Source organism: Pseudomonas sp. NBRC 111138 (assembly GCF_001320835.1).
GTDB classification, from domain to species: domain Bacteria; phylum Pseudomonadota; class Gammaproteobacteria; order Pseudomonadales; family Pseudomonadaceae; genus Aquipseudomonas; species Aquipseudomonas paracarnis.
The window spans coordinates 112,047-168,169 of record NZ_BCBO01000080.1; the positions used below are offsets into that span (position 1 = coordinate 112,047).

Consider the following 56,123-nt stretch of genomic DNA (forward strand, 5'->3'; position numbering starts at 1 on the left):
CCGCAGGTCTAACGGGTCAAGCTCGGTCAGCGGCTGGCCTTCGAGCAGGATGCGGCCTTGCTGGGGGTCGTAGAAGCGCAGCAGCAGATCGAAAATCGTCGACTTGCCCGCACCGGACGGCCCTACCAACGCCAGGGTTTCGCCCGGGTTGATGGTCAGGTTCAAGCCGTCGATGGCGTAGCTGTCCGGTCGCGAAGGATAGGAAAAGCGTAGGTCCTGCAGTTCCATGCGGCCACTGACGCGTTCCGGCAAACGTACGCCGCCTGTGGTCGGCGCCTGGATCTCGTTGCCTGACTGCAACAGCTCACCGATACGCTCGGCTGCACCAAAGGCACGCTGCAACTCGCCAAGCACTTCGCTCAGGGTGCCGACGGCGCTGCCGACAATCAGGCTGTAGAACACGAACGCCGCCAGCTCACCGCCGGAAATGCGTCCGCTGATCACGTCCATGCCGCCCACCCACAGCATCACGCCTACCGCGCCGAGCACCAGCATGATCACCAGGGTGATCAGCCAGGAACGCTGCAAGATGCGTTTACGTGCCGTGACAAAGGCGTCCTCGACGGTAACGGCGAAGCGCTGTTCGTCCTGCACCTGATGGTTATAGGCCTGCACGGTCTTGATCTGGCCCAGCGTTTCGGCGACATAGCTGCCGACGTCCGCGATACGGTCCTGGCTCAAACGCGACAGGCTGCGCACCCTGCGCCCGAAGATCAGAATCGGCGCCAGCACCAGCGGCAACGCCACCACCACGATGCTGGTGAGCTTGGGGTTAGTGATAAACAGCAACACGATGCCGCCGATCACCATCAGGGCGTTGCGCAAAAACAGCGACAGTGATGAGCCGATCACCGATTGCAGCAAGGTGGTGTCGGTGGTCAGCCGCGACTGGATTTCCGAGCTGCGGTTGTTCTCGTAGAAGCCTGGGTGCAGGTAGATCAGGTGATTGAACACCTGCCGGCGAATATCGGCCACCACCCGCTCGCCAATCCACGACACCAGGTAAAACCGCGTGAAGGTGCCCACGGCCAGGCCGAGCACCAGCAGCATGAACAGGCCTATAGACTGGTTGAGCAGATGCGGCGACTGGGTCATGAAGCCCTGGTCCACCAACAGGCGTATGCCCTGCCCCATGGACAAGGTGATGCCAGCGGTGACGATCAGCGCCAACAGTGCGCCAAGCGCCTGCCAGCGGTAGGGCGCGATAAAGCGGCTGGCCAGGCGAATCGCACGGCGTTGACGGATTGAGAACATGGAAGGATCACCAATGGAGAGTCTATACATCAACATTGGGGGAACTTGCACAAATAACAATGAGTCAGGTTAATTATGCCCACCGATGCAGGCCGCTAGAGGCTATCGGTCTAAGACTCATCTGGAAATATGTACCGGTTTCTGGTGGACTGGGTGTTCGAACCGACGAGCGTGTAAGGAGTTGTAACAGCGCGTTCATGTGGGGGAATTAAAGTAGGTACACAACCTGATGAGGAGACAGGCCATGACCTTGCAAAATAGCAGCGACGCCAAGATTGAAGTGATCCGCCAGCCGCAGCAGCTGCCTTGCTCGTATATCGATGCCAAGGGCCGGGAAGTGCAGATTACCGAAGAAATGATCCAGCAAGCCTGCAGCGAGCTGGAACAGCGACTGGTCAAGCCTGCCCAGCAAGGCTGAAGCGCCCACGCTCTTTCAAACCCGGCCCAAGTGGCCGGGTTTTTTGTGCCCCCTGTAGGAGCGAGCTTGCTCGCGAAAAACCTGAGGGCGCCGCGTTAAATCAGAAACGCTGCGCTATCGTTGACGTTTTTCGCGAGCAAGCTCGCTCCTACAGTTATAGGTGTTCGGCACCCAGAGCAGTCACGATCTGTGACAGCACCGCCGACTCCCCCTTGATGCGCACCTTCAAGCCATCGATCTCGCGACGCTCCGGATAGTGCTTGCGCAGCAGGTCGAAGGCTTGGCGCTGTTCCTGCACGGTGCCCACCAGGCTGCGGCGGAAATCCGCGTCGTCACGGCGTGGGTCGTACACACTGCGGCACAAGGTCGCCAGCGCCCAGGCCGGGTCAGTCTCAGGATGCAGGTGCATCTCGGCCAGCCAGGGGGCCGGTAGCAAATCACTTAAGTGAATACTCGGTTCCTGGCCCAGGTGCGCGCACAGCGCCTGGTAAATCTGCGCGGTGCCGCGCTGCTTGCCATCGAGGCTGTAGCCGGCAATATGCGGCGTGGCCAGCACGCACAGGTCAGCCAGGTCGACGTCCACCTCGGGCTCGCCTTCCCACACGTCCAGCACCGCTTGCAGGTCTTCGCGCGCCAGCAACACCTCGCGCAGCGCGGCGTTATCCACCACCGCACCCCGGCTGGCGTTGATCAGCCAGGTGCCCGGCTTGAGCTGTGCCAGGCGCTGGCGATCAAACAGGTGCCAGGTCGAACCGTTGCCGGACTTGATCAGCGGCGTATGCAAGCTGATCACGTCACATTGCTCGATGATCTGCTGCAGGCTGACGTAATCACTGCCCTCGGTAATCTGGCGCGGCGGATCGCACACCAACACATTCCAACCCAGGCCCTGGAGCACCTTGACCAAGCGCCCGCCGACTTCACCCGCGCCGACGATGCCGTAGGTACGCTGCTTGAGGTCAGCGCCTTCGATTTCAGCCAGGGTCTGCAAGCTGCCAAGCACGTAGTCCACCACCCCACGCGCATTGCAGCCGGGCGCGCTGGACCACTGGATACCCGCTTGCTTGAAGTAGTCGAGGTCCAGGTGGTCGGTGCCGATGGTGCAGGTGCCGACAAAGCGCACGTTACTGCCCTCAAGCAAGGCACGGTTGACGTTGGTCACCGAGCGCACCAGCAGTACATCGGCCTGCTCGACGGTGGCGCGGTCGATGGAACGGCCGGGCACGCGGCGAATCTCGCCAAACCCTTCGAAGAATGCATCGATCAGCGGGATATTTTCGTCGGCAACAATCAGCATGGCAGGCTCCTTTGGCGGATTGGCAGTGTACAGAAGATCCTGTGTGGGAGCTGGCTTGCCTGTGATTGCATCGACCCGGTTTGCCTGATGTACCGAGGTGCCTGCATCGCAGGCAAGCCAGCTCCCACAGGGATCAGCGCTGGCCCGGGCGCATCGCTTACAAATCCCTAACACAGGTTTTTTCCTGACCGCTGCGTCAACGCGTAGAATCCGCCGTCCTTGCGACTGCCTTTTTATTGGACACCTGTACGTGAACACTGCCACCGCTACCCTCTCCCGCCCCGCCCGCATCAGCCGGGAAGTGCGCGGCCTGCTGACGCTGGCCTTGCCGATCATGATCGGCCAACTGGCCACCACCGCGATGAGCTTCGTCGACGCGGTGATGGCCGGGCGCGTGAGCCCGCAGGACCTGGCGGCGGTGGGCCTGGGTAATTCGATCTGGATCCCGGTGTACCTGTTGATGACCGGCACTCTGCTTGCCACCACGCCGAAAGTCGCCCAGCGCTACGGTGCGGGCCAGTTCAGCGAGATCGGGCCCTTGGTGCGTCAGTCATTGTGGCTGGCCGTCGTGGTTGGCATCGCAGGGGCGCTGTTGTTGCTATGCGCCGAGCCGATCCTGCATGCGATGAAGGTCGAACCCGACTTGATCGAGCCGTCCATGGGCTACCTGCACGGCATCGCCGCCGGTATGCCGGCGGTGGCGTTGTACTACGTGTTTCGCTGTTTCAGTGACGGCCTGGGCCGCACACGGCCGAGCATGGTCATGGGCTTGTGCGGCTTGGCGCTGAATATTCCGCTGAACTACATCTTCATCTACGGCCACTTGGGCGTACCGGCCATGGGCGGCGTGGGTTGTGGCTGGGCTACCGCGATTGCGATGTGGGTGATGATGATCGGCCTGGCCATCTGGACGCGCTGGGGCGCGGCCTATCAAAGCAGTGAGTTGTTCAAGCGCTTCGACTGGCCGCAGTGGGCGGTGATCAAGCGCGTGTTGGGCATTGGCCTGCCGATAGGCGTGGCGATCTTTGCCGAATCGAGTATTTTTGCGGTGATCGCCTTGTTGATCGGCAGCCTGGGCGCCACGGTGGTCTCCGGTCACCAGATCGCGCTGAACGTCAGCTCCTTGGTGTTCATGATCCCTTACTCCCTGAGCATGGCCGTCACCGTGCGCGTCGGCCAGGCGCTGGGGCGCGGCGAACCTCGGGAAGCACGCTTCGCCGCCGGCGTCGGCATGGGCACCGCACTGGCGTATGCCTGCTTTTCCTGCAGCTTGATGCTGTTGTTTCGCGAGCAAATTGCAGCGATCTACACCCCCGACCCGGTGGTGATCCACCTGGCGTCGATGTTGATCGTGTTCTCGGCGCTGTTCCAGTTCTCTGACTCGATCCAGGTCACCGCCGCCGGCGCATTGCGCGGCTACCAGGACACCCGGGTGACCATGGTGCTGACCTTGTTCGCCTATTGGGGCGTGGGCCTGCCGGTAGGTTACGCCCTGGGCCTGACAAACTGGCTCGGCGAGCCCAGCGGCCCGAGCGGTTTATGGCAAGGGCTGATCGTGGGCTTGAGCTGTGCGGCGGGGATGTTGGTGGTGCGCCTGGCGCGCAGTGCACGCCGACGCATTCGGGCCGAAAAGGCGCAGGCTTAATCGGCTTTCTTGCGGATCCAGTACAGGTAGGTGCCAGCATCTTCCTGCTGACGCACCAGTTCGTGGTCGAGAAACACGCAGAACTTGGGGATATCGCGACGGGTCGACGGGTCGGTCGCGATGACCTTGAGCAGGCCGCCCGCCGGCAGGTCGCGGATGTGCTGGTGCAGCATCATCACGGGTTCCGGGCAGTTGAGGCCGGTGGCGTCGAGGGTGCCGTCAACCGGCTGTTCAAGACTCATACTTCACTCCTAAAACTGGCACCGCTCAACAATGTGGGAGCGGGCTTGCCCGCGATGACGGGGGCACATTCAACATAAACTTCGACTGTTATACCGCTTTCGCAGGCAAGCCAGCGCCCACATTTAATATCAGCGGCCTTTGGATTTCTTTACATCTACCAGGCGGCGCAGGTGACAGGTCACTTCTTCGCGATCATGGTAGAGCTGCTTGCAGCCGATCTCCACACGAATGCCACGCGCCTTGAAGCCCTCTTCGATGCGCTCCAGCAAACGCTTCACTTCGGCGTAACGCTGTTTCATCGGCAACTTCAGGTTCACCACCGCCTCGCGGCAATGCCCTTCGCCAATCCACGTTTCCAAGAGTGCCGCGTTGCGAGCGGGCTTCTCAACGATGTCGCAGACCATCCAGTCTACCGGCTGCTTGGGCACGAAGGTGAAGCCGTCGGCCATCAGATGCTGCACCAGGCCGGTGTCCATCAGGCTTTCGGCCATGGGGCCGTTGTCGATGGCAGTCACCAGCATGCCACGGTTGACCAGTTGCCAGGTCCAGCCGCCCGGTGCGGCGCCGAGGTCGACGCCGGTCATGTCGCCGTGCAGGCGCTCGTCCCACTGGTCACGGGGGATAAAGTGGTGCCAGGCTTCCTCCAGCTTGAGGGTCGAACGGCTGGGCGCGTCACGCGGGAACTTGAGGCGCGGGATGCCCATGGGCCACATCGCCGAGTTGTTCGACTCGGCCAGGCCCATGAACACTTCGCGGCCGCTCTTGAAGGTCAGCAGCAGGCGCGGCTTGCTCGGGTCGTCCACCAGCTTGCCGGCGTTAAGCAGGGCTTTGCGCAGGTGCACTTCGAATTTCTTGCAGAAGTTCGACAGTTCCTTGCCGTCATTGGTGTCGACCATCTCCAGCCACAAGCTGCCGCACAGCGGAAACTCGCGCAGGTGGGCGAGGATCACGCTGATGCGGTCGGTTTCCGGCAGGTCGATAAACACCCCGCGCGCCCACTGCCTGGGGAAGATCAGCTCGGCAAAGCGCTGGCCGTGCATCAGGCGCTGGGCGCCGTCTTCTTCGGTGCAGACAAATTCGGCGCAGGCGCTGCCGGTCTTGGCCTTGGCGTAGCCGGAAACGTTCAGGCGCGCAGCGTGCTCCGCGATCTCGGAACAGACTTCGCCTTCAAAACCCGGGCGGCAGTGCATAAAAAGGGTGTTCATTGAATCTCCTGGTGAATCAACCGGCGTTGCGCTATCGCAATACCTGTCATGAAAACGCGCGCATGATAGCCGAGTTCGGAACCTTGGACTCAGCGATAGAGTCCAGTTATTAGCCTGCTAATGAAAACAGCGCTAACGTGATAGCTCTGTTCGTCCCGTCAGGTCCGTAGCCGTGCGGACCATAAGGAGTCATGTAATGTCATCCCTTGATAGCCTGAGAACCCTTAAGACACTGCAAATAGACAGCAAAACCTACCACTACTTCAGCCTGCCCGAAGCCGCCAAGAGCCTGGGTGACCTGGACAAGCTGCCGATGTCCCTCAAGGTGCTGCTGGAAAACCTGCTGCGCTGGGAAGACGCCAAGACCGTCACCGGCACCGACCTCAAGGCCATCGCCGCCTGGCTCAAAGAACGCCAGTCCGACCGCGAGATCCAGTACCGCCCCGCTCGCGTGCTGATGCAAGACTTTACCGGGGTACCCGCCGTGGTCGACCTGGCCGCCATGCGCGCTGCCGTGGCCAAGGCCGGGGGTGACCCACAGCGCATCAACCCGCTGTCACCGGTGGATCTGGTGATTGACCACTCGGTGATGGTCGACAAGTTTGGCAGCACCAGCGCCTTCGAGCAGAACGTCGATATCGAGATGCAGCGCAACGGCGAACGCTACGCCTTCCTGCGCTGGGGCCAGAGCGCCTTCGACAACTTCAGCGTGGTACCACCGGGTACCGGCATTTGCCACCAGGTCAACCTCGAATACCTGGGCCGCACCGTATGGACCAAAGAGGAAGACGGCCGCACCTACGCCTTCCCCGACACCCTGGTAGGCACCGACTCCCACACCACCATGATCAACGGCCTCGGCGTATTGGGCTGGGGCGTGGGCGGGATCGAAGCCGAGGCGGCGATGCTTGGCCAGCCGGTGTCGATGCTGATCCCGGAAGTGATCGGCTTCAAGCTCACCGGCAAGCTCAAGGAAGGCATTACCGCCACCGACCTGGTGCTGACCGTCACGCAAATGCTGCGCAAGAAAGGCGTGGTGGGCAAGTTCGTGGAGTTCTACGGCGACGGGCTGGCCGATTTGCCCCTGGCCGACCGCGCGACCATCGCCAACATGGCACCGGAATATGGCGCGACCTGTGGCTTTTTCCCGGTGGATGAGGTGACCCTGGACTACCTGCGCCTGTCCGGCCGCCCGGCTGAGACGGTCAAGCTGGTGGAAGCCTATACCAAGGCCCAGGGCCTGTGGCGCAACGCCGGCCAGGAGCCGGTCTTCACCGATACCCTGGCCCTGGACATGGGCACTGTCGAGGCCAGCCTTGCCGGGCCCAAACGCCCCCAGGACCGCGTCGCCCTGCCGAATGTAGGCCAAGCGTTCAGCGATTTTCTCGACCTGCAATTCAAGCCCACCAGCAAAGAAGAAGGCCGCCTGGAAAGCGAAGGCGGAGGCGGCGTTGCCGTGGGCAATGCCGACCTGGTCGGCGAGGCGGATTATGAATACGAAGGTAACACCTATCGCCTGAAAAACGGCGCGGTGGTGATCGCCGCGATTACCTCCTGCACCAACACTTCCAACCCCAGCGTGATGATGGCGGCCGGGCTGGTGGCGAAAAAAGCCGTGGAAAAAGGCCTGACCCGCAAGCCCTGGGTGAAAAGCTCCCTGGCGCCGGGCTCCAAAGTGGTCACCGACTACTACAAGGCTGCGGGCCTCACCCAGTACCTGGACAAGCTTGGCTTCGACCTGGTGGGCTACGGCTGCACCACCTGTATCGGCAACTCCGGCCCCCTGCCCGAGCCGATCGAAAAAGCCATCCAGAAGGCCGACCTCACCGTGGCCTCGGTGCTGTCCGGCAACCGTAACTTCGAAGGCCGCGTGCACCCACTGGTGAAAACCAATTGGCTGGCCTCGCCACCCCTGGTCGTCGCCTACGCGCTGGCCGGCACCGTGCGCATCGACATCAGCAGCGAGCCGCTGGGCAATGACCAGCAGGGTAATCCGGTGTACCTCAAGGACATCTGGCCCAGCAGCCAGGAAATCGCCGAGGCGGTGGCCCAAGTCAGCACCAGCATGTTCCACAAGGAATATGCCGAAGTGTTTGCCGGCGACGAGCAATGGCGAGCCATTGAAGTACCGCAGGCAGCCACCTACGTATGGCAGCAGGATTCCACCTACATCCAGCACCCGCCGTTCTTCGACGACATTGCTGGCCCGCTGCCGGTGATCGAGGACGTCAAGGGCGCCAACGTGCTGGCCCTGCTGGGGGACTCGGTAACCACCGACCACATCTCCCCTGCCGGCAATATCAAGGCCGACAGCCCGGCCGGGCGCTACCTGCGCGAACAGGGCGTGGAGCCGCGTGACTTCAACTCCTACGGCTCACGCCGGGGCAACCATGAAGTGATGATGCGCGGCACCTTCGCCAATATCCGTATCCGCAATGAAATGCTCGGCGGCGAAGAAGGCGGTAACACGCTGTATATCCCTACGGGCGAGAAAATGGCGATCTACGATGCCGCCATGCAGTACCAGGCCTCGGGCACACCGCTGGTGGTGATCGCCGGCCAGGAATACGGCACCGGCTCCAGCCGCGACTGGGCAGCCAAGGGCACCAACCTGCTGGGCGTCAAGGCGGTGATCGCCGAGAGCTTCGAGCGTATCCACCGCTCCAACCTGGTAGGCATGGGCGTGTTGCCGTTGCAGTTCAAGCTGGATCAGAACCGCAAGACACTCAAGCTCACTGGCAAGGAGAAGATCGACATCCACGGGCTGACCGATGCCGAGATCGAGCCGCGGATGAACCTGACGCTGGTGATCACGCGGGAGGATGGCAGCAGCGAGAAGGTTGAGGTGCTGTGCCGGATTGATACCTTGAATGAAGTGGAGTACTTCAAGGCCGGTGGGATTCTGCACTACGTGCTGCGCCAGTTGATCGCCTCTTAAGAGCAACGCAGATCAAAGGTGGGAGCTGGCTTGCCTGCGAAAGCGGTGGGTCAGCCAACATTTTTATAGCTGATACTCCGCCATCGCAGGCAAGCCAGCTCCCACAGTCTTGATCACATTCCAGGCATGAAAAAGGCGCTGTATCTTTCGATACAGCGCCTTTTTATGGTGTGCGGTTTAGCCGAACAGCCACTTCCAGAGCAGCACCAGCACCACCACCGCCAGCACCGGCCGCGCAATGCGGTAGGCTTTGGGATGCTTGCGCTTCCACTGTTTGACCTGGCCGCTGAACTTGTCGCTGAAGGTCTTGCTCCAGGCGTACGCCTGGTTGATGCCGCCCACGCGCTCGTCATCGAGGTTCTGCGGTGCGGTTGCTCGGCCCAGTTGCTTGCTGACCCAGCGGTTGATGCGGGTCATCACGCGGTTGCTCAATGGCCGCTCGATGTCGCAGAACAGGATCACCCGCGTCTGTTCGGTTTCGTTTTTGACCCAGTGCACGTAGGTTTCATCGAACATCACGTCTTCACCGTCGCGCCAGGCGTAGACCTGGCCGTCGACGAAGATACGGCAGTCGTCGGAGTTCGGCGTGGACAGCCCCAGGTGATAACGCAGGGAACCGGCAAACGGATCGCGGTGCGGGTTGAGGTGACTGCCGCCCGGCAACAGCGCAAACATCGCGCCCTTGACGTTAGGGATGCTGCTCACCAACGCCACGGTCTTGGGGCACAGCGCCTCGGCCGATGGCAGCGGTTTGTCGTACCACTTGAGGTAAAAACGCTTCCAGCCCTTCTTGAAAAACGAACCGAAACCAGCGTCGTTGTTCTTTTCGGCGGCGCGGATGTAGCCCTCGTCGAACAGGTGCATGGCCTCTTCGCGGATAACTTCCCAGTTGTCCTTGAGCACATCCAGTTCCGGGAACTTGCTGCGGTCCAGGTAGGGCTTGGACGGCACCGCGGAAAACAGGTACATCAGGGCGTTATATGGGGCGAACAGCGCCGAATGGTTGACGAACTGACGCAACATCGGCAAACGGGCCTTGCCACGCAGGTGCACATACAGCGTGCTGCCGATGAACAGCAGCAACACCGACAGTTTGGCGGCCAAAGAAAAGGTCATGCAGCAACTCCTGGAAATAAGCGCCTGGCCAGCAAATTTCCGTCAATGGGAAACCAGACGTAACAGCCGGCCATGATAAACACTTGAGCCATTATGCAGAAGGCCCAGACCGACCGGGTGACATACATCAACCTTGTGGCGAGGGAGCTTGCTCCCGCTGGAGTGCGAAGCGCTCCCAGAATAATGGGGCCGCTGCGCAACCCAGCGGGAGCAAGCTCCCTCGCCACAGGGTTGCCCTTAAGATCAGGCCTGGTTTTCCTGCTCGGTAAACAAATCGCTGAACAACATGCTCGACAGGTAGCGCTCACCGGAGTCCGGCAAGATCACCACAATAGTCTTGCCCTGCATCTCCGGCTTCTCGGCCAGGCGCACGGCCGCGGCCATGGCGGCGCCACAGGAGATCCCGCACAAGATGCCTTCTTCCAGCATCAAGCGTCGGGCCATGGCTTTGGACTCCTCGTCGGTCGCCAGCTCCACGCGGTCGACCATCGACAGGTCGAGGTTTTTCGGCACGAATCCGGCGCCGATACCCTGGATCTTGTGGGGGCTGGGTTTGATCTCTTCACCCGCCAAGGCCTGGGTGATCACCGGGGAAACCATGGGTTCCACGGCCACCGACAGAATCGGCTTGCCCGCCGTGTTCTTGATATAGCGTGATACTCCGGTGATCGTGCCGCCGGTCCCCACGCCTGCCACCAGCACGTCCACGGCGCCATCGGTGTCGTTCCAGATTTCCGGGCCGGTGGTTTTCTCGTGGATCGCAGGGTTTGCCGGGTTATCGAACTGGGCCGGCATAAAGTAGGTGGCCGGGTCGCTGGCGACGATCTCGGCAGCCTTGTCGATGGCGCCCTTCATGCCCTTGGCCGGCTCGGTCAGCACCAGTTCGGCGCCCAGAGCCTTGAGCACTTTACGGCGCTCAAGGCTCATGGACGACGGCATGGTCAGCAGCAATTTGTAGCCACGGGCGGCGGCGACAAACGCCAGGCCGATACCGGTGTTGCCCGAAGTCGGCTCGACAATGGTCATGCCCGGCTTGAGCTTGCCGCTGCTTTCTGCATCCCAGACCATGCTGGCGCCAATGCGACACTTGACCGAATAACTCGGGTTGCGCCCTTCGATCTTGGCCAGGATCGTCACGCCACGCGGTGCGATGCGGTTGATCTGAACCAGAGGCGTATTACCGATGGAGTGCGCGTTGTCTGCGAAGATGCGGCTCATGACGATTCCTGTTGTCGAGACTTTGGGAAAGGCCCCAAGGGTATGCCTCGTGCTCCCAAGCGTCCAGAAGGAGGAACGTTGCGACGATCAGAACAGTCAATCCCCTACAAGCTAGGAGAACTGCCCAATGAAACGTCGCTACAGTTGGCCGTTAGGGACAATCGCCGCTCTGGTGCTAGTCCTGATTGCCGTGCACATCGCGCTGCCCTACCTGGTGCGCAACTACCTGAACGACAAACTCGCCAACATGGGCGATTACCGTGGCGAGATTGCCGATGTGGACCTTGCGCTATGGCGCGGCGCCTACCGGATCAACGGCCTGCAAATCGTCAAGGTGGACGGCAAGGTCCCGGTGCCGTTCGTCAAGGCGCCGCTGATCGAGTTCGCAGTGAGCTGGCATTCGCTGTGGTACGACCATGCCGTCGTGGCCGAGGGGCATTTTGTGCGCCCGCAGATCAACTTCGTCGATGGCGGGGCCAACAAACAGGCGTCGCAGACCGGTAAGGGCACCGACTGGCAGGAACAACTGCGCAAGCTGCTGCCGATTACCCTCAATGAAGTGCGCATCGAAGACGGCGAGATCGCCTTCCATAACTTCAGCTCCAAGCCCCAGGTGAACATCAACGCCACCGCGGTCAACGCCAGCTTCTATAACCTGACCAATGTGGTGGATGTCAAAGGCAAGCGCGATGCACGCTTTGAAGGCAAGGCACTGCTGCAAGGCCAGGCGCCTCTGGAAGCCAACGCCACCTTTGACCCGCTGAGCGATTTCGAAGAGTTCGAGTTCCGCTTCCGCGCCCGCGACCTGCAACTAAAACGCATGAATGACTTCGCCTCTGCCTATGGCAAGTTCGACTTCAAGGCTGGCACAGGCGATGTGGTGATTGAAGCCCAGGCTGAAAATGGCCGGCTCACCGGCTACATCAAGCCGCTGCTGCGCGATGTGGAGGTGTTCGACTGGCAACAAGACGTTGAAAACCAGGACAAGAATATCTTCCGTTCGATCTGGGAAGCCGTGGTGGGCGCCAGCGAAACCGTGCTGAAAAACCAGCGTAAAAACCAGTTCGCCACCCGTGTAGAGCTGAGCGGTAGCGTGCATCAGCAAAATGTCAGTGCGTTTTCTGCGGTGATCGCGATTCTGCGCAATGGGTTCATCCAGGCGTTCAATGCTCGTTACGAACAGCCCAAGCCCAGCGCTGATTAACCCTGTGGGAGCTGGCTTGCCTGCGATGGCGGTGGGTCAGCCAGCTCATCTGTCACTGATACACCGTCATCGCAGGCAAGCCAGCTCCCACACTTCCTGCATGGGCCAGGGCTGATGTGACCCGCCATTCAGAGACTGAATGCCCCGTCTGCGTTCACAGTCGCCGGGGCTGCGCGGTATAGTCAGGCCATTGATGAATTCGAGGAATGACCGATGAAGTTCGAAGGCACCCAGGCCTATGTGGCTACCGATGACCTGAAACTGGCCGTCAACGCCGCCATCACCCTGGAACGGCCATTGCTGGTCAAGGGCGAACCGGGCACCGGCAAGACCATGCTTGCCGAGCAACTGGCCGAATCCTTCGGCGCCAAGCTGATCACCTGGCACATCAAGTCCACCACCAAGGCGCATCAGGGCCTCTACGAGTACGACGCAGTGAGCCGCTTGCGTGACTCGCAACTGGGCGTGGACAAGGTCCACGATGTGCGCAACTACCTGAAGAAGGGCAAACTCTGGGAAGCCTTCGAGTCCGAAGAGCGGGTGATCCTGCTGATCGATGAAATCGACAAGGCCGACATCGAGTTCCCCAACGACCTGCTGCAAGAACTCGACAAGATGGAGTTCTACGTCTACGAAATCGACGAGACCATCAAAGCCAAGAAGCGCCCGATCATCATCATTACCTCCAACAACGAAAAAGAGCTGCCGGACGCGTTCCTGCGCCGCTGCTTCTTCCACTACATCGCCTTCCCCGACCGCACCACCCTGCAAAAGATCGTGGATGTGCACTACCCGGACATCAAGAAAGACCTGGTCAGCGAAGCGCTGGACGTGTTCTTCGATGTGCGCAAGGTGCCGGGCCTGAAGAAAAAACCGTCCACCTCCGAGCTGGTCGACTGGCTCAAGCTGCTGATGGCCGACAATATTGGCGAAGCAGTGCTGCGCGAGCGCGACCCGACCAAGGCCATCCCTCCCCTGGCTGGCGCCCTGGTGAAGAACGAGCAAGACGTGCAGTTGCTGGAGCGTCTGGCGTTCATGAGCCGTCGCGGTAATCGCTGATGCTGCTCAACCTGTTCAACGAAATGCGTGCCGCCAAGGTACCGGTGTCGGTGCGCGAGCTGCTCGACCTGATCAACGCGCTCAAACAGCGCGTGACCTTCGCCGACATGGACGAGTTCTACTACTTGGCCCGGGCGATCCTGGTCAAGGACGAGCGGCATTTCGACAAGTTCGACCGGGCCTTCGGCGCCTATTTCAACGGCCTGGAAAAGCTCGACGACCACCTGCAGGCGCTGATCCCCGAAGAATGGCTACGCAAGGAATTCGAACGTTCCTTGAGCGATGAGGAACGCGCGCAGATCCAGTCCCTGGGTGGCCTCGACAAGCTGATCGAGGAGTTCAAGAAACGCCTGGAAGAACAGAAAGAACGCCACGCCGGTGGCAACAAGTGGATCGGCACCGGCGGCACCAGCCCCTTTGGTTCTGGCGGCTACAACCCTGAAGGCATTCGCGTCGGTGACGCCGGCAAGCGTCAGGGCAAGGCGGTGAAAGTCTGGGACCAGCGCGAGTACAAGAACCTCGACGACCAGGTGGAACTGGGCACGCGCAACATCAAGATCGCCTTGCGCCGCCTGCGCAAGTTTGCGCGCCAGGGCGCGGCCGAAGAGCTGGATATCGACGGCACCATTGACCACACCGCCCGCGATGCCGGCTTGCTGAATATCCAGATGCGCCCCGAACGGCGTAACACTATCAAGCTGTTGCTGCTGTTCGACATCGGCGGCTCGATGGATGCCCACGTGAAGATCTGCGAAGAGCTGTTCTCCGCGTGCAAGACCGAGTTCAAGCACCTGGAGTATTTCTACTTCCACAACTTCGTGTACGAATCGGTGTGGAAGAACAACCAGCGCCGTACTTCCGAACGCACCTCCACCCAGGACCTGCTGCACAAATACGGCGCCGACTACAAAGTGATTTTTATCGGCGATGCGGCCATGGCGCCCTATGAAATCACCCAGGCCGGTGGCAGCGTCGAGCATTGGAACGAGGAGCCCGGGTATGTGTGGATGCAGCGTTTCATGGCCAAGTACAAGAAGCTGATCTGGATTAACCCCTACCCGAAAGATACCTGGGGCTATACGGCGTCGACGGGGATTGTGCGGGAGTTGGTGGAGGATCAAATGTATCCGCTGACGCTGCGCGGGCTTGAAGAGGGCATGCGTTTTCTATCCAAGTGAACCCTGGCCTGTAGCCGATGCTATCGGCTACAGGCACGGCACTCAGCAGTGCTCGTTGTCGATCCAGGAAAACCTGAGAAAGAGCGCAGCGAACTGTTTGATCAGTTCAGAATCCTGGCGGTCTACTTTCCCGTCGTTGTTCACATCCTGATTGATCGAAACACTGGCCCCTTGACCATTCCCGTCGCTGTATACCGCCGCCGAATAGACGATGGTTTCATCTCGAGGGTCTCCCTCGCCATGGTGGAAGTGCAGCCGTACCGTATCAGGAATCCCGTTGTCATCGAAGTCGCCGGCAAACACCTTCAGGTATTTGTCAAAGGGCTCATCGAGACTGAACCACTGGAAAGCCAGAAACAGCTGGGAAAACTCCAGTGCCATCTCCCGGTCAACCTTGTCGACAATGCCGTCTTGATTGAGATCATCCGCAATAATCCAGTCAAACTGGCCATCGTCAGTAATATCAAATGCCGTTGCCCGATGCACAAGCGCGGGGGTTTGGGCGGTGTCATAAAACTCCAGATAGACCACATCCGGAATATCGTTATCGAGTACATCCTGGGCATATATCTTCAAATAGCGCATAGCAAAGCCTGATAGTGAATAAGCCAATCAAGGCTTGCATGGCTGTGCGCTGGGGCAAAGACGACAAAATTCTGCAATGTCGTAGGACTCATCTTTAAAACCCACTTACGCTGAAAACCTGCGTAAATACTCTATGTGCTGCCGATGCGCAGCCTCCTGCACCACCGGTGCCAACCGCACCTTCTCCCCCGGCAAACACTGCGCCAGCCGCGCCAAGGATAAAGGCGTCAACGCGCCCAACCGCGGATAACCACCGATCGTCTGCCGGTCATTGAGCAACACAATCGGCTGCCCATCCGGGGGCACCTGGATCGCGCCCAACGGTATCCCTTCGGAAATCAACGACGGCCCCTGATACTGCAATGGCGTGCCGAGCAAACGCACGCCCATACGGTCGGCACGGCTGTCCAGAGACCATTCGGCGTTGAAGGCATCAAACAGGCTCTGCCCGCTGAACTGGCCTATCTGCGCGCCGATGATCACGTCCAGTGATGCAGCGGATTGCACATCCGGGTTGGCCAGCACCTTCATTGCACCGCCCGTACCGGAATAAGCCAACCGCCCGCCTTCGGCCAAGGCTTTGCCGAAACCGTCCACCCCGCCCAATGCCTCGCGCACGACCGTGGCACAACTGCCCAGTACAGTCTGCGCATCAAAGCCACCGGGCGCGGCCAGATAAGCGCGTGCCCCATTGCACGGCTGGGTGAAGCGCAGTCGCTGGCCCTTTTGCAGGATAAAACTGCGACCGGGGCTTATCGCCCGCTCATCGACATAGGCGCCCAGGTCCGCACCGGCCAAGGCCAGCAGGCAATAATCCTCAGCCTCTACGGTAAAGCCCCCAAGGGTGATCTCCACCACCGGCGCATCTAGGGCATTGCCCAAAAGCCAGTTGGCCCAGGACATCGACACCCAATCCAGCGCGCCGCCCTGGGTCACGCCCAGATGACGCACGCCGAATCGCCCGCCGTCTTGCAACAGGCACAGCGGCGTGCTGGCCTCGATGATCAAGCGGCTCATGCCTGCGCCTCCAGCGGCGTGTCGTCGCCACCCAAGTGGATGAATTGCGCGTGGCTGACCGCTTCGAAGCGCACCGTGTCGCCGGGCTGCATAAGGCTGTAGCCGTCGCGCTCACGGTCGAACAGTTTGGCCGGGGTGCGGCCGATCAGGTTCCAGCCGCCTGGGGATACAACCGGGTAAGCGGCGGTCTGCCGTTCGGCGATACCGACACTGCCAGCGGCCACGCGTTTGCGCGGCGTGTTCAGGCGCGGGGTGGCGAGCACTTCGTCCACCAGCCCCATAAAGGCAAACCCAGGGGCAAAGCCCAGGGCGAATACCTGGTACTCGTGGGCGCTGTGGCGGCGGATCACCTCCTCCACGGCCAGCCCGCTGCGCTGGGACAACAAGGTCAGTTCCGGGCCGACACTCAGGTCGTACCACACTGGCAACACATGGCACTGGCCGCTGCCCTGGGCCTGGGGTTGCAGATCGGCGAGGGCCTGGTCAATCAGCGCCCGGGCCTGGGCCGGGGTTAGCGCAGTGAGATCGTAATGCACCATCAAGGTGGTGTAGGACGGCACCAGGTCCACCAATGCCAAGCCAAAGCCATTGCGCAGGCGCTCGGTAGCCGCGAGCATCCACGGCATGTTGGCTTCGGCGATCACGTCAAACAGACGCACCATCAGGCAGTCGATCGCCACCACTTCGATGCGTGGGTTCATGCTGTTTTCAACGCTTCGCGGATCCGCTGCACGGCAGCCACCGAGCTGGCGTTGTCGCCATGCACACACAGGGTATTGGCCTGGAGTACCAATGGACTGCCGTCGCTGGCAATCAGCGATTCGCCACGGGAAAGGGTCAGGGCCTGCTGCACAATGGTTTCGCTGTCATGGTGCACCGCGCCGGGCAACTGGCGGGAAACCAGATGGCCCTTGCTGTCATAGGCACGGTCGGCAAAGGCTTCGAACCACAGCGTCACCCCGTATTCATCACCCAACGCTTGGGCCGCGCGGTTATCCCGGGTGGCCAGCAGCATCAGCGGCAGGTCGCCGTAGGCGGCCACGGCCTGGATCACCGCACGCAACTGCGCGGGGTTGGCCATCATGTCGTTGTACATCGCACCATGGGGTTTCACATAGCTGACGCGCCCGCCCTGAGCGCGGCAGATGCCGTCCAGCGCACCGATCTGGTAGTGCAACAGGTCCTGGATTTCCTGCGGCGTGTAGTTCATGGAGCGCCGGCCGAAGCCTTGCAGGTCCTGGTAGGCCGGGTGGGCGCCCACTTGTACGCCGTGCTTGAACGCCAGGCTGACGGTCTTGCGCATGATGCTCGGGTCGCCGGCATGGAAGCCGCAGGCCACGTTGGCGCAATCAATGAACGGCATGACTTCGGCATCCAGACCCATGGTCCAGTTACCAAAGCTTTCGCCGATGTCGCAGTTCAGTAGCAGGCGGCTCACGGTGGTCGCTCCTGTAGGCTTTGTTTTCTTGTAGTGTGGGATTTTTTACACAGAACTCGCAACTTGTCCTGACACCCCGACGACGCTTATCGTGGAATAGCTCGATTTTTGGCGCTTGCCCGCTGCGACGTCCAACTAATAAAAACCGATCCATGCATAAGAAAAAGTTGATCCCATGAATTTGAAGTTCCTCGAAACCTTCGTCTGGGTGGCCAGGCTCAAGAGCTTCCGGCTCACGGCCGAGAAGCTGTTCACCACCCAGGCCTCGATTTCCAGCCGCATTGCCGTGCTTGAAAGCGAGCTGGGCGTGAAGCTGTTCCTGCGTGACTCGCGAGGCGTGAGCCTGACCCCGGAAGGCTTGAAAGTGCTCGACTATGCCGAGCAAATGATGGTGACCATGCAGGGTTTGAAGCAGTCTCTGGAGACCACCAGCAGCAAGGTCGGGCGCATTCGGATCGGCGCGATGGACACGGTGATCCACACCTGGCTCAGCCCGCTGGTCGCTGAACTGATGAAACTGTTCCCGCTGGTGGAGATCGAGCTGATCGCCGATACCGCGCTGAACCTCAGCGATCAGCTACAAAAAGGCTTTCTTGACCTGATCCTGCAAACCGACCTGCTGCGCCTGGAAACCGTGCGCAGCCTGGAACTGGCCAGCCACCCCATGGCCTGGATCGTGGCCAGCCAGTCGATCTACAACCGCGACTACGCCTCCCTCGCCGAACTGGCCCAGGAGCGCATCATCACCTACTCGAAAAACTCTCACCCGCATCAGGACGTGTTGAGTTTGATGCAGGCCAATGGCGTGGCCGCACCGCGCATGAACTGCGTGAACTCGGTGTCAGCGATTACCCGGTTGCTGCGCGATGGCTTCGGTATCGGCGCACTGCCGCCGGTGCTGGTGAGCGAAGAGCTGGAGCGAGGGGAATTGGTGATGCTGCCAATGGCCCAGCGCCTGCCGAACTTGCAGGTGGTGGTGTCGTGGCGCGTAGGAGTGGAGTTGGTGGAGGAAATTGTGGGGTTGTGCCAGAAAGTCGTCGCCCGCTATGCCGAGCAAGTCGGTGCAGAACGCATGCAACTGCATAAACCCGATTAATCGTTCCCATGCTCTGCGTGGGAACGCAGCCTAGGGCGCTCTGCGCCTCCAAGCGCGACGCGGAACGTCAGAAAAAGCATTCCCACGCGGAGCGTGGGAACGATCAGTGGGTCGTTAGAGGCCCTTGAGGTCCCGTTCTTCGATGGGCCGGCTCTGGCGCAGGCGCCGGCCGCCCAACACCACCCAGTCGATCAAGCGGTACAGGCACTCGATGCCGAACGACAACAGCATCGCCCCGCCCAGGCCCCAGCCCATGGCTTCAGGCGTCAGCAGAATCTGGTAGCTGTAGCCATTCCAGGTCTCCGAACGGATATCCGGGTCGGCAGCCACCGCCACTTGCAGGGCACGGATGTACCAGGGGCCTTGCATGGCCTGGTATTGCTTGTCCAACTCGAGTTGGCGATCGAGCATAGCGCCCAGGCTGCTGGCGTCGCTCTGGAATACCGGGTCATCGCTGGCACGGTAATGCGCCACCAAGGCTTGCATATCACCGTTGAAAAACTGCTGCGCCGTGGACTCGAAACCGCGCAAGCCGGTCTGGGCCTCGATCAAGTGGGCTTCGACGCGCTTGGCGTAGTCATTGATAAACCCCGGCACCTGCACGCCGACCAACAAGCCAACGGCAAACAGCACCAACCGCAGATAGCTAAGCAACATGCTCGATTCCTTACTCGGTAACGCCCTGGCTGACACATTCACCGCGTCGCCACAGGCTCCATTGGCCCGGTTCGTAGCGGGTCCAGTTTTCGTTGTCGGTCAACGGCTCGGTGGCGATCACCGTTACCACATCATTGGGGGTGGTTTCGGCCTGAAAATCGACGATCACGTCGACATCTTTCAACCGAGCCGGGCCAAAAGGCGCCCGCCGGGTGATCTGTGCCAGCTTGGTCGAGCAATAGCAGAACAGCCAGTCGCCGTCGCTGAGCAGGCAGTTGAATACGCCCTTGCTGCGGTATTCGGCGCAGGCGGCGATCAGGTCGGGCAGCACCTGTTCGATGTCCACCGGCTCTGGGAAGGCTTCGCGCACACGGTTGAGCAAGTCGCAGAACGCCGCTTCGCTGTCGGTATCGCCCACCGGGCGGTAGAAGGTGGCGCGGGGATTGAAGTCCGCCAGTTGGCCGTTGTGGGCAAAACACCAGTTACGCCCCCACAGTTCGCGCACGAACGGATGAGTATTGGCCAGGCTGACCTTGCCCACATTGGCCTGGCGGATATGGCCGATCACCACTTCGCTCTTGATGGGGTAACGCTGAACCAGCAATGCGACTTCCGACTCGCTACTGGCAGCCGGGTCCTGGAACAGGCGCAGGCCACGGCCTTCATAGAAGGCAATGCCCCAGCCGTCGCGGTGCGGGCCAGTGCGCCCACCGCGCTGCATCAGCCCGGTAAAGCTGAACACGATATCGGTGGGGACGTTGGCACTCATGCCCAATAATTCACACATGCCAGGGCTCTCGCTGCAGGGCAAACAACGTTAAAGGCGCGGTTCGACCCGCATACCACCGGCAGGCGCCGGACGACGGAACGGTTCGTCGTCTTCCGGCTCGACGGCCAAGGCCGCATCCGCAGCAGCCTTGCGCTCACGGCGAGCGTTGGCGGCGCGCTCGATGGGCCAGCGAATCAGCACAAACACGATGTACAGGGCAAACGCGATCATCGTGTACATGAACAGGTCGGAAATGGCGCGCCAGGCGTTGTTGCCGACCTTGAGCACCAGGTCCAGGGCGGTAATGGCCACGGCCGGCGCAAACTGGGTCTTGACCGGGTCGACAATGGTCGGGCTGAGCAGCAACACCGCCATCAGCAATTGCAGGGGCTCGCGCAGCCAGCGCCAGATCCAGCGGGTCATGCGCCACCACACCAACAGGCAGCCCAAAGCGGCGAAGGCGTAAAGGCCCCAAGCGGTCAGATAGTCGTTCTCGGTCATGGTGTCCATGGCAAGGTTGGCAAACAGGCGGCTATGATAACGGCTTTTGCGTGTCGCGGCTGCAATGCCTGCCACCGTCTGCCAGATAGGAAATTATCCATGCCTATTTCCACCGCACCGATTGCCCGCAAGGCCCCAGGCCCAGACCCGTACGCCTGGCTGCAAGAACGCGACAACCCTGAGGTGCTCGACTACCTCAAGGCCGAAAACGCCTGGCAGGAAGCCCAACTGGCCGATCAGCAAGCGTTGCGCGAGACCCTGTTCGACGAGATCAAGGGCCGCATTCTGGAAACTGACCTGTCCCTGCCCTCCCCTTGGGGCCCGTACCTGTATTACACCCGCACCACCGCCGGCGACGAATACGCCCGCCACTACCGCTGCCGCCGCCCGGCCGATGACAGCAACCAGGTGGACACCAGCAGCGAAGAGCTGTTGCTGGACCCAAACGTGCTGGCCAATGGCGGCTTTTTCTCCCTGGGCGCGTTCAGCATCAGCCCCGATCACCAACGCCTGGCCTACAGCCTCGATACCAGCGGCGAAGAGATTTACACCCTGTTCGTGAAGGAATTGGCGACCGACAAGGTCAGCGAACTGGCGTTCGACAACTGCGATGGCAGCATGACCTGGGCCAATGACAGCCTGACGCTGTTTTTCGGCGAACTGGACGACACCCATCGCCCGCACAAGCTGTATCGCTATCGCCTGGACGGCACCGCCGCGCAGGAAGTCTTCCACGAGCCCGACGGCCGTTTCTTCCTGCATTGCTACCGCTCAAGCTCCGAACGCCAACTGTTGCTGGCCCTGGGCAGCAAGACCACCAGCGAAGTCTGGGCGCTGGACGCCGAGCAACCGCACCTGGCCTTCACCTGCCTGGCGCCACGGGTCGAAGACCACGAATACGACGTCGACCACGGCAAGCGCAATGGCCAGTGGACCTGGTTTATCCGCAGCAACCGCGATGGCATCAACCATGCGCTGTACGTGGCCGCCGACACCGGCACGCCGCCCACCGAAGCGGACTGGCAGAACCTGATCCCCCACAGCGACGAGGTCATGCTCGACGGCGTGAGCCTGAACGCCAACGCCATGACCTTGAGCCTGCGCATCGGTGGCCTGCCAGTCATCGAAGTGCACCCTGAGGATGTGCCGGCCTATCGGGTGCAATTGCCTGACGCCGCCTACAGCCTCTACGTGCAGAACAGCCTGGAGTTCCCCAGCGACAAGATCCGCCTGCGCTATGAGGCCTTGAATCGCCCGGCCCAAGTGCGTCAGCTCGAGCTGGCGACAGGCGCGCAGGTCGTGCTCAAGGAAACCCCGGTGCTGGGCGTCTTCAACGCCGACGATTACGTCAGCCAACGCCTGTGGGCCACTTCCGCCGACGGCACTCAGGTACCCATCAGCCTGGTGGTCAAGCGTGACCAGCTCGGCAAGCCGACGCAGCTGTACCTGTATGGCTACGGTGCCTACGGCTCAAGCCTGGACCCGTGGTTCTCCCATGCGCGCCTGAGCTTGCTCGACCGTGGCGTGGCGTTTGCCATCGCCCATGTGCGCGGCGGCGGTGAGCTGGGGGAAGCCTGGTATCGCAACGGCAAGCAGGAACACAAGCAGAACACCTTCAGCGACTTTATCGCCTGCGCCGAACATTTGATTGCCGAGGGCCTGACCACCTCCCAGCAACTGGCGATCAGTGGCGGAAGTGCCGGCGGCCTGTTGATCGGCGCGGTGCTCAACCAGCGTCCGGAATTGTTCCAGGCGGCGATTGCCGAAGTGCCGTTCGTCGATGTGCTCAATACCATGCTCGACCCGGAACTGCCGCTGACCATCACCGAGTACGACGAGTGGGGCAACCCCGAGGAACCCGAGGTGTATGCGCGCATCAAGGCTTACGCGCCGTACGAGAACGTCCGCGCCCAGGCTTACCCGGCCACGCTGGTGATCGCCGGCTATAACGACAGCCGCGTGCAGTACTGGGAAGCCGCCAAGTGGGTGGCCAAGCTGCGGGATATCAAGACGGACGACAACCTGCTGCTGCTCAAGACCGAGCTGGGTGCCGGCCATGGCGGCATGAGCGGGCGCTATCAGGGCTTACGTGACGTCGCCCTCGAATATGCCTTTGTGTTCAAGGCCCTCGGTCTGGTCTAACCGCCCGGCGTTTTCGGCTTGCTGTCGTTCTGCTGCAGGCCAGGGACCGTCTGGTCCTTGGGCGGCGCCGGCAGCACGATGGGCGCCAGCGGCGGCGAGCCATTATGGGTTTTGGGCGCAACGGGCGGCGTGACTTGCGGGTACAACGTGGGTGTTGGCGTGCCCGGCGCGCCTGGGGTTGGCGTGGGCGCGACCGGTACGGTTTGTAACTCCTGAGCCTGCGCGGTACCCAATGCGAGCGCGCTCAACACAATGACCGTTAGAATGCTGCACTTCATCGATGGCTCCATGGCCTGACCGGAATGCCCTAAGGCTACTCCCAACCGCGCAAGAATGCCCTTCCCAATGAGATTTCCATGAAACGTTTTGTTCTGCTGGACACCACCCCAATCCCCGACAACGGCGGTGCCTTGTGCCTGTTCGAATACGGCGAGGACTTCGTCATCAAGATCCAGGGCGGTGACGGTGGCCAGTTGATGAACACGCGCATGCATGGCTCCGAAGATGCCCTGGCGGAGATTCCCTGCCGCAAAGTGGCCGGGCGCCCGGGTTCACGTGTGCTGATCGGCGGCCTGGGCATGGGCTTTACCTTGGCCGCGGCGCTCAAGCATTTGGGCAAGAGCGCCGAAGTGGTGGTGGCCGAACTGGTGCCCGGCGTCGTGGAATGGAACCGTGGGCCGCTGGGGGAGAAATCCGGACGCCCGCTGCTGGACCCGCGCACCGTGGTCCGCCTGGAAGACGTGGCCAAGGTACTGCAGGCCGAGCCCCAAGGCTTTGATGCGATCATGCTCGACGTCGACAACGGCCCCGAGGGGCTCACGCAAAAAGCTAACAGTTGGCTGTACTCGGCCAGTGGCCTGGCCGCGTGCGCCAAGGCCCTGCGGCCCAAGGGTGTGCTGGCGGTGTGGTCGGCCAGCGCCGACAAGCTGTTCAGTGACAAACTGCGCAAGGCCGGTTTCAAGGCCGAGGAAGTGCAAGTGTTTGCCCATGGCAACAAGGGCACGCGGCATACCATCTGGATTGCAGAGAAGCTCAAGGGCTGATCACGGTTGATTCAATAGCGCCAATCCCCTGTGGGAGCGGCTAGAATCAACCTTGTCCGTGAACCACCCAATAATAGCCAGGAGCCATGATGAGCTCGAATAACCCACCCTCCCACACCGCCAAGCTGGACCGCATCCTCGCCGATGCCCAGCGCGACCGCGAAATGGGCTACCGCGATAAAGCCTTGAAGATGTACCCCCACGTGTGTGGCCGCTGCGCCCGTGAGTTTTCCGGCAAGCGCTTGAGTGAACTGACCGTCCACCACCGCAACCACAACCATGATGACAACCCCCAGGACGGCTCCAACTGGGAGTTGCTGTGCCTGTACTGCCACGACAACGAACACTCGCGCTACACCGACCAGCAATACTTCGGCGAAGGCTCCACCAGCAGCCCGAGCATTGCCAAGGCAACGCACAACCCGTTTGCGGCGTTGGCGGGGTTGATGAAGAAGGAAGACTAACGTTCTTCTTTGCCTGTTCCGGCCTCATCGCAGGCAAGCCAGCTTCCACAGTAGGAATGCATTTCCCCGTGGGAGCCGGGCTTGCCCGCGATGCGATCGCCCAAGCACTGCATCCCCCCAGGCCGTATAATCGCCGTTTTTCTCAAGGCACCCTTCCCCGTGGGCAATAAACGCTACAGCTGCATCGGTCTGTATAACCCCAAATCCCCCGAAAACGTCGGCTCGGTGATGCGTGCCGCCGGCTGCTACGGCGTGGCCTCGGTGTTCTACACCGGCGTGCGTTACGAGCGCGCCCGGGATTTCATCACCGACACCAAGAAGGTGCACCACGATATCCCGCTGATCGGCATCGACGACCTGAAAAAGATCCTGCCCCTGGGCTGCATTCCGGTGGCCGTGGAACTGGTCGAAGGCGCCCGTCCGCTGCCTGAATACACCCACCCCGACCGGGCCCTGTATATCTTCGGCCCCGAAGACGGCTCCCTGGACAAAGAGATCCGCGACTGGTGCGAGGACGTGGTGTACATCCCCACCACCGGCTGCATGAACCTGGCGGCCACGGTCAACGTGGTGCTCTATGACCGCCTGGCCAAGGGCAATAACACCCGTTCGGGCCCCAAGTACTGACATTGCGGGAACATCCGGCACATGCGCGCAGTCAGCTAATAACACTTGCCCTTGTTGGAGACTGATCATGAGCGATAGCAAAACCTTGCGACCTATCATCGAAGCCGCCCCCTTGAAGCCTCAACCCACCCAGAACGTGCATGGCTGGGAGCGCATCGGCTCGGTGGCCGGCGGGGTAATGATGGTGGGTAAAGGCTTGCGCCGCGGCGGGATTTTCGGCTTGATCCAGGTGGCGATTGGTGGCGTGGCACTGGCCCGTGGCTTTACCGGGCACAGTTCGCTCAAGGACAAACTGGAACAGGGCCGCCAGGAAATGAACAGTGTGCGCACCAAGATCGAACGGGCCGGTGAAGAGTTGAAGAACCTGAAGACCAAGGCCGAAGTGGCGGCTGAAAAGGCGGTGAAACCTAAAGCCTGACTTAAGACTTGGACATGCTGGAGATTCAAATGTGGGAGGGGGCTTGCCCCCGATAGCAGACTGTCAGCAGCCTACTTTTTGCTGACCCACCGCCATCGGGGGCAAGCCCCCTCCCACATTTTGAATTGCACAGGGGTTTGGATCAGCGCAGCAGTTTGCTGTCCAGTACCACCGAAGACTCACCGATCACACTCTCGGCCAACTGCACGAACTCTTTGGTGTTGATGCTGTTCACCCGCATCACTGCCTGCGCCAGATCGTCCAGGGAGCGTTTGTTGTGGGTCTTCACGCGGATCTCACGGTCCAGTTCCTGCAATACCACCACCGAACGCGCCAGCGTCGCGCCGTTGACGTGCTCGCCTTTGAGAGTGGTGACGTCTTTGCCTTCTTTGGTCAGCCGCGCCTGGATCGCCGCATAGCGTTCATCGGTGATGCCACCGGCACGCCGCATCAGCTCAATCGCGTAGTACTCGCCCAAGCCCTCGCTGATCCAGTCGCTGCTGTCGTGGTCATTGAAGCGTCCGATGGCCTGCACCACTTCGCGCAGCAACGGGCTGCTGCCATTTTCGCCCACCAGCGGCGTGCGGCTGTTGAGGTAGATCGAATCGCGTAACGAATAAGCGCCCCGCCGCATCGGGTCACTGGCACCGACAATCAACAGTTTGCCGGGATGGCGCGGGAACGCGGCTTCCACCTGGGGCCAGACAAACGTCAGCAACGTCAGCACGTCCATGCGGCGCATCCCCTGGCCCTTGGGCGAGGCCACGGTGACGTCGGTATCACCCAGGCGCAGGCGGCGGCTGCCGAGGTTGCCCGCCAGCATCCAGCCGGTGGGGCGGTCGAACAGGCGGGACACGTTGTCGATGCGGAATTTGTTCTGGCCGATGCGCGGCCAGGCGGTTTCGACGCTCTTCCAACCCGTCGGCAGTTCAAACATCAGGCGTGAGACCAGTTCGACGCCGTCTTGCTGGTCGAGACGTGCGGCCGGCACCAGGTCTTCGCCGCGCAGTAACGCCCAGCCGGGCGTGATGCGTGTGTCATACACGCCGGGCTTGCGCGCATGGGCCAGGCGCACCCGGTAGGTCAGGCTGGCCTTGTCAGGGCTGGGTTGCCACAGGCCACGGTTGCCCGTGACTTGCCACTGGCCATCGGCCTTGAAGTCGCTGTAGTCACCGTCGCGGCCCAGGTCGAAGTTCAGGCTGCGCACCGCCGCGCCCTGGGACAGGCTGACGCGCACCTCGGCCTGCTGGCTTTGGGGCAACAGCTTGATGTGGTAATCCAGGTCGACTTTCTTCGCGCACCAGCCCGGTCCGCTCAGCGCCAGCACGACCAGGCCCGCTGCCCACTTGGCGGCCACCTTCATACACACTCCTCATTCAGCCTGCGCGGAAAATCAGGTAATCCTCCCAGTCGTCCTCGGGCACGCTGCCTTCGCTGAGCATGCGCCCGGACTGGGAAATGCGTTCGTGGTGCACCGCATCACGGTCGCCGCAGACCAGGTGATGCCACAGCGGCAAATCCTTGCGCTCGCTGACCAGGCGGTAACCGCAGGTCGGCGGCAACCATTTGAACTGATCGGCCTGGCCCGGTGTGAGCTGAATGCAATCAGGCACCGAGGCGCGGCGGTTGGGGTAATCAGTGCACTGGCAGGTTTTCAGGTCGAGCAGTTTGCAGGCGATACGCGTGTAATAGACGCTGTTGTCGTCCTCATCCTCAAGCTTTTGCAGGCAGCACAGGCCACAGCCGTCGCACAATGACTCCCACTCCTCTTGGTCGAGGTGCTCAAGGGTTTTGCGTATCCAGAAAGGTTCGACTTTGGCGGCCATGGCTCTGCATCAGTATCGGAAGGTGAAAAGGCCGCCAGTCTAGTGCCCAAGCCCGTTGGGGCCAAGCGCTTACGACTGACGGTGTTGCAAGACTTGTCAGGCCTGGGTGGGCGCAGTAGTTTTGAATCCCGTTTTTTCCATCAGGGTCTGTCCATGAGCAATAACCCCCGTGTTGCCGATTATCCGATCCACACCCAATTCACCGAGCGCTGGTCGCCCCGCGCCTTTACCGGCGAGAGCATCCCGCAGGAGACGCTGCTGAGTTTCTTCGAAGCAGCACGCTGGGCGCCTTCGGCCTACAACTCGCAGCCGTGGCGGTTTCTGTATGCGCGCCGTGACACGCCGGACTGGGAGCGCTTCCTGGGCCTGCTGAATGAATTCAACCGCAATTGGGCGCAGCATGCGTCGGCCCTGATCATCATCGCGTCGAAAACCGACTTCATCGCCCCGGGTGCTACCGAAGAAACCCCGGCGCTGTGGCACACCTTCGACACCGGCTCGGCCTGGGGCCACCTGGCGCTGCAAGCCAGCCTCAGTGGCTGGCACACCCACGGCATGGCCGGTTTCGACCAGGAACTGACCCGCAAGGAGCTGAAGATTCCCCAGGGTTATGCGCTGCATGCGGCCGTGGCGGTGGGCAAGCTGGGTGACAAGTCGAGTTTGCCGGAGTACCTGCAAGGGCGCGAAATGCCGAGCCCGCGCAAGCCGTTGAGCGAGCTGGTGTCCGAGGGGAACTTCAGTCTCTAAGCATCGCCCTCTCATCCTCTGTAGGAGCGAGCTTGCTCGCGAAGAACGTCAACGATGACGCGCACTTTCTGAATAAGCGCGGCGCCTGTGAGTTTTTCGCGAGCAAGCTCGCTCCTACATGAGGCCATCGGGCAAGCTCTTCAGTACCCGCGCTCGAAATCCACTTCCCCGCGTAGCGCTTGCTTGGCCTGATACGCCCGCAGGTTCTGCACAAACAACTCCACCATCATTGGCGGCGAGGTCGGGGCCGAGCTGTGCCCGGTCAACAGCAAACCCCACGCCGTCCAGAACGGGTGGCGTTGCGGCAAGGGCTCCTGGCGGCACACGTCGATCACCGCGCCGGCCAGGTGCCCTTCTTTGAGCGCCTCGACCAGATCGGCGTCCACCACCGCCACGCCGCGTCCGACGTTGATAAACAACCCGGTGGGCTGGAATTGCTTGAACAGCGCCGCGTCGTACAGGTCATGGGTATCAGGCGTGTTGGGCAGCAGGTTGATCACGTAATCCACCTCCCCCACCAGCCGGCCCAACTGGTCGAGCCCCGCCACTTCGATAAACGGTGCCTGCTCGCGGGCCTGGCTGGCGATGCCATACAACTGCACGCCGAACGGCAGCAGAAACTCGGCCACGCGCTGGCCGATGTCACCGGTGCCGACGATCAGCGCCTTACGCCCCGCCAGGCTCTGGCCCATGCGGTTATCCCATTTGCGCTCCACCTGGCTGACCAACCGCGCCAGCACTTCGCGCTCGTGGCCCAGCATGTAGGTGAGGACAAACTCGGCCATGACCTGGCCAAAAATGCCTACCGCGCGGGTCAGCCGGTAGTCGCGTGGCAAGCCATCGGCCAGCAGGGGCGTGATGCCCGCCCAGGTCGATTGCAGCCATTGCGGATGATGGCCCTGGCGCAGCAGGGTAGCCAACAGATCGGGCTGGCCCAGCCACACCGGACAGTCGGCGGCCAGGCGCGAGAGTTCGGCCGAGTCGCCGCTGGTCAGCACTTCGAGGTCTGGGGCGGCGTCCCTGAGCAATTGGGCGTAGAGCGGATGATCCTGTTCAGCAATCAGAACACGCATGGTTCAAACCTTTGAAAAAACAGTGCAGACGGCCGCCCGCATCCTTACGGCCACCGTCCTCTAATACGATTCCATTGAAGCTGTGCCCTGAAGCGGGCACTGGTCGATCACATCGGGTCGTTGCGGCGCAGCAGCTCTTCGGGCAAGTGCTCGATGTACTCGTCCTCGGCCGGCGGCATTTGCAGGTGGTAGCCCTGCTTGTCGAGGTTTTCCAGCACCACGGCGATGTCTTCGCGCGACAGCTTGCGCTCCGGCGTCAGCACCATGTCAAAGGCGTGATGCGCCTTGCCAAAGGCTTCCATCAACGGCTCGGGCACGCGCTCCAGGGCATCGCTTTTGAGCACATAGAGGTACATGCCGTCTTTTTTCTTGCTGCGGTAGATGGAGCAAATACGTTTCAAGGCTGTTCTCCGGCATTGGCCAGGCTGTCGAGCAACGCCTGGCCCATCAACTCGCGGCGCCAGCCACGCAGCGAGTCTGGCAATTGGTAAGGCCCATCGGGGTAGCCACTTTTAACCAGGGCTTCGAGGGTTTTCTTGCGCAGCATCAGTTCCGGCGCCATGTCCAGGCGCTCGGCGAAGGTTTGGCCCAGGGCACGCAGTTGCTTGATCAACGCTGCAGCGTCCACCGGTAACGGCTCTGCCACGGCAGGCGGCCATTGGTCCATGGGCAGGCTGGCAGTGCGTTTGATCAGGTCCAGCAGGAACTGGCCGTCCTGGCGCACCGTACGCGGGTGCATGTCTTCGATCTTGCCCAGGGCGGCGAGGTTATCCGGCTGGGATTTGGCCAGGGGCCATAACGAGTGCTCGCGAACGATGCGGTTGCGCGGCAAGTCGCGGGCACGGGCCTGCTGCTCGCGCCAGGCGCAGAGCTCACGCAGCACTGCGAGTTGGGCACGGGACAATTTCCACGCCAGCTTGGCGTCGCGGTACAGCTCGTAGGGGTCGATCTCACGGCGCAGGTTGGCCACCAGTTCGGCGCCGTCTTCCAATACCCACGCGTATTTGTCGTCCGACAGTTGCGGGCGCAGGCGGGTGTAAACCTCGGCCAGGTGCACGGCGTCTTCGGCGGCGTAGCTGACCTGCGTCTCTGACAATGGCCGCTGCAGCCAGTCGGAGCGGGTTTCGCCCTTGGGCAGCTCGATATCCAACACCGCCTGCACCAGGCGCGAGTAGCCCATGGAGAAACCGAGGTTGAGGTACGCCGCCGCCAATTGGGTGTCGAACAACGGCACTGGCAAGCTGCCAGTCAGGCGCAACAGCACTTCCAGGTCTTCGCTGCAGGCGTGCACCACCTTGATCACCGCCGGGTTCTCCAGCAAGGCGGCCAAGGGTTGCCAATTGTCGATAGTCAGGGGGTCGATCAGGTAAGCGCGCACGCCATCACCGATCTGGATCAGCCCGGCAATAGGGTAAAAGGTGTCGACCCGCATGAATTCGGTGTCGAGGGCGACGAATGGCAACTGCTGCCATTCGGCGCAATGCTGGCCGAGGCTATCGTTGTCGCAGATCCAGTGAATATCGATGGCCACACGGCTCTCCCTTGAAGAATGGCGCGCAGTATATATCGCGAAAGGGGCTTGCGAGCATCCGCAGTGCACACGCCATCATGAAAACTCCGACAGGAGAGGAAGAATAGTCCTACAAGCGGGCGTTATCCTCTCTTACGCAAAACGTAGACGCACCATCGCCGCGAGCCCGGCAGGAACTCTTGGTAATTGAGGATTTTGAAGCCGGCTTGGCGAAACTCGCTCTCTACCGGCGTGCCCACGTTCACGGCAACAATCACCGTGTCGCGACTGACGCGGTGAAACTCATGCAATAACATGAGTCGTGCATCGCTGCCGGGCACATGGCGAAACAAATCCAGGCAGAAAATGCAGTCCACCGCATTCGCCGAAAGGCCAATGGAAAACGCCGAGCCCTGGAATGTTTTGACACGTTTGAGCAACGTACCCGGGTGATGGGTGCGCGCGTGATCGAGCATCGCCTGGGAGTTGTCCGAGGCCAGGATCACACGGTTGACGTGTTCGGCCAGCACCGGCCAGAAGCGCCCGGAACCGCACGCCAGGTCGAGGATAAGCCCTGGCTCGCCCGCCACTTTCAGGGCCTGGCGTACCAACCGCGCATCGCGCCACGCCGACAGGCGCTGCAACAGCCTGGGCGGACGCGGGTCGCCACAGCCCCTGGCATGCTCACGGTCATAGCGCTCGGTGAATTCGGTCTCGATGGAGGATGGAGGTTGTGGCGACATCGCGGGCTCATGTGAATGAAACGGTAGTGAACGACCTTGATCCGCAGCTTAACCTTCGCAACGTGAAAAAAAGGTCGAAAGCCCACACCGCTAAAACCGGTCACGCTTGATGCAAGTACCACCGCCAATCCTGCTCCCCCACCTCGCCCATGAACTGGCGATATTCGGCACGTTTGACCGCCAGGTAAACGCCTAGGAATTCGCGCCCGAACGCATCCGGTGCCCAGCGGGAGGTTTCCAGCGCGCGCAAGGTGGTCAGCCAGTCGGTGGGCAGCAGTTCCTTGGCCTGGGCGTAGCCGTTGCCTTGCACCGGGGCGCCAGGGTCGAGCTGTTCGCGGATGCCTCGATGAATGCCGGCCAGGATCGCAGCAGCCGCCAGGTAGGGGTTGGCGTCGGCACCGCAGATGCGGTGTTCGATATGCCGCGATTGAGCCGGGCCACCGGGCACGCGCAGGCTGACGGTGCGGTTGTCCACGCCCCAGGTGGCAGCGAGCGGCGCATAGCTGTTGGTTTGGAAGCGTCGATAAGAGTTGGCGTTGGGGCAGAACATCAACAGTGAATCGAGCAAGGTACTGAGCATGCCGCCCACGGCTTGGCGCAGCAGTGGCGTGCCGTCGGTCGCTTCACTGGCAAACAGGTTATTGCCCTGGGCATCGGCCAGGCTGACGTGCATGTGCATGCCGGTGCCGGCCAGGTCGTCGAACGGCTTGGCCATGAAACAGGCGGTCATTCCATGTTTGTGCGCCACGCCCTTGACCAGGCGTTTGTAGCGCACGGCTTCGTCCATCGCCTGCAGCGCGTCGGTGCGGTGTTCGAGGGTGATTTCCACTTGGCCCGGCGCGTACTCGGAGATAGCTGTGCGCGCCGGAATCCCTTGCAGTTTGCAGGCGCTGTAGAGGTCGGCAAGAAACGGCTCGATCTGCTCCAGTTCGCGCAGGCCGTAGACTTGCGTCGAACGCGGGCGATTGCCATCCACATCCCGCGCCGGTTGCGGGCGGCCGTTGCTGTCAGGCTTTTGGTCGAGCAGGTAGAACTCCAGCTCCGCCGCCATCACCGGGTAATAACCGTCGGCCTTGAGCGCCTCGATAACATTGGCCAGCAGGTGCCTGGGGTCGGCCACGGTGGCGGGCAGGCCTTCGGTGGGGTGCATGCTGACCTGCACCGCTGCGGTGGGGATCAAGCGCCATGGCATGCGCTGCAAGCTGCCGCTGATCGGGTAGGCGCGGCAGTCAATATCCCCCACCTCCCAGACCAGCCCGGAGTTTTCTACGTCATCGCCATTGATGGTCAGGCCGAGGATGGTACTGGGCAGAGGCCGGCCACTTTCGTACACCGCCAGCAGTTCGTCGCGGTGCAGCAGCTTGCCGCGCGGTACGCCGTTGTTATCGAGGATAAACAGCTCGAACATCTCAATGTCGGGGTTCTGTTCAAGGAAGGTCTGGGCTTCATGCAGGCTGGCAAAAACACTCATGGGAATTCTCATACGTTTGCGTCAGGCAAGCGCGCAGGCGCCGCCGGGCAGATGCGCACAGGTGTGCGTCATCCATGGGGGTAGATCAACGTAGGAGAGAGGTATCTGGCGGGCGCGCGTGTCGGCAATGGAACAAGGCCCAGAACGCAAGCGCAGACGGCAATGTCGCGGTGTGAGTGTCGGGGCAAGCGTGCATGCGCGGTCCACAGTGATAGAAAGACTTGAGCGTCACACGCGAGGATACGCGAGTAAATTCAGCCTTGATGGAGTTTGGTTGCAGTTTGGCTAAACATTCTGTCTGGAGGAGCGAGCTTGCTCGCGAAGATCGTTAACGATAACGCGGGTGCCTGGTTCACAGCGGCGCACACAGCTTTTTCGCGAGCAAGCTCGTTCCTACCAAAAACGGGCATTATGGCTGCTTCAACCGAGCCCCAAGGATTCGACTCCATGAAAGCGCCTCTGGCCCTCTGTGTACTGGCAAGCCTGGCCAATGTCGCCCAGGCCGACACCGCTGCATCTCGCCTTGACGACGTGATTGCGCGCGGCACCCTCACCGTGTGTACCACCGGCGACTACAAGCCTTACACCTCGCTGCGCAGCGACGGCGGCTATGAAGGTATCGACATTGCCATGGCCGAGTCCCTGGCCAAGAGCCTCAACGCCAAAATCAACTGGGTGCCCACCACCTGGAAAACCCTGATGCCGGACTTTCTGACCCAACGCTGCGACATCGCGGTGGGCGGTATTTCCGTGTCGTTGGAACGTCAGAAAAAAGCCTTCTTCAGCCAGTCTCTCGGGGTCGATGGCAAGATCCCACTGGTGCGCTGCGCCGATGTGCAGCGCTACCAGACGGTGGAACAGATCAACCAGCCCCAGGTGCGAGTGATCGAGCCCGCCGGTGGCACCAATGAAGTGTTTGCCCGTGCGCACCTGGGCCAGACGCAGATTCGCCTGCATGACAACGTGACGATTTTTGATGAACTGCTGGCGGGCAAAGCCGATGTGATGATTACCGACGCCAGCGAGGCGCGTTATCAGCAGAAGCTCAAGCCTGGGTTGTGCGCGGTCAACCCGGAGCAACCGATGCAGTACAGTGAAAAAGCGTTTTTGTTGCCGCGAGATGATGTGGCCTGGAAGAGTTACGTGGATCAGTGGTTGCATTTGAGTGTGGCGACGGGGGCGTATGCAGGGATTGTGGGGCAGTGGTTGGCTGCGCCTTGAATGCGGGGTGTCAGGTAGATCGGTGTTGATTGTCCGTCCGTCATCGCAGGCAAGCCAGCTCCCACATTGGGATCCTGGGGCGTCAGCCCGGTCCTACGCCTTGATCAACGCTACAAACGCCGCACACGCAGCGCTGCGATACGCGCCCTTGCGACTCAGGAGTGCCGCGGTGCGCTGCGGCAACGGTGGATTGATCACCACGGCATGCAGGCCTGCCTGGGCCTCGGCCAGTGCGCGGGGCAGGATGGTTGCCAGGGGCGTGCTGCGCACGATTTCGATGATCGCGCTGATGGAGTTGGCCTCCATGGCAATCTGCGGTTTAACCCCTTGTTGGTGGCAGTAGTCGTCGATATAGCGGCGGGTGGCGAAGCCTGTGTTCAGTAGCACCAGGGGCTGTTCGAGCCAGGCTGGTTGTGTGCGTTCTGGATGGCTGGCACTGACGACCAGGCTCAGCTCTTCGACAAACAGCGCCTCACAGTCGATCTCCAGCCCATGCTCGCCGGTAAAGCCGATGCCGATATCCAGCAGGTCCTCGCCCAGGGCGGCTTCGATGCGGTCTTGGGTCAGTTCCTCAATGCTCAAGGTGATGCCGGGATACGACGCATTGAAGCGTGCCAGCAGCGGGCCGATCAGGTAGGCGGTGAAGGTCGGCGTCATGGCCAGGCGCAAATGCCCCCGGCGCAGGTCCTGCACGTCATGTATGGCGCGGGTGCCGGCCTGTAGATCCTGCAAGGCCAGCCGCGCATAACGCACATAGGCCTGCCCCGCGTCGGTCAGGCTGACACTGCGCCCGGAACGGTCCAGCAGTGGCGCGCCCAGGCTTTCTTCCAGTTGCTTGATCTGTTGCGACAAGGTCGGCTGCGACACGTGCAGCGCCTCGGCGGCACGCGTGAAATTGCGATGCTCGGCAACGGCCAGCAAGTAACGGATATGACGCAACAGCATGGGCAGCGCTCCAACTATAGGCATGACTTATAGAAAGCATAATAAACCGGTCTTGGACGCTATAGCCGAAAACTTCCATCCTTGCCCCATCAGCGACGCAAGGAGAACCACCATGCAGCATCTCATCGACGGCTTTCGCAAATTCCAACGTGAAGCCTTTACCCCTCGCAGTGACTTGTTCAAACACCTGGCGACTACGCAAAACCCCGGCACCTTGTTCGTGTCCTGCTCTGACAGCCGCGTAGTCCCCGAGCTGTTGACCCAGCAGGAACCCGGTGACCTGTTCGTCATCCGTAACGCCGGCAACATAGTGCCGTCCTACGGCCCGGAACCAGGAGGTGTGTCGGCCACAGTCGAATATGCCGTTGCGGTGCTGGGCGTCAGCGACATTGTGATTTGCGGGCACTCGGACTGCGGTGCGATGACTGCCATTTCTACCTGCAAATGCCTGGACCACCTGCCCGCCGTGGCCAACTGGCTGCGCCATGCCGAGTCGGCCAAGGTGATAAATGCCGCTCGCACGCATGTCTCGGACGCTGCACGCCTGGATTCGTTGGTGCGCGAAAACGTGGTCGCCCAACTGGCTAATCTCAAGACTCACCCTTCTGTCGCCCTGGCGCTGGAACAAGGCCGGATGAACCTGCATGGCTGGGTGTACGACATCGAAACCGGCGGCATCGACGCTTTGGACGGGCACACCGGGCGCTTCGTCTCCCTGCTCGACCACCCCAGCACCCGCGCCCACGCTGCCTGAACCTTATTCAACCCAAGAGGACGTCACCATGTTGCAATCCCAATTCGCCCAAACCCCACGTCTGGCCCTGGCCGACACCGTTATCGACCTCAAGGCACGCAAAAACCTGTCGTGGCAGGACCTCACCGACGGCACCGGGCTGAGCCTGGCATTCGTCACCGCAGCCCTGCTCGGCCAGCACCCGCTGCCCAAGGAGGCGTCCGACATCGTGTGCGGCAAACTCGGTCTCGACGAGGACGCCAGCCGCCTGCTGCAGAGCGTCCCATTGCGCGGCAGCTTCCCGAGCGGTGTGCCGACCGACCCAACCATGTACCGTTTCTATGAAATGCTGCAAGTCTACGGCTCTACCTTGAAAGCCCTGGTGCATGAGCAATTCGGCGACGGCATCATCAGCGCCATCAACTTCAAACTGGACATCAAGAAAGTCGAAGACCCGGACGGCGGCTCCCGTGCGGTCATCACCCTGGACGGCAAATACCTGCCGACCAAACCCTTCTGATTCGCCGCCAACCGTCTACGCTCTTGGCACACCAACAAGAACGAGGGACGGGTAAATGAAGAGACTGCTCCGATTCACCTGGCTGCTGCTGTTGTGTTGCAGCCAGGTGCATGCCGCCACGGCACAGGAAGCGGATGCCCAAGCCGCCAAGGCCCTGCTGGAAAAGGCCTTGGCGTACTACCACAAGCAAGGTGACAAGGCGTTCGCCGCTTTCAGCCGTCAGGGCGAGTTCATCGACCAGGACCGTTATGTGTTTGTGGTCGATACAAAAGGCGTACTGCTGGCCAGTGGCGGGCCCTCCTCCGCGCTCATAGGTCGCGATGTGTCCGAGGTACTCGGACCGGATTTGCGCCAATCCTTCAAGGACGCGCTCAAGGTGCCCGAAAACCAGGGTATCCAGCAGGCTGACTACCGCTGGCAGAACTGGAATGACGGCAAGGTCGAACATAAACACGTGTTTTATCAGCGCGTGGGCGAACGCATCCTGGCGGTCGGTTATTACTTGCCGCGCGCCACACCGGAACAGGCACGGGCGCTGCGCAACAAGGCGGTGGAGGCGTTGGTCAAGGATGAAGCCGGCACGCTCAAGGCGATCAACTCCTTGCAAGGCGGCTTCCTGCAAGATGATCTCTACGTATTCGTGGTGGACCTGAACACGCAGCGCTACGTCGCCCATGGCACCAACCTGCGCCTGATCAACACCGATTTTGCCAAGATCAAGGACCCGGATGGCAAACCGGTGGGTGTGCCGATCCTCCAGATGATGGCCGAACAGGACCAGGGCGAATACAAATACCGCTGGAAAAACCCGGTGACCGGCAAGGTCGAGAACAAGCATGCCTATGTGCGCAAGAGCGGGCATTTCATGGTTGCGGTGGGGTATTACAGCCCCTGATCCTGATCGTTCCCACGCTCTGCGTGGGAACGCCGCCTGGGACGCTCCGCGTCCGCTTATCTAACTTTGTCTTCACGGCCGCGCAGTACCCGATTCGGCATCGCTATCGCAGCGGCCAACCCCAGCAGCGACACCGCCGCACTCACCATCAGCAAATGCCGGAACGTCACCGCCAACTCGTCGCGCAACGCATCCTGCGCCGGGCCGGGTGCGGCGTTGAGGCCGTCGAGCAGTACGTTGCCGGAACTGCCTTCGGCCACCAGTGCGCCGCTCGTCAAATGGGCGAAACTGGAATCGTGCAACAGCGCCAGCAGCAACGCCGACATGCAAGCCACCCCCACTGCCCCGCCCAGGGAGCGAAACAGGTTGGTGGTGCTGGTGGCCACACCGATATCCCGTTGCTCTACCGAGTTCTGCGTACCCACCAACGAGGTCGGGAACTGCATGCCGGCGGCGATACCGCACAACAACATGAAGACGCTGGTAAGCGCCACCGCCTGGGGGGCGCTGTAGGCCATGCCGAGAATCGCCAGCGGGCTCAACACCGCGCCGCTGAGGATCATCGGTTTATAGCGGCCGGTCACCGAGGTCATGCGCCCGGCGAAATACGCGCCCATCGGCAAGCCCATCGCCAACGGCAGCAAGTGCAGGGCTGCGCTGTCGGCACCAGCGCCGGTCACGGTCTGGTAGCGCAGGGGCATCAGCACCGTCAGGGAAATCGCCTGGAAGCTGGTGACGAAAATCGTGCACCAGCACAACACCGCACTGCGGTTGGCAAACAAGTGCATCGGCAACAGCGGTTCCCGTGCGCGGCGTTCGTGCCATACAAACATGCTCAAGGCCAACAGGGCACAGGCCAGCAACCCCAGCACTTGATCGTCACGCCACGAATGGCCCTGGCCGATTTCAGTGATGCCCAGCAACAAGGCGGTGAGGCCGACGATCATCAGCACCGTGCCGAGGTAATCGATGATCGGCTTGCGCTGCGGCACCGGCAGCCCCACCAGAGTGCGATGGGCCACGTACCAGGCACCGACGCCCAGTGGCAGGTTGATCAAAAACACCCAGCGCCACGACAGGTACTCGGTCATATAACCGCCCAGCACCGGCCCGGCCACGCTGGCCACCGCGTACATGCTGCTGAAATACCCCTGATAACGTCCCCGTTCGCGGGGAGGAATAATGTCGCCAATGATCGCCTGGCTCACCGAGACCATCCCGCCAGCGCCGATACCCTGCACAACCCGCGCCAGCACCAGTTGCTCCATGCTTTGCGCAAGGCCGCAGAACAGCGACGCGAGGGTAAACACGCCCATGCCGATCAGCATCATGGGCCGGCGCCCATACAGATCGCCAAGCTTGCCGTAGATCGGCACCGCCACGGTCATCGCCACCATGTAGCCGGAGATCACCCAGGCGAGCAGGTTGACGTCATGGAACTGTGCGGAAATGGCCGGCATGGACACGGCGACAATGGTCTGGTCCAGGGCACCCAGGAAGATCGCCATCATCAGCGCGACCAGGATACTGCGCACGGCGGGAACGGTTGGAGCGGGCTGATTGAGGTGTGTCACGGCAGAACCTTCGAGCAGGGCCCACAGGCAACGGTCACCGGTGGGAATGCTCGATACGATAGCAGGCTATTCGATAGGCTCGTAAGGAAGGCCGACGTAATTTTCTGCGATGGTTTTACGCCCAGCCTCAGAGCGAATGAAATAGTCCAGTTCGCTTTCGGCAATACGCTGGCTGAAGTCATCCGCCTGGGGAAACTGATGCAGCATCGAGGTCATCCACCAGGAAAACCGCTCGGCTTTCCACACTCGGCGCAGGCAGATTGCCGAGTATTTTTCCAGCAAGTCCAGGCGCCCTTCGCGGTACACCTTGAGCAAGATGCGGAACAATGTGCTCACATCACTAGCTGCCAGGTTCAAGCCCTTGGCACCGGTGGGCGGCACAATGTGCGCGGCATCGCCGAGCAGGAACAGGCGCCCGTACTGCATGGGTTCCACCACAAAGCTGCGCAGCGGCGCGATGCTTTTCTCGATTGACGGGCCGGTCACCAATTGTTCGGCCAATGAGTCGGGCAGGCGGCTTTTGAGTTCATCCCAGAAACGTTCATCCGCCCAGTCTTCCAGCTTCTCTTCGACCGGCACTTGCAGGTAGTAACGGCTGCGGGTCGGCGACCGCATGCTGCACAGCGCAAAACCCCGCGCATGTTTGGCGTACACCAGTTCGGCATGTACCGGCGGCGTGTCGGCCAGCACGCCCAGCCAGCCGAAGGGATAGACCCGTTCGAACACCTTCAGCGCTTGCGCCGGTATCGACTGGCGGGCCACGCCATGGAAACCGTCGCAGCCGGCAATGTAGTCGCACTCCAGGCGACAGGCTTGGCCTTCATGCTCGAAGGTCAGCCATGGCTGTTCACTTTTCAGGTCATGGGGCTGAACATTGGAGGCTTCGTACAGGGTAATGGCACCCGCGGCTGCGCGGGCGGCCATCAGGTCGCGGGTGACCTCGGTCTGGCCGTAGATCATCACCGACTGGCCGCCGGTCAAGGCCTTGAGGTCGATGGAGGTGAGTTGGCCATTGAGGGCAATATCAAACCCGTCGTGCACCAGACCCTCGGCGTCCATGCGTTGGCTGACGCCGGCTTCGCGCAGCAGGTCGACCATGCCCTGTTCCAACACACCGGCGCGGATACGGCCTTGTACGTAATCGGCGCTCTGACGCTCTAGAACGAGGGTCTGGATGCCAGCGTTGTGCAGCAGTTGGCCGAGCAGCAATCCGGAAGGACCGGCACCAATAATGGCGACTTGGGTTTTCAGGGTTTTCATTATTTTTATGACCTTCAAGCTTCACGCGAACGTATGGAGTGAAAGAGTTGTCATTGCTCTTGTGGCTGACATTTTTCACTTGAGTGAGGCTCATAAGAAGGTGAAAACTGCGTCAAAACCTGTGCTTTTCGCCAATCGGGGCGATTACCGAACCATTATCCTGAGTATCGGATTGAAACCATGACCAAAACCGCGATTCCGGTCTTCAAGCTTTACGGGGAAAGCCAGCAGTGGCCGACTCCCGATTTGTTGCACTGCGAAACCATTTCCCGGCGCAGTCGGGAATACCAGTGGGAAATCCAGCCCCACCGGCACGCGGACCTGTGCCAGTTGCTGTATGTGCACAAAGGCCAGGCACAACTGGAAATCGAGGGCCAGCGCACCACGCTTAACGAGTCGAGCCTGCAAGTGCTGCCACCGCTGTGCGTGCATGGCTTTCGTTTTTCCGAGGATGTGGAAGGGTTTGTGGTAACGCTTTCGGCGCCGCTGGTTAGCCACTTGCAGGCGCAACTGGGCTCTACCGTCGATGGCCTGCACACACTCGGCAGCTACCCGGCGGGCAAGGACAGCGATTACTTGAACAGCCTGTTCGTACGCTTGCAGGACGAATACGCCGATGACCAACCGGCACGGGACATGATGCTGCACGCCCTGGTCAGCGTGTTGTTGGTATGGGTCAGCCGCCAGGCGATCCAGCGCCGCCATCCACGCGCGCCGCGGGGTCGTGAGTACTTTCGGCGGTTTACGCAACTGGTCGAACAGCATTACCGCGAACACCCGAAGATTGAAGACCTGGCCCACAAGCTGGGCATCTCGGTCTCACATTTGAACGGGACGTGTCGGGAGTTGGGTGGGCAACCGGCGTTGCAGATCATGCATGACCGCCAATTGCTGGAAGCCAAGCGCCTGCTGACCTACACCAGCATGACCATAAACGAGATGTCCGAAGTGCTGGGTTTTTCCGACCCGACCAACTTCTCACGGCTGTTTCGCCGCAGGGTCGGGTTTTCACCCAAGGCGTTTCGTGAACAATTGAAGGCAGAGCAGCCTACCTGAGCGCACTGAAACTGCCGGTGCGGGGAACGCATTGGTCCTGATGGCAGCTGATAGCGAACGCCGCTGGCTGCATGCGCGTTTGCTCGACGCGGTAGGCGGCAGTCCCATACAGCGCTGTTGCCAATGCGCAGAGGGTGAAAATTGTCAGGTACTTTCTGGTTTTAATGCTCATGGCACAGACCTCTGAACGGATCTACAGGGTGCTGTTTAAAGCATAGGTCAACTTGCCCTGATGCGATGCCATTCAGCGCGCTTATTTCAGCTCAAAGCCCGACATCCCAACCCGGCTCTTCAGGAAAGCGCAGCACCAGGAAATCCAGGAGGCTACGCAACGCCGAAGGCATGTGTTTGCGTGAGGCGTACACCGCATAGATGTTCATTTGTCGTGGCTCGGCGTGCGGCAGCAAGCGCACCAACTCCCCACTGCGAATCAGCTCGCCGGCCTGATAACTGGGCAGCATCGCCACCCCTGCCCCGGCCAGCGTCACGCGCATCAACGTGCTGGCCTCATTGGCCGTGATATTGCCGTGGACCGGCACCGACACGTGCTCTCCGTTTTCTTCGAAATGCCACAGGCTCTTGCCGAAGTAAGAGTGGGTCAGGCAATTGTGCCGGGCCAGGTCTTCGACTTTCTGCGGCGCCGGATGCTCGCGCAGATAAGCCGGTGTGGCGCACACCACCGAGCGACATACGGTCAGGCGCCGGGCGATCAGGTTGGGGTCCAGATCGTTGCTGGTGCGGATCGCCAGGTCGATGCGCTCGTCCACCAGGTTCACCGTGCGATCAAGCATCTGCAAATCCACCGTCACCAGGGGGTAAAGCTTGACGTATTCGGCAATCGCCGCGCCCAGCTGCGCCTGGCCGAACGAGGTGCTGACGCTCAGGCGCAACAGACCTCGGGGCGCGTCATCGGGTTCGCTGACGGCGGCCTGCATATCCCCACACAAATCCAACAATTGCCGGCAACGCGGTAGTGTTTCCCCCCCGGCGGCAGTGAGGCTGAGCTTGCGCGTGGTGCGGTGTAGCAGGCGTGCACCCACCCAGTCTTCCAGCTCCGCCAGGTAACGCGAGACCACCGGGCGCGACAGGTCAAGGTGGTCGGCGGCGGCGGATTGGCTGCCCAGGTCCACCACGGTGACAAACACGCGCATTGCTTGAAGACGATCCATGATTTGCCCGCTTTTAGAAACAAACTATGTCCCAGCATCGCATTTTTTGTCGCGTTTTATGCAACTAAGCTCTGTGCATCCCTTATCTATGGCAGGAGCTGCCCGATGTTCTCGACCTTCAAACGCTTGACCCTGGCTACTGCCGCCCTGGCATTCGCTGCCCACGCAGCGGCGGCAGAGCTGAAACTGGACGTGTACAACCCAGGCGAAGCCGCGATATTCCCAGTCAGCTCGGTGCTGGTGAGCGGCGAGAAAGACGCGATCCTGGTGGATGCGCAATTCGGCAAAGGCCAAGCCGAGCAACTGGTGCAGAAGATCCGCGCCAGCGGCAAGCACCTGACCACCATCTACATCAGCCATGGCGACCCGGACTACTACTTCGGCCTGGACACCCTCACCGCCGCCTTCCCCGACGCCAAGGTGCTGGCGCCGCAGCCGGTGGTCGACCATATCAACGCCACTGTCGCCGACAAGCTGGCCTTCTGGGGCCCGAAAATGGGCGCAGACAAACCGGCCAAGACCCTTGTACCGCAGGTACTTAAAGGCCACAGCCTGACCCTGGAAGGACAGCAGCTTGAAGTGGTGGGCCTCGACGGCCCGCAGCCAGGTCGCAGCTTTGTGTGGATCCCGTCGATCAAGGCCGTGGTTGGTGGTGTGGTTATCGCTGAAAACATCCACGTCTGGATGGCTGATACCCAGAGCGCGCAATCCCATAAAGACTGGTTGGCCACCCTCAAGCGCATTGAAGACCTGAAACCGAACACCGTGGTGCCAGGCCATTACCTGGGCACGCCATCGCTGGCCTCGGTCAACTTCACCGCCGATTACATCAAGGCCTTCGACCTCGAAACCGCCAAGGCCAAGGACTCCGCCGCCCTGATTGCGGCCATGAAAAAACGCTACCCCACCCTCGCCGACGAAAGCTCGCTGGAACTGAGCGCCAAAGTCGCCAAGGGCGAAATGAAGTGGTAACTGGCTTTAAACCTTAACCCTGTTGGAGAACATCATGAGCAAGATTGCAATCATTGGTGCCACCGGCCGCGCCGGTAGCCAACTGCTGGAAGAAGCGCTGCGTCGCGGGCATACCGTCACCGCCATCGCCCGCAATACCGACAAGCTGGCTGTGCGCCCAGGCGTTACGGTCAAACAGGTTGATGCCCTGGATGCCGAGGCCTTGCAACACGCCATCAGCGGTAGCGACGTGGTGGTCAGCGCGGCGCACTTCGCCACCCTTCCCGCCAGCGCCGTGATCGGCCCGGTGAAAAAGGCCGGGGTGAAACGTTTGTTGGTGGTCGGCGGCGCAGGTTCGCTGCTGTTGCCCGGTGGCGGACGCGTGATCGACAGCGAAGGGTTCCCGGCTGAATATAAAGCTGAAGCCAGTGCCGGGGCTGACTTCCTGGAAACGTTGCGTCAGGAAAAGGAGCTGGATTGGACCTTCCTGTCGCCATCGGCCCTGTTCGACGGCACCGAGCGCACGGGCAAATTCCGCCTGGGCAAGGATGAGCTGCTGATGGACAGTGACGGCAATAGCTCGATCAGTTTTGCCGACTTCGCCATCGCCATGCTGGATGAAGTGGAAACACCGAAGCATTCGCGCCAGCGCTTTACCGTCGGTTACTGACCCAACGCCGTCAACGCTAAACACGATGCGAAGCGAGTAGCTCTTGATCTGCTCTTGATCTGCTTTTGATCTTGATCTTAGGCGCCCCGTTAAACCACGCTGGCCGGAATTCGACAGGGATTTGGGGGGTAAACCGGCAGGGATGCCGGTTTAGCCGCCCCGCGCCATGGATGGCGCGTGGCGGCGGCCCCCCAAATCACTGGCGGATTACGGGCACACCGAGCCTAAGCGAGGTGCCGAGTGGTGGGGCAAGAGCCCTTTTGGTTACTTTTGGGGCTCTTTTCCAAAAGTGACCCGCTGTAAAAGCGGAACCCTAGGTGGCCGTTACCGCAGGAATGGATATGTACACAATCCAACTGTGTCGCCTGCCAGGCCGCCTTCGCGAGCAAGCCCGCTCCCACAGTTGGATTGCGGGGGTGTCAGGTAGATATGTGTCGCCTGGGAGGCCGTCATCGCGAGCAAGCCAGCTCCCACATTTGGATCGCGGCGAGTCAGGTAGATTGGCGTTGGCTGTCATCCCACACTGGCTTCACTGACCAACCAATCCATCAGCGCGACCAACCCAACCGACGGTTCCTTCCCCGGCGGATACACCAGGAAATACCCCATCCCCGTCGACACCCGCAGTTCAAACGGCATCGCCAACCGCCCCGCCTTCAGATCCTCGCCAATCAGCGCACTGTCGCCCATCGCCACCCCGGTGCCCTGGGACGCTACGGTCATTGCCAAGTCCAAGGTTTCGAAGTGGTGCCGTTGGATGGGATCGCTCAAGCAGGCATTGGCAGCCTTGAGCCACAACGTCCAATCGCGCTCGTCTCGGGTCGGGTGCAACAGTACCTGATGCTGCAAATCCTGCGGCGTACGCAAACTGCCCAGCAACCCAGGCACGCAGACCGGCGTTAGGCGCTCGTCGAATAAGTGCCGCGCCTCGGCGGACTGCTCGGCGATGGGCCCATAGATCACCGCCGCGTCAAACGTCTCACGACGAAAGTCGACGTTATAGGCCACCGTCGTGGTGAGCTCCACCGGCACATCCGGGCGTTCTTTTTGCCATTGCAGCAAGCGCGGCAACAACCAGCGCATCACGCAGGTGGACGCTTTGAGCTGCAAGGTGCGGCGCCGGTCACCGATGTGCTCCACCGCGTCAGCGAGCAAGCCAAACACCTGTTGCGCGCACGCCAGCCATTCGCGCCCCTCCTCCGTCAGGCTCAAGCCACGCGCCTGGCGCCGGAACAAGGCATAGCCCAACTGGCTTTCCAACCCGGCCACCTGCCGGCTCACCGCGCCCTGGGTGATGTGCAGGTGTTCGGCGGCACGGGTGAAGTTGCAGCACTGGGCCGTGACCCAGAAGGTGTGCAACGCAGGTAACGGAGGGAGGCGTTTCATCGGGGCGCAGCCATGACGGGAGGACATGGGGAGTATGACTTTTTATCGATTGTTGCCGCCACCGGCCAACCGCTCCAATAGCGCTTCGAATCCATCACAAGAGCGACCTGTATGGCGACCTGCGGCGAAGTATTGGTGCACCTCCTGGAACGCTACGGCGTGGACCACGTGTTCGGCATTCCCGGCGTACACACCGTGGAGCTGTACCGGGGCCTGGCGCGCTCCAGTATTCGGCATGTCACCCCGCGCCACGAACAGGGCGCCGGCTTCATGGCCGACGGTTATGCGCGCACCTCTGGCAAGCCCGGCGTGTGCTTTATCATCACCGGCCCCGGCATGACCAATATCACCACCGCCATGGGCCAGGCCTATGCCGACTCGATCCCGATGCTGGTGATTTCCAGCGTGCAGGCACGCAGCCAGTTGGGCGGCGGGCGCGGCAAGTTACATGAACTGCCGAACCAGAGCGCACTGGTGGCCGGAGTGGCAGCGTTCTCCCATACCTTGATGTCAGCGGCCGAACTGCCCGCCGTGCTGGCGCGGACGTTTGCGTTGTTCCAGGCTGGTCGGCCGCGCCCGGTGCATATCGAGATCCCCCTGGATGTGTTGGTGGAAAATGCCGACGCGTTGCTGGACAGCACGCCTGTCAGCGTCACCCGTGCCGGCGCAGCCCCGGCTGCCATTGAGCAGATGCGCCAGTGGCTGGCTGCGGCCAAGCGCCCGCTGATCCTGGCCGGTGGCGGCGCCATTGACGCCGCCACCGAACTGACCCACCTCGCAGAAACCCTCGGCGCGCCCGTGGCCTTGACCATTAACGCCAAGGGTATGTTGCCCGCCGCGCACCCGCTGCTGATCGGCTCCACGCAAACACTGCCCGCCAACCGTGCCTTGGTGGCTGAAGCTGACGTGGTATTGGCGATCGGCACCGAGTTGGCGGAGACCGACTACGACGTCACCTTCGCCGGCGGTTTCAACATTCCCGGAACGCTGCTGCGCATCGATATCGACCCGGACCAGACCGTACGCAACTACCCGCCCCAAGTGGCACTGGTGGCCGATGCGCGCATTGCCGCCCAAGCCCTGCTTACCGAAATCAACCGCCAGCCGCTGGCGCCGCGCACTGCCGACTGGGGTGCAGCACGCGTCGCCCGTTTGTGGGCCGAGCTGGAACCTGCCTGGGACGCTTCGACGCGTGCGCAAACCCGGTTTCTCAACGCCGTTCTGGAGGAATTGCCCGGCGTGGTGTTCGTGGGCGACTCCACTCAACCGGTGTACAGCGGCAATCTGACCCTTAACCTCGACCACCCACGCCGGTGGTTCAATTCCTCCACCGGTTACGGCACCCTGGGTTATGCCCTGCCCGCCGCCATGGGTGCCTGGCTCGGGCGCGGCGATGGCCAACCGGTGGTGTGCCTGATCGGCGACGGCGGCCTGCAATTTACCCTGCCGGAGCTGGCCAGCGCGGTGGAAGCGCGTACACCGGTGATCGTGCTGCTGTGGAATAACCAGGGTTATGAAGAGATCAAGAAATACATGGTCAACCGTGACATCGAGCCGGTGGGTGTGGACATCTACACGCCGGACTTTATCGGCGTGGCCACGGCCTTGGGTTGCGCGGCAGAAAGCATCCGCGGCATCGAACATCTTCGCACCGCATTGCATGCTGCTGCTGATCGCCAGGGGCCGACGCTGCTTGAAATCGACCAAGGGCGGTGGGAGTTGACGAATCTGTAATCCCGCAACGCTGGACCTGTGGCGGGGGAGCTTGCTCCCGTGACGCCCTGCCAGCCAACGCCCTATGCGCGCTTACCTCACCACTCGGCATCCGCATTTTTTCAATAGCCCCTGCGACTTTCTGATTTGCCCTGCTGCACGCTCCATGGCCTGATTCGCCCTTGTTCATTCAAGGCAGGCCCATGGAAAACGTTCAGGCAAAATCCACCTCCGCACTATGGCTGATGATCAGCGTAGTGCTCGTCGCTCTCAACTTGCGCCCCTCGATGGCGGCCGTGGGGCCCTTGCTGGCGTCGATTCGTGCGGATGTGCCGCTAAGTTTCAGCAGCGCCGCCTTACTGACCATGTTGCCGGTCATGGCCATGGGCCTGGCGATGTTCTTTGGCATGGGCCTGGCCAAGCGCGTGGGCGAGCATCGCAGCATTGTGCTGTCGCTGCTGGTGATTGGGCTGGCGACCTTGTCGCGGTTGTTCCTGGATTCGGCACTGGAGCTGATAGTGAGTGCCATCGCGGCGGGAGTCGGCATTGCGCTGATTCAGGCATTGATGCCGGCGCTGATCAAGTCGCGGTTCAGCGCCAATGTCTCGTTATTCATGGGCCTGTATGTCACCGCGATCATGGGCGGCGCGGCCCTGGCTGCTTCGTTCTCGCCGTTGGTGCAAGCCCGGACCGGCAGTTGGCGTATCGGCCTGGCTATCTGGGCACTGCTGGCGTTGTTTGCCCTGGTGTTCTGGTATGCCCAGCGTGCGGCACTGCCGCCGTTGCCTCAAGCCGGCTCGGGCCCTCAGGAGGCTTTTTTCAGCAATCGCCGCGCCTGGTTGCTGGCGATCTTTTTTGGCCTCGGCACCGCGTCCTACACCTGTGTGCTGGCGTGGCTGGCGCCCTACTACGTCGAGCAGGGTTGGAGTGAACAGAATGCCGGCTTGCTGCTGGGCTTCTTGACCGCCATGGAAGTGATCTCCGGCCTGGTCACCCCGGCCATCGCCAACCGCCGCCAGGATAAGCGTAGCGTGGTGGCGGTGTTGCTGGTGCTGATCATCCTGGGTTTCTGCGGGCTCATTCTCAGTCCGCAACACTGGAGCCTGTTGTGGCCATGCCTGCTCGGCCTGGGGATTGGCGGCCTGTTTCCGATGAGCCTGATCCTGTCCCTGGACCACCTCGACAACCCGCGCCGCGCCGGTGGCCTTACCGCGTTTGTGCAGGGCATCGGTTATCTGATCGCCGGCCTGTCGCCGCTCATCGCCGGCATGATCCGCGACCAATTGGGCAGCTTCGAATGGGCCTGGTGGTCATTGATGGCAGTGAGCGGGCTGATGCTGCTGATCGTCATGCGGTTCAACCCGGCGCATTACGCACGCCATATCCGCTGACGTCGTATTACAAACATTTTTTGTCCCACATAAAACATTGAAGGGTCCTACAGAGCTTTCTATTGGTACGAGCGTTCCGTTAACATTTTGCTCAGTCTTGTACTGAGTTCGGTACAAAGGGTTTACGGACGAAACCGATGCTAAACAGTAACTTGCTCAGAAAGCTCGATATGCAGGATTTGATGGTGTTCATCGCCGTCTACGACCAGAGCAGCGTTACCGAGGTGTCTGAAACGCTGTTCGTCAGCCAGTCCACCGTGAGCTATAGCCTGAAGAAGCTGCGCACCAGCTTTGAAGATGAGCTGTTTATCAACACCCGCGCAGGCATGCGTCCTACGTACAAGGCCACCACCATGTACGAGCACGTGCACAAGATTCTGGAAAGCATCAACCTGTGCCATGCCGGTGGCCAGGCTTTTGATCCGACACAACAGGCCGTGACCTTCAATGTGTGCGCTCCGGAATATTTCGAACAGTTGATCCTGCCACGCCTGCTGAAGCGCTTCGACCATGCCGACCTGCCGGTAATCGTCAATGTGCAGAAGCTGGAAACCGACATCCCCGCCGACGACCTGCGTGAAGGCCGCCTGGACCTGGTGATCTGCTTCGGCCCGCACTTTCACCGCGCTCACAAAGACTTCAAGACCCAGATGCTGTTGGAGGACGACTTGGTCTGCGTGTGCGACCAACGCTCAGCACCGAGAGAACAGGCGTTCAGCCTGCAATCCTTCGTTGAGCGGCGCCACGTATTCCCTACGCCGTGGACCTCCGACACCAACATGATCGATGGCTGGCTTGCGCGCCAGGCCCGCAAGCGTCAGGTGATTGCACGGGCCAACAGCTACAGCGCGGCATTGAAGATGATTGCCGGCACCGACTTCATCGTCACCTTGCCCCGCCGCGTACAAAAGTTACTGGCACCGGCGCCGGCATTCGGTGTTTGCGAAGCACCTAACGGTTTGCCGGGGTTCACCCTGGATATGCAGTGGAACGAAACCAGTGGGCAGGACAGCGCCAATACCTGGTTTCGGGAACAAGTGGTGAAGGTGTGTGCGGATCAGGGTTTGTTATAGGAACGCACCTGCTTAAGCTCTCCACACCCTAATCAGATAGCCAGTGACGTTCGGCGCTTAGTGACAGCCTGCGCTGCGACATCCCGAGCGACAGGGCAATCGATATGGCAGTCTGCTATTACTTTGACCATCCACGCCAGAAACTGCTTTACGGCACCTGAACGCTCACGTCCCGGCACGCATACAGCTGAAAACTGCGCGCCCGGAATCTTGATGTCGGGCCTGTAAGGAATCAGCAATCCATTCGCAACATAGTCTGCCGCCAAGACCGTGCTCGCCAGCGTCAAGCCATGCCCGGCAATAGCGGCCTGGAGCGCAAAATGCTCATCGTTGTATTCACGATAGACCGCGTTTGATAGCCAACTTTCATGATTCGCAGCCGCGCACCAGGACGCCCAACTAATTGAAGCGGGCGATGACGTAGCCCAACGTATATTTATAAGTTTCAAAGAAGCTTCAACTTCCTCTTGCCTCCAGTGGGCATGAGAGAAAACACCAAACTGTTCGCGCATAAGCGCGTGGCTGTACAAGTCTGGAAAATCGCGAAACCCACAACGAATCGCTAAATCAACAGATGAGTCACGAAACAAATCCACCACTTCATTACTGGTTTCAACACTGACATGAATGTCTGGATGTTCGCTATAAAATTTCGCCAGCCGGGGAATCAACCATAAAGATGCAAATGCCGGCGTGGTAGAAACTCGGAGTGTGTTGGAGTCGGCGGGTGGCTTGAGCGAAGACATACTACCGCTTATATCCAGAAACGAAAGATGCACCTTTGAATATAGCCTCTCACCGTTCGCTGTGAGTTGAACACCGTGGGGAGTGCGCACAAAAAGCATACTGCCCAGTAAGTTCTCTAGTGTTTTTATTTGTTGTGATACTGCCGCTGGGGTAACAAACAACTCCGCGGAGGCTGCTTTAAACCCACCGAGTCTTGCGGCAGATTCAAATGCACGAATGGCTGTCAACGGCAATTTTGCGAACATTAATCAATCCCCCTTCCATGGTAAAAAAACTAAGCCAGGCTTACTTTATCTGATTTGCCTTCGCTTTCATAGAAGTGAATTCTAGGCTACGCCACCTAGCCGGTAACAGGAGGCGCGTCGATCGAGAATGTCGAGTCCATACTGACTGCGCTTGCGGATTGACGAAATTCTTTAGTCTAACTAAATGACACTGGCCTATATACGGTCTATCCCTGAGTGCACTTCAGCGTTCATGGAGTAGGTCGCGTTGCGCCTTTTTTAGAGCAAGTGGTGCATTCATGGAAAAGAACATACCTATCATTGACGTCGGTAGTTTGACGCAGGGAGCAGAGATATCACCACGTCTAGTAAAGGAGATCGACAACGCGTGCAGGGAGGTCGGATTTTTCACCGTCGTCAATCACGGTGTAGATAACACGCTTATTTCAACTGTCTTCTCTCAAATAGAATCGTTTTTTGACCTGCCTGTTCAGGCCAAGGAAAAAATCGAAATTCATAAATCCCCCTATATGCGTGGCTACTTTAGCGAAGGCGCTGATAAGTCGGATGGCATATTGGGCGATGTCAAAGAGGGTTTTGACATGGCCGCGGACTTGTCGCTTGACGACGAGTTCGTAAAAGCCAAATTACCTTTTTACGGCCCCAATGTATGGCCAGAGGAATTACCCGACTTCAAGCTTGCGATGAGGGAATATCACTCGCAAATGCTTGCGTTCGGAAAAAAACTGCTAAACGTGTTCGCCCTTGCGCTCAATATGCCGATCGATTACTTCGATGATAAATTCAAGAAGCCGATGGCCCAATTGAGAGTCCTGCGTTATCCCTCCACCCAATATACGCAGGGAGCGCCGATGGGTGCTGGAGAGCATACAGACTTCGGCTGGATCACGATGATCTCGGAAAGTGCCACCGGGGGGTTGGAGGTACAGAGTGCCAACGGCACCTGGATCAAAGTCAAACCCATCCCAAATGCCTTTGTCGTCAATGTCGGGGATCTAATGTCTCGCTGGACGAATGACCGTTACAAGGCAACGCTGCATCGAGTGATAAATACCTCCGGCAAATTACGCCATTCGGCGGCGTTCTTTATGGACCCAGACTACACCGCCAAAGTGGAGTGCCTGCCCAGCTGTTGCGCAGACGGCAGTCCTGCGAAATACGGAGCGATCATCGCGGGTGAGTACATGGACCAGAGGTTCTTGGAAACCACCACATTTCGTGAACTTGAACCCAACTAGTAGGAGTATTGAACGTGCTAGGTAAAGAATACACATTCTATCTATCAGCGATCGTAGCGATACTGGGCACCGTGGGCTATCACATGCTCATGAAGAAAATACCGTCTACGATCAACCCCTTGGTTTCAATTGTCAGTATTTATGTGGCGATCGTTATCCTGTCCACCTTGATGTTGCCGTTTTTTTTGGGCAGTGGAACGTTACTCGCGGGCTTGAAGCAAATGACCTGGCTTCAGGGAGGTATCGCGTTTTGCATCTTGATGATGGAAATCGGCTTTTTGATGATGTATCGCAGTGGATGGGACCTCAGTACGGGCAATATCGTTACCGGCGCCATTATCAATATTGCGCTCGGCTTCATCGGGGTATTTCTGCTTAAAGAAGGACTCTCTTATTTAAATATTGCCGGTGTTTTATTATGCATCGTCGGCGTGATACTGATCGGCTACAAATCCAGTAGCAGCGAACAACCCGTGGACGCGGATACGCACGCTACGGTCTCGCTAGTACCACCTTCACTGGTGCCAGATGCAACAGCAAAAGAACCCTAGCCAGCCGTACACCTGCAATACATCTTTGGCATTGTGTATGCACACATATTCAAACCCCGCCGTAAGTTCCACATGCGCACGGAAGTGATTACACCTGTCCAGGCATGATCGGTTGTTCAATGCTAGCGCCCAAACCAGCTCAATAAGCGTTTCAGTGATTTTGCTCTTGAAGGTGATGAGATGTCTTTACTGTATGCTGATAATTATCTGCGCGCCATCAAAGACGCCAACGTGAAAACCCTGCTTATTTCAATAGCTAAAGAGCGAAGACTGTTGCCATCGGTGATGATACTGAGTGCAATAGTATCCTTCACTGTAGGGGGCATATTCCTGGCGTATACTCAACAGATCGTTGCGGTACTCGGTGCGATAATCTTGATTGCCCTTGCCAAAATCTGGTCCTGGTACCTGAGCCACGATTGCGCGCACAATTCTGTTTTCAAGTCGAAGAAAGTCAATTCTGTCATCGGAGAGTTGCTGTCTTTCCTTAACGGTCTCTCTTTCTTTTCATTTGAAGCCTATAGAAAAGATCATGTTCGCCATCATGCCGAAAAAATTGATATTGGTGGGTTCGATAGTGGTCACTTTGCTGTCGCTCACCCGAGGCTATTCAGTGCAATCATTGTTGCAGAAAAAATATATCTTCCCGCCTTCTACTATGTGATCAAGCTTACCAATATTTACTCCGTGATATTCAGTGGCAGCAGGCGCGAAGTTGCAAGGGGTATTGGAAGCCTGTGCATTTACATTGTAGCCTTCGCTACGTTTGCCCGGTTCTCCCTGATACTTGTGGTGGTATGGCAAGCCTCCTCCTTCCTTAGGATACACATCGTACGATTCGTCGACTGTTTCCAGCATTCTTTCCAGCAGGTGTATACGGCGGGAGAAAAGCTAACCCATGGAAAACACTACGAAATCCAGAATACCTTCTCCGTACCGGTGGCAAGAAAGTTTACCTTCCTCAATCTGATTATTTTGAATTTTGGTTACCACGCGGCCCACCACTGCTTTCCAACATGCCCTTGGTATATGTTGCCACAACTGGAAGCTGCCATAACCAAACAGTTGAGGCTTTACGGAATAACGGACACAAGAGAAGAAAGCACGCCATTCTTCAACTTCATGACTGCCTACCATCGTGGGCGGCTATCAAGAATCATCAGCACCGATGAAGGACAACCCTATGATGCTGATGGCCAATTTAACACCCATCATTTCACCGGTGCGTACACAGATAAGCTCTTAGGTTGAGTCACCCACTCAGGTCGGGCCTTATCAAAGCATGGATACTGTCAGGTCGTGGATACGGAGACCCCCAACTCAGCGCTTGAAAGTCGTAACTTACTTATAACTCAACTCATGACAAATCAATCAGATCTATAAAGGAGTGCGTGTGGACGATTCATGTGCAGACGCCAACAGCTTCTGGCTGACGGCTGTTGAAAAAGAGAGTATTCGGGACGCGCTCATAGACATTTGTTACGAGCCAACGGGCGGGCGAGACTACATCCACCTCATTCGCATGACCGCTTACCAAAAGTTCCCCGCGCGGCTTCTAAAAAAGCTTGAATCACTTAAAGATGACGATGCTTCTTATTGTGTATTTGAGAACCTTCCGATTGACGACACATTTGGCAGCCCGCAAGGCGACGCTAATAGCTTGAACTTCAAAAGTGGTTATCTTTCTGAAAATGTGCTGGTTGCCCTGGGCAGTTTGATAGCGGAGCCCTACTCCATCAAGCATGAGGGGCCAAAACTGGTCAATGACTTGGTACCGCATCCGGAGGCCGTAGGCGAGTATACCGGCAACGGTTCGGACCTGGAGTTGGACCTGCACACCGAAAATGCCTTTCAGGCTTATGACTCCCGTGGCGACACCTCGCCGCTGGCTCTTCTGCTTCTCGGCGTTCGCGGTGACCCTGCCGGGGTGGGCCCGAAAACCTGGGTGGCCGATGCGAGGGAAGCCCTTCAGGTTCTGGAACAGGCCGATATTGAAATCCTATATGGCAAACATTTCATCATTCGTCAGCCCTACCGCTGGAGGAACAGTGCCGCAGGCGCGAAAGAAACTCATGTGTACCCAATTCTGAGCGGCCCGCTGACTCACCCTAGAGTCACTGCTGCGTTTTACCCGGACATGGTAATTGCCGCTGATCACGAAGCACAAAATACCCTGTTGAGGTTTTACAACGCGCTTAAAAGCGTAGCGCGGCCGCTGGACATTCAACCTGGCAAGTTGGTGTACATCAACAATCGTTTCATGCTCCATTCGCGTGACAAGTTCACCCCCAGTTTCGATCCAGAGGGGCATGCGTATCGTTGGATCCAGCGTTTGTTCATCACGAATAACTTGTGGAACTTCCGTTCATTCAACAAGTGTGGCGCGCGGATCTTCGAACCCGTTACTCGATGATATAAAGAGATAAATTAAATGTCGAACCATAACCCATATACATCAATTATTCATAATATAGGCACTTTCCTCACGGGTGATCTCGCGTCTCCACTCATTACAGCAGACACCCTCGTCAGTGTTGATGGCATGATCACCTACGTTGGTCAGGCAGCAGATGTGGATTTTTCACACGCAGACCTGCTGATTGACGCCAAGCAGAGCACGGTCATGCCAGGTTTGATCGACAACCACACTCACCCGACCCTGGGTGAGTACAGCCCGCGCTCTGGCAACCACAATTGGATCTGGCACTCCTTGCAGGGCGGCGTGACGACCATGATCTCTGCCGGGGAAGTGCACGTTCCGGGGCTACCGACCGACAGGGTCGGTACTATCGCCATGGCAATCGCAGCGCAGCGCTCTTTCTCCAATGCGCGCCCTAGCGGAATAAAAATGGAAGCCGGCGCGCCACTGCTCAACGATGAGTTTTCGGATGAGGATTTCGCCGCAATGGTTGCTCAAGGCATCAACCAACTGGGAGAGGTCGGGATAGGCCCTGTCAAGTCAGTCAGTCGTGCAGCTGAATTGGTCAAGATGGCTCGCAAACACGGTATGACCTCCATTACCCACACGGGCGGTCCTTCAATTTCTACCTCCCAGAGCATGGGTGCAGAAGAGATCCTTGAAATTGCGCCCGATATCATCGGGCACATCAATGGCGGCTATACCGCACTGGCACCCAGCCAAATCAGATGCCTGTGTGAAGGCTGTCTGGGTGCCCTGGAAATCGTACATAACGGCAACGAGTTCGCGGCGGTCACCACCCTGAATTACGCACGAGAAATGAACCAACTGGACCGTATCGTCATTGGCACGGATTCCCCTGCCGGATGTGGGGTTCCCGCGCTTGGCATGCTCAGGGCAATTGCCTTGCTCAGTAGTTTCGGCGACGTTCCACCGGAAAAGGCCGTCTGTTTCGCAACGGGTAACACCGCCAAGGTGAGAAAGTTGAATCGCGGGATTCTGGGCGTCGGAAGAGAAGCCGACATTCTGATCGCCTGTGGGCCTTTGGGAGGAGCGCAACCCAGCGTACTTGGAAGTTTCAGCAGTGGTGACCTTCCAAGTATTACCTCGATTCTGATCGATGGGCGCCTGGTCGTGAGGCAATCCAGGAACTCGCCACCGCCATCTGTCACACCTGAAATAACTCTGCGTACCTAATAGCAGCGTCCCGAAAGGGACGTCGCCTCGAGAGCACTCTTATGCATAGAATTCTGCCCGAAATTACGCGCAGAGGGCCTACCGTACTCGCATGCGGTTGCGCAATTGGATTGGCTATTCCCTATCTTGCAGACTTGGCGAGGCCATTGCTCCCCGTCATGGTTTTCATATTTGTTCTGGGCACTCTCCTGCGTATTAACAACGCTGAAGTCATCACTGCAGCCAGAAACTTGAAAATATCCCTGATATTTCCAGCCCTGATGGTGG

General features: G+C 59.9%; 57 protein-coding genes (2 of these 57 cut by a window edge). 29 read left to right on the forward strand and 28 right to left on the reverse strand.

The annotated features are described in order from the left end of the window. Nucleotides 1-1,284: the 5' portion of an ABC transporter ATP-binding protein/permease gene (locus APH41_RS15390; RefSeq protein WP_164919347.1), read on the reverse strand. 543 nt of this gene lie to the left of the window's left edge; only the first 1,284 of its 1,827 coding nucleotides appear in the window; its start codon is at nt 1,282-1,284; its stop codon lies beyond the left edge, outside the window. A 214-nt stretch (nt 1,285-1,498) separates the two neighbouring features. Here APH41_RS15390 and APH41_RS29065 point away from each other — a divergent pair, with 214 nt between their 5' ends. Further along, entirely contained in the window at nt 1,499-1,672 is a 174-nt protein-coding gene (locus tag APH41_RS29065; protein WP_014717504.1) for a PA1571 family protein, read from the forward strand. A gap of 154 nt (nt 1,673-1,826) precedes the next feature. On the opposite strand, the gene pdxB is transcribed toward APH41_RS29065, so the two are convergent. Further along, nucleotides 1,827-2,969, reverse strand: coding sequence for a 4-phosphoerythronate dehydrogenase PdxB (gene pdxB, locus APH41_RS15400; RefSeq protein WP_054919962.1), 1,143 nt, complete (start codon nt 2,967-2,969; stop codon nt 1,827-1,829). A gap of 250 nt (nt 2,970-3,219) precedes the next feature. Here pdxB and APH41_RS15405 point away from each other — a divergent pair, with 250 nt between their 5' ends. Continuing rightward, nucleotides 3,220-4,614, forward strand: a complete 1,395-nt coding sequence (locus APH41_RS15405; protein WP_014717502.1) for an MATE family efflux transporter — start codon at nt 3,220-3,222, stop codon at nt 4,612-4,614. On the opposite strand, the gene tusA is transcribed toward APH41_RS15405, so the two are convergent. Both tusA and rlmM read right to left on the reverse strand, forming a co-directional pair. Continuing rightward, nucleotides 4,611-4,856: a sulfurtransferase TusA gene (gene tusA, locus APH41_RS15410; protein ID WP_054919964.1), complete on the reverse strand. Its 246-nt coding sequence runs from the start codon at nt 4,854-4,856 to the stop codon at nt 4,611-4,613. The genes APH41_RS15405 and tusA overlap by 4 nt on opposite strands. Before the next feature lie 129 nt (nt 4,857-4,985). Beyond that, complete coding sequence (gene rlmM / locus APH41_RS15415) at nt 4,986-6,062, reverse strand: 23S rRNA (cytidine(2498)-2'-O)-methyltransferase RlmM (protein ID WP_054919968.1); 1,077 nt, start codon at nt 6,060-6,062, stop codon at nt 4,986-4,988. Between the two features lie 196 nt (nt 6,063-6,258). On the opposite strand from rlmM, the gene acnA reads away from it, so the two are divergent. After that, the gene (gene acnA, locus APH41_RS15420) at nt 6,259-9,000 is read left to right on the forward strand and encodes an aconitate hydratase AcnA (RefSeq protein ID WP_054919971.1); all 2,742 of its coding nucleotides are present in this window, start codon (nt 6,259-6,261) and stop codon (nt 8,998-9,000) included. Nucleotides 9,001-9,177: 177 nt separating this feature from the next. Here acnA and APH41_RS15425 read toward each other — a convergent pair whose 3' ends face one another. Next, on the reverse strand, nt 9,178-10,116 hold the full coding sequence (locus tag APH41_RS15425) for an aspartyl/asparaginyl beta-hydroxylase domain-containing protein (RefSeq protein ID WP_005786126.1): 939 nt from the start codon (nt 10,114-10,116) through the stop codon (nt 9,178-9,180). A gap of 243 nt (nt 10,117-10,359) precedes the next feature. Next, complete coding sequence (gene cysK / locus APH41_RS15430; protein ID WP_054919974.1) at nt 10,360-11,334, reverse strand: cysteine synthase A; 975 nt, start codon at nt 11,332-11,334, stop codon at nt 10,360-10,362. Between the two features lie 127 nt (nt 11,335-11,461). Between cysK and APH41_RS15435 the strand changes: the two genes are divergently transcribed. The 3 genes from APH41_RS15435 (at nt 11,462) to APH41_RS15445 (ending at nt 14,775) form a co-directional block, all read left to right on the forward strand. Further along, complete coding sequence (locus APH41_RS15435) at nt 11,462-12,538, forward strand: DUF748 domain-containing protein (RefSeq protein ID WP_054898991.1); 1,077 nt, start codon at nt 11,462-11,464, stop codon at nt 12,536-12,538. A gap of 213 nt (nt 12,539-12,751) precedes the next feature. Beyond that, entirely contained in the window at nt 12,752-13,597 is an 846-nt protein-coding gene (locus tag APH41_RS15440) for a MoxR family ATPase (RefSeq protein ID WP_003210690.1), read from the forward strand. Further along, a complete protein-coding gene (locus APH41_RS15445) occupies nt 13,597-14,775 on the forward strand; it encodes a VWA domain-containing protein (RefSeq protein WP_003189625.1) in 1,179 nt (392 codons plus the stop codon). Before APH41_RS15440 ends, APH41_RS15445 begins: the two co-directional genes overlap by 1 nt. Nucleotides 14,776-14,817: 42 nt before the next feature. Here APH41_RS15445 and APH41_RS15450 read toward each other — a convergent pair whose 3' ends face one another. The 4 genes from APH41_RS15450 to APH41_RS15465 form a co-directional block, all read right to left on the reverse strand. Beyond that, nucleotides 14,818-15,360, reverse strand: coding sequence for a hypothetical protein (locus tag APH41_RS15450; protein WP_054919976.1), 543 nt, complete (start codon nt 15,358-15,360; stop codon nt 14,818-14,820). Between the two features lie 105 nt (nt 15,361-15,465). Continuing rightward, on the reverse strand, nt 15,466-16,377 hold the full coding sequence (locus APH41_RS15455; RefSeq protein ID WP_054919978.1) for a biotin-dependent carboxyltransferase family protein: 912 nt from the start codon (nt 16,375-16,377) through the stop codon (nt 15,466-15,468). Beyond that, complete coding sequence (locus APH41_RS15460) at nt 16,374-17,078, reverse strand: allophanate hydrolase subunit 1 (RefSeq protein WP_054919980.1); 705 nt, start codon at nt 17,076-17,078, stop codon at nt 16,374-16,376. Before APH41_RS15460 ends, APH41_RS15455 begins: the two co-directional genes overlap by 4 nt. After that, entirely contained in the window at nt 17,075-17,815 is a 741-nt protein-coding gene (locus tag APH41_RS15465; RefSeq protein ID WP_034126630.1) for a 5-oxoprolinase subunit PxpA, read from the reverse strand. The genes APH41_RS15460 and APH41_RS15465 overlap by 4 nt, the downstream gene beginning before the upstream one ends. A gap of 175 nt (nt 17,816-17,990) precedes the next feature. On the opposite strand from APH41_RS15465, the gene APH41_RS15470 reads away from it, so the two are divergent. Next, nucleotides 17,991-18,911 carry a LysR family transcriptional regulator gene (locus APH41_RS15470; protein ID WP_034126629.1) on the forward strand — a complete coding sequence of 307 codons (921 nt, stop codon included), beginning with the start codon at nt 17,991-17,993 and terminating at the stop codon, nt 18,909-18,911. A gap of 114 nt (nt 18,912-19,025) precedes the next feature. On the opposite strand, the gene APH41_RS15475 is transcribed toward APH41_RS15470, so the two are convergent. Genes APH41_RS15475 through APH41_RS15485 form a run of 3 tightly spaced genes read right to left on the reverse strand, consistent with a single transcriptional unit; the run spans nt 19,026 to nt 20,913 of the window. Further along, nucleotides 19,026-19,568, reverse strand: a complete 543-nt coding sequence (locus APH41_RS15475) for a DUF2937 family protein (protein WP_034126628.1) — start codon at nt 19,566-19,568, stop codon at nt 19,026-19,028. Nucleotides 19,569-19,578: 10 nt separating this feature from the next. After that, nucleotides 19,579-20,355, reverse strand: a complete 777-nt coding sequence (locus tag APH41_RS15480) for a class II glutamine amidotransferase (protein WP_003189615.1) — start codon at nt 20,353-20,355, stop codon at nt 19,579-19,581. A 30-nt stretch (nt 20,356-20,385) separates the two neighbouring features. Further along, nucleotides 20,386-20,913: a hypothetical protein gene (locus APH41_RS15485; protein ID WP_054919983.1), complete on the reverse strand. Its 528-nt coding sequence runs from the start codon at nt 20,911-20,913 to the stop codon at nt 20,386-20,388. A 24-nt stretch (nt 20,914-20,937) separates the two neighbouring features. Here APH41_RS15485 and APH41_RS15490 point away from each other — a divergent pair, with 24 nt between their 5' ends. Beyond that, nucleotides 20,938-22,980 carry a S9 family peptidase gene (locus APH41_RS15490; protein WP_054919985.1) on the forward strand — a complete coding sequence of 681 codons (2,043 nt, stop codon included), beginning with the start codon at nt 20,938-20,940 and terminating at the stop codon, nt 22,978-22,980. Here APH41_RS15490 and APH41_RS15495 read toward each other — a convergent pair. Beyond that, nucleotides 22,977-23,258 carry a hypothetical protein gene (locus tag APH41_RS15495; RefSeq protein ID WP_054919987.1) on the reverse strand — a complete coding sequence of 94 codons (282 nt, stop codon included), beginning with the start codon at nt 23,256-23,258 and terminating at the stop codon, nt 22,977-22,979. The two genes, APH41_RS15490 and APH41_RS15495, sit on opposite strands and share 4 nt — an antisense overlap. Before the next feature lie 78 nt (nt 23,259-23,336). On the opposite strand from APH41_RS15495, the gene APH41_RS15500 reads away from it, so the two are divergent. The 4 genes from APH41_RS15500 (at nt 23,337) to APH41_RS15515 (ending at nt 25,532) form a co-directional block, all read left to right on the forward strand. After that, a complete protein-coding gene (locus tag APH41_RS15500) occupies nt 23,337-24,023 on the forward strand; it encodes a spermidine synthase (RefSeq protein WP_034126624.1) in 687 nt (228 codons plus the stop codon). A gap of 89 nt (nt 24,024-24,112) precedes the next feature. Further along, nucleotides 24,113-24,487: a YajD family HNH nuclease gene (locus tag APH41_RS15505; RefSeq protein ID WP_054898999.1), complete on the forward strand. Its 375-nt coding sequence runs from the start codon at nt 24,113-24,115 to the stop codon at nt 24,485-24,487. A gap of 159 nt (nt 24,488-24,646) precedes the next feature. Further along, complete coding sequence (locus APH41_RS15510) at nt 24,647-25,114, forward strand: RNA methyltransferase (RefSeq protein WP_003189607.1); 468 nt, start codon at nt 24,647-24,649, stop codon at nt 25,112-25,114. A 67-nt stretch (nt 25,115-25,181) separates the two neighbouring features. After that, nucleotides 25,182-25,532 carry a DUF2892 domain-containing protein gene (locus tag APH41_RS15515; protein WP_014717485.1) on the forward strand — a complete coding sequence of 117 codons (351 nt, stop codon included), beginning with the start codon at nt 25,182-25,184 and terminating at the stop codon, nt 25,530-25,532. 142 nt (nt 25,533-25,674) lie between these two features. Here APH41_RS15515 and APH41_RS15520 read toward each other — a convergent pair whose 3' ends face one another. Both APH41_RS15520 and APH41_RS15525 read right to left on the reverse strand, forming a co-directional pair. Then, complete coding sequence (locus tag APH41_RS15520) at nt 25,675-26,895, reverse strand: hypothetical protein (protein WP_054919989.1); 1,221 nt, start codon at nt 26,893-26,895, stop codon at nt 25,675-25,677. Between the two features lie 13 nt (nt 26,896-26,908). Then, nucleotides 26,909-27,358 carry a YcgN family cysteine cluster protein gene (locus APH41_RS15525; protein WP_003172524.1) on the reverse strand — a complete coding sequence of 150 codons (450 nt, stop codon included), beginning with the start codon at nt 27,356-27,358 and terminating at the stop codon, nt 26,909-26,911. 153 nt (nt 27,359-27,511) lie between these two features. On the opposite strand from APH41_RS15525, the gene APH41_RS15530 reads away from it, so the two are divergent. Continuing rightward, a complete protein-coding gene (locus tag APH41_RS15530; RefSeq protein ID WP_034126620.1) occupies nt 27,512-28,105 on the forward strand; it encodes a nitroreductase family protein in 594 nt (197 codons plus the stop codon). A 140-nt stretch (nt 28,106-28,245) separates the two neighbouring features. On the opposite strand, the gene APH41_RS15535 is transcribed toward APH41_RS15530, so the two are convergent. The 5 genes from APH41_RS15535 to APH41_RS15555 all read right to left on the reverse strand — a co-directional run bounded on the left by APH41_RS15535 (nt 28,246) and on the right by APH41_RS15555 (nt 32,902). Then, nucleotides 28,246-29,178, reverse strand: coding sequence for a D-2-hydroxyacid dehydrogenase (locus APH41_RS15535; protein WP_054919992.1), 933 nt, complete (start codon nt 29,176-29,178; stop codon nt 28,246-28,248). A gap of 107 nt (nt 29,179-29,285) precedes the next feature. Continuing rightward, a complete protein-coding gene (locus APH41_RS15540; protein WP_003189597.1) occupies nt 29,286-29,579 on the reverse strand; it encodes a YcgL domain-containing protein in 294 nt (97 codons plus the stop codon). After that, nucleotides 29,576-30,709, reverse strand: coding sequence for a ribonuclease D (gene rnd, locus APH41_RS15545; protein WP_034126618.1), 1,134 nt, complete (start codon nt 30,707-30,709; stop codon nt 29,576-29,578). The genes APH41_RS15540 and rnd overlap by 4 nt, the downstream gene beginning before the upstream one ends. Nucleotides 30,710-30,831: 122 nt before the next feature. Next, nucleotides 30,832-31,431 carry a class I SAM-dependent methyltransferase gene (locus tag APH41_RS15550; RefSeq protein WP_054919994.1) on the reverse strand — a complete coding sequence of 200 codons (600 nt, stop codon included), beginning with the start codon at nt 31,429-31,431 and terminating at the stop codon, nt 30,832-30,834. A gap of 100 nt (nt 31,432-31,531) precedes the next feature. Next, nucleotides 31,532-32,902, reverse strand: coding sequence for a glutamine synthetase family protein (locus APH41_RS15555; protein ID WP_054919996.1), 1,371 nt, complete (start codon nt 32,900-32,902; stop codon nt 31,532-31,534). A gap of 447 nt (nt 32,903-33,349) precedes the next feature. Here APH41_RS15555 and APH41_RS15560 point away from each other — a divergent pair, with 447 nt between their 5' ends. Continuing rightward, nucleotides 33,350-34,123, forward strand: coding sequence for a transporter substrate-binding domain-containing protein (locus tag APH41_RS15560; protein WP_034126615.1), 774 nt, complete (start codon nt 33,350-33,352; stop codon nt 34,121-34,123). A gap of 93 nt (nt 34,124-34,216) precedes the next feature. Here the strand turns inward: APH41_RS15560 and cynR are convergent, their stop codons facing one another. Next, nucleotides 34,217-35,068 (reverse strand): transcriptional regulator CynR, encoded by an 852-nt coding sequence (cynR, locus tag APH41_RS15565; RefSeq protein ID WP_034126614.1) that lies wholly within the window; start codon nt 35,066-35,068, stop codon nt 34,217-34,219. Nucleotides 35,069-35,180: 112 nt separating this feature from the next. Here cynR and APH41_RS15570 point away from each other — a divergent pair, with 112 nt between their 5' ends. The 3 genes from APH41_RS15570 to APH41_RS15580 are packed head-to-tail and all read left to right on the forward strand — an operon-like array spanning nt 35,181 to nt 37,216. After that, complete coding sequence (locus APH41_RS15570; protein WP_054919998.1) at nt 35,181-35,822, forward strand: carbonic anhydrase; 642 nt, start codon at nt 35,181-35,183, stop codon at nt 35,820-35,822. Between the two features lie 28 nt (nt 35,823-35,850). Continuing rightward, nucleotides 35,851-36,321: a cyanase gene (gene cynS / locus APH41_RS15575; RefSeq protein WP_054920001.1), complete on the forward strand. Its 471-nt coding sequence runs from the start codon at nt 35,851-35,853 to the stop codon at nt 36,319-36,321. Nucleotides 36,322-36,376: 55 nt separating this feature from the next. Further along, a complete protein-coding gene (locus APH41_RS15580) occupies nt 36,377-37,216 on the forward strand; it encodes a cache domain-containing protein (protein ID WP_054920003.1) in 840 nt (279 codons plus the stop codon). Between the two features lie 56 nt (nt 37,217-37,272). Here the strand turns inward: APH41_RS15580 and APH41_RS15585 are convergent, their stop codons facing one another. Next, a complete protein-coding gene (locus APH41_RS15585; protein ID WP_054920005.1) occupies nt 37,273-38,790 on the reverse strand; it encodes an MDR family MFS transporter in 1,518 nt (505 codons plus the stop codon). Nucleotides 38,791-38,856: 66 nt separating this feature from the next. Further along, on the reverse strand, nt 38,857-40,041 hold the full coding sequence (gene pobA / locus APH41_RS15590) for a 4-hydroxybenzoate 3-monooxygenase (protein WP_173647468.1): 1,185 nt from the start codon (nt 40,039-40,041) through the stop codon (nt 38,857-38,859). Nucleotides 40,042-40,230: 189 nt separating this feature from the next. Between pobA and APH41_RS15595 the strand changes: the two genes are divergently transcribed. Continuing rightward, complete coding sequence (locus APH41_RS15595; RefSeq protein WP_014717471.1) at nt 40,231-41,106, forward strand: helix-turn-helix domain-containing protein; 876 nt, start codon at nt 40,231-40,233, stop codon at nt 41,104-41,106. On the opposite strand, the gene APH41_RS29420 is transcribed toward APH41_RS15595, so the two are convergent. Then, a complete protein-coding gene (locus APH41_RS29420) occupies nt 41,099-41,278 on the reverse strand; it encodes a hypothetical protein (protein WP_003189580.1) in 180 nt (59 codons plus the stop codon). The two genes, APH41_RS15595 and APH41_RS29420, sit on opposite strands and share 8 nt — an antisense overlap. A gap of 91 nt (nt 41,279-41,369) precedes the next feature. Beyond that, the gene (locus APH41_RS15600; protein WP_034126609.1) at nt 41,370-42,275 is read right to left on the reverse strand and encodes a LysR family transcriptional regulator; all 906 of its coding nucleotides are present in this window, start codon (nt 42,273-42,275) and stop codon (nt 41,370-41,372) included. A gap of 105 nt (nt 42,276-42,380) precedes the next feature. Between APH41_RS15600 and APH41_RS15605 the strand changes: the two genes are divergently transcribed. Together APH41_RS15605 and APH41_RS15610 are read left to right on the forward strand one after the other, a co-directional pair. After that, the gene (locus tag APH41_RS15605) at nt 42,381-43,247 is read left to right on the forward strand and encodes an MBL fold metallo-hydrolase (protein WP_054920009.1); all 867 of its coding nucleotides are present in this window, start codon (nt 42,381-42,383) and stop codon (nt 43,245-43,247) included. A gap of 34 nt (nt 43,248-43,281) precedes the next feature. After that, nucleotides 43,282-43,896, forward strand: coding sequence for an NAD(P)-dependent oxidoreductase (locus APH41_RS15610; protein WP_054920012.1), 615 nt, complete (start codon nt 43,282-43,284; stop codon nt 43,894-43,896). Nucleotides 43,897-44,409: 513 nt separating this feature from the next. On the opposite strand, the gene APH41_RS15615 is transcribed toward APH41_RS15610, so the two are convergent. Continuing rightward, on the reverse strand, nt 44,410-45,282 hold the full coding sequence (locus APH41_RS15615) for a LysR substrate-binding domain-containing protein (RefSeq protein WP_054920015.1): 873 nt from the start codon (nt 45,280-45,282) through the stop codon (nt 44,410-44,412). 111 nt (nt 45,283-45,393) lie between these two features. On the opposite strand from APH41_RS15615, the gene APH41_RS15620 reads away from it, so the two are divergent. From APH41_RS15620 to APH41_RS15630, 3 genes are all read left to right on the forward strand, one after another. Then, complete coding sequence (locus tag APH41_RS15620) at nt 45,394-47,016, forward strand: 5-guanidino-2-oxopentanoate decarboxylase (RefSeq protein ID WP_054920017.1); 1,623 nt, start codon at nt 45,394-45,396, stop codon at nt 47,014-47,016. 182 nt (nt 47,017-47,198) lie between these two features. After that, nucleotides 47,199-48,386: a cyanate transporter gene (locus APH41_RS15625; RefSeq protein WP_054920020.1), complete on the forward strand. Its 1,188-nt coding sequence runs from the start codon at nt 47,199-47,201 to the stop codon at nt 48,384-48,386. A gap of 137 nt (nt 48,387-48,523) precedes the next feature. Then, complete coding sequence (locus tag APH41_RS15630) at nt 48,524-49,459, forward strand: LysR family transcriptional regulator (RefSeq protein WP_034126603.1); 936 nt, start codon at nt 48,524-48,526, stop codon at nt 49,457-49,459. Nucleotides 49,460-49,491: 32 nt separating this feature from the next. On the opposite strand, the gene APH41_RS28230 is transcribed toward APH41_RS15630, so the two are convergent. Further along, nucleotides 49,492-50,451, reverse strand: coding sequence for a LysR substrate-binding domain-containing protein (locus APH41_RS28230; protein ID WP_082430459.1), 960 nt, complete (start codon nt 50,449-50,451; stop codon nt 49,492-49,494). A 278-nt stretch (nt 50,452-50,729) separates the two neighbouring features. Between APH41_RS28230 and APH41_RS15635 the strand changes: the two genes are divergently transcribed. The 6 genes from APH41_RS15635 to APH41_RS15660 form a co-directional block, all read left to right on the forward strand. Next, complete coding sequence (locus tag APH41_RS15635) at nt 50,730-51,689, forward strand: isopenicillin N synthase family oxygenase (RefSeq protein WP_034126602.1); 960 nt, start codon at nt 50,730-50,732, stop codon at nt 51,687-51,689. A gap of 14 nt (nt 51,690-51,703) precedes the next feature. Beyond that, a complete protein-coding gene (locus tag APH41_RS15640) occupies nt 51,704-52,240 on the forward strand; it encodes a hypothetical protein (protein WP_052199952.1) in 537 nt (178 codons plus the stop codon). Nucleotides 52,241-52,420: 180 nt separating this feature from the next. Further along, nucleotides 52,421-53,491 carry a fatty acid desaturase gene (locus APH41_RS15645; protein WP_054920022.1) on the forward strand — a complete coding sequence of 357 codons (1,071 nt, stop codon included), beginning with the start codon at nt 52,421-52,423 and terminating at the stop codon, nt 53,489-53,491. 142 nt (nt 53,492-53,633) lie between these two features. Further along, nucleotides 53,634-54,653 carry a TauD/TfdA family dioxygenase gene (locus APH41_RS15650; protein WP_034126600.1) on the forward strand — a complete coding sequence of 340 codons (1,020 nt, stop codon included), beginning with the start codon at nt 53,634-53,636 and terminating at the stop codon, nt 54,651-54,653. Between the two features lie 18 nt (nt 54,654-54,671). Continuing rightward, a complete protein-coding gene (locus APH41_RS15655; protein ID WP_054920025.1) occupies nt 54,672-55,856 on the forward strand; it encodes an amidohydrolase family protein in 1,185 nt (394 codons plus the stop codon). Nucleotides 55,857-55,966: 110 nt separating this feature from the next. Continuing rightward, nucleotides 55,967-56,123, forward strand: the 5' end (the start) of a protein-coding gene (locus APH41_RS15660; protein ID WP_233098214.1) for a hypothetical protein. The gene runs 731 nt beyond the window's last position; only the first 157 of its 888 coding nucleotides appear in the window; its start codon is at nt 55,967-55,969; its stop codon lies off the right edge, out of view.

Bases quoted from the DNA above. Each gene is read 5' to 3' on its own strand.
- APH41_RS29065 (WP_014717504.1), top strand. From the start codon at position 1,499: ATGACCTTGCAAAATAGCAGCGACGCCAAGATTGAAGTGATCCGCCAG.
- pdxB (WP_054919962.1), bottom strand. From the start codon at position 2,969: ATGCTGATTGTTGCCGACGAAAATATCCCGCTGATCGATGCATTCTTC.
- tusA (WP_054919964.1), bottom strand. From the start codon at position 4,856: ATGAGTCTTGAACAGCCGGTTGACGGCACCCTCGACGCCACCGGCCTC.
- rlmM (WP_054919968.1), bottom strand. From the start codon at position 6,062: ATGAACACCCTTTTTATGCACTGCCGCCCGGGTTTTGAAGGCGAAGTC.
- acnA (WP_054919971.1), top strand. From the start codon at position 6,259: ATGTCATCCCTTGATAGCCTGAGAACCCTTAAGACACTGCAAATAGAC.
- APH41_RS15425 (WP_005786126.1), bottom strand. From the start codon at position 10,116: ATGACCTTTTCTTTGGCCGCCAAACTGTCGGTGTTGCTGCTGTTCATC.
- cysK (WP_054919974.1), bottom strand. From the start codon at position 11,334: ATGAGCCGCATCTTCGCAGACAACGCGCACTCCATCGGTAATACGCCT.
- APH41_RS15435 (WP_054898991.1), top strand. From the start codon at position 11,462: ATGAAACGTCGCTACAGTTGGCCGTTAGGGACAATCGCCGCTCTGGTG.
- APH41_RS15440 (WP_003210690.1), top strand. From the start codon at position 12,752: ATGAAGTTCGAAGGCACCCAGGCCTATGTGGCTACCGATGACCTGAAA.
- APH41_RS15445 (WP_003189625.1), top strand. From the start codon at position 13,597: ATGCTGCTCAACCTGTTCAACGAAATGCGTGCCGCCAAGGTACCGGTG.
- APH41_RS15450 (WP_054919976.1), bottom strand. From the start codon at position 15,360: ATGCGCTATTTGAAGATATATGCCCAGGATGTACTCGATAACGATATT.
- APH41_RS15455 (WP_054919978.1), bottom strand. From the start codon at position 16,377: ATGAGCCGCTTGATCATCGAGGCCAGCACGCCGCTGTGCCTGTTGCAA.
- APH41_RS15460 (WP_054919980.1), bottom strand. From the start codon at position 17,078: ATGAACCCACGCATCGAAGTGGTGGCGATCGACTGCCTGATGGTGCGT.
- APH41_RS15470 (WP_034126629.1), top strand. From the start codon at position 17,991: ATGAATTTGAAGTTCCTCGAAACCTTCGTCTGGGTGGCCAGGCTCAAG.
- APH41_RS15475 (WP_034126628.1), bottom strand. From the start codon at position 19,568: ATGTTGCTTAGCTATCTGCGGTTGGTGCTGTTTGCCGTTGGCTTGTTG.
- APH41_RS15480 (WP_003189615.1), bottom strand. From the start codon at position 20,355: ATGTGTGAATTATTGGGCATGAGTGCCAACGTCCCCACCGATATCGTG.
- APH41_RS15490 (WP_054919985.1), top strand. From the start codon at position 20,938: ATGCCTATTTCCACCGCACCGATTGCCCGCAAGGCCCCAGGCCCAGAC.
- APH41_RS15495 (WP_054919987.1), bottom strand. From the start codon at position 23,258: ATGAAGTGCAGCATTCTAACGGTCATTGTGTTGAGCGCGCTCGCATTG.
- APH41_RS15500 (WP_034126624.1), top strand. From the start codon at position 23,337: ATGAAACGTTTTGTTCTGCTGGACACCACCCCAATCCCCGACAACGGC.
- APH41_RS15505 (WP_054898999.1), top strand. From the start codon at position 24,113: ATGAGCTCGAATAACCCACCCTCCCACACCGCCAAGCTGGACCGCATC.
- APH41_RS15515 (WP_014717485.1), top strand. From the start codon at position 25,182: ATGAGCGATAGCAAAACCTTGCGACCTATCATCGAAGCCGCCCCCTTG.
- APH41_RS15520 (WP_054919989.1), bottom strand. From the start codon at position 26,895: ATGAAGGTGGCCGCCAAGTGGGCAGCGGGCCTGGTCGTGCTGGCGCTG.
- APH41_RS15525 (WP_003172524.1), bottom strand. From the start codon at position 27,358: ATGGCCGCCAAAGTCGAACCTTTCTGGATACGCAAAACCCTTGAGCAC.
- APH41_RS15530 (WP_034126620.1), top strand. From the start codon at position 27,512: ATGAGCAATAACCCCCGTGTTGCCGATTATCCGATCCACACCCAATTC.
- APH41_RS15535 (WP_054919992.1), bottom strand. From the start codon at position 29,178: ATGCGTGTTCTGATTGCTGAACAGGATCATCCGCTCTACGCCCAATTG.
- APH41_RS15550 (WP_054919994.1), bottom strand. From the start codon at position 31,431: ATGTCGCCACAACCTCCATCCTCCATCGAGACCGAATTCACCGAGCGC.
- APH41_RS15555 (WP_054919996.1), bottom strand. From the start codon at position 32,902: ATGAGTGTTTTTGCCAGCCTGCATGAAGCCCAGACCTTCCTTGAACAG.
- APH41_RS15560 (WP_034126615.1), top strand. From the start codon at position 33,350: ATGAAAGCGCCTCTGGCCCTCTGTGTACTGGCAAGCCTGGCCAATGTC.
- cynR (WP_034126614.1), bottom strand. From the start codon at position 35,068: ATGCTGTTGCGTCATATCCGTTACTTGCTGGCCGTTGCCGAGCATCGC.
- APH41_RS15570 (WP_054919998.1), top strand. From the start codon at position 35,181: ATGCAGCATCTCATCGACGGCTTTCGCAAATTCCAACGTGAAGCCTTT.
- cynS (WP_054920001.1), top strand. From the start codon at position 35,851: ATGTTGCAATCCCAATTCGCCCAAACCCCACGTCTGGCCCTGGCCGAC.
- APH41_RS15580 (WP_054920003.1), top strand. From the start codon at position 36,377: ATGAAGAGACTGCTCCGATTCACCTGGCTGCTGCTGTTGTGTTGCAGC.
- APH41_RS15595 (WP_014717471.1), top strand. From the start codon at position 40,231: ATGACCAAAACCGCGATTCCGGTCTTCAAGCTTTACGGGGAAAGCCAG.
- APH41_RS29420 (WP_003189580.1), bottom strand. From the start codon at position 41,278: ATGAGCATTAAAACCAGAAAGTACCTGACAATTTTCACCCTCTGCGCA.
- APH41_RS15600 (WP_034126609.1), bottom strand. From the start codon at position 42,275: ATGGATCGTCTTCAAGCAATGCGCGTGTTTGTCACCGTGGTGGACCTG.
- APH41_RS15605 (WP_054920009.1), top strand. From the start codon at position 42,381: ATGTTCTCGACCTTCAAACGCTTGACCCTGGCTACTGCCGCCCTGGCA.
- APH41_RS15610 (WP_054920012.1), top strand. From the start codon at position 43,282: ATGAGCAAGATTGCAATCATTGGTGCCACCGGCCGCGCCGGTAGCCAA.
- APH41_RS15615 (WP_054920015.1), bottom strand. From the start codon at position 45,282: ATGAAACGCCTCCCTCCGTTACCTGCGTTGCACACCTTCTGGGTCACG.
- APH41_RS15620 (WP_054920017.1), top strand. From the start codon at position 45,394: ATGGCGACCTGCGGCGAAGTATTGGTGCACCTCCTGGAACGCTACGGC.
- APH41_RS15625 (WP_054920020.1), top strand. From the start codon at position 47,199: ATGGAAAACGTTCAGGCAAAATCCACCTCCGCACTATGGCTGATGATC.
- APH41_RS15630 (WP_034126603.1), top strand. From the start codon at position 48,524: ATGCTAAACAGTAACTTGCTCAGAAAGCTCGATATGCAGGATTTGATG.
- APH41_RS28230 (WP_082430459.1), bottom strand. From the start codon at position 50,451: ATGTTCGCAAAATTGCCGTTGACAGCCATTCGTGCATTTGAATCTGCC.
- APH41_RS15635 (WP_034126602.1), top strand. From the start codon at position 50,730: ATGGAAAAGAACATACCTATCATTGACGTCGGTAGTTTGACGCAGGGA.
- APH41_RS15645 (WP_054920022.1), top strand. From the start codon at position 52,421: ATGTCTTTACTGTATGCTGATAATTATCTGCGCGCCATCAAAGACGCC.
- APH41_RS15655 (WP_054920025.1), top strand. From the start codon at position 54,672: ATGTCGAACCATAACCCATATACATCAATTATTCATAATATAGGCACT.